Source organism: Streptomyces sp. CBMA156 (assembly GCF_014596515.1).
Lineage (GTDB): Bacteria > Actinomycetota > Actinomycetes > Streptomycetales > Streptomycetaceae > Kitasatospora.
This window is the reverse complement of record NZ_MSJQ01000136.1, coordinates 1-40,727: the sequence shown is the minus strand read 5'-3', so window position 1 is coordinate 40,727 and position 40,727 is coordinate 1. Positions and strand designations below refer to the sequence as shown.

Annotated in this window: 37 protein-coding genes, 1 tRNA gene and 1 pseudogene; 14 read left to right on the top strand and 25 right to left on the bottom strand. The window is 71.9% G+C overall.

Annotated elements, in window-relative coordinates; genetic code table 11:
* From BU198_RS11555 to BU198_RS11545, 3 genes and pseudogenes are all read right to left on the bottom strand, one after another.
* A pseudogene (locus BU198_RS11555) lies at window positions 1-456 on the bottom strand (hypothetical protein); the annotation flags it as partial.
* Window positions 443-2,095: an extracellular solute-binding protein gene (locus tag BU198_RS11550; protein WP_317620069.1), complete on the bottom strand. Its 1,653-nt coding sequence runs from the start codon at window positions 2,093-2,095 to the stop codon at window positions 443-445. The gene BU198_RS11550 and the pseudogene BU198_RS11555, both read right to left, overlap by 14 nt.
* A 1-nt stretch (window position 2,096) precedes the next feature.
* Window positions 2,097-3,176 (bottom strand): substrate-binding domain-containing protein, encoded by a 1,080-nt coding sequence (locus tag BU198_RS11545; protein WP_188296754.1) that lies wholly within the window; start codon window positions 3,174-3,176, stop codon window positions 2,097-2,099.
* A 324-nt stretch (window positions 3,177-3,500) separates the two neighbouring features.
* On the opposite strand from BU198_RS11545, the gene pyk reads away from it, so the two are divergent.
* Window positions 3,501-4,931 (top strand): pyruvate kinase, encoded by a 1,431-nt coding sequence (gene pyk / locus BU198_RS11540; RefSeq protein ID WP_188296753.1) that lies wholly within the window; start codon window positions 3,501-3,503, stop codon window positions 4,929-4,931.
* Window positions 4,932-4,973: 42 nt separating this feature from the next.
* Here pyk and BU198_RS11535 read toward each other — a convergent pair whose 3' ends face one another.
* Both BU198_RS11535 and BU198_RS11530 read right to left on the bottom strand, forming a co-directional pair.
* A complete protein-coding gene (locus tag BU198_RS11535) occupies window positions 4,974-5,762 on the bottom strand; it encodes a helix-turn-helix domain-containing protein (protein WP_188296752.1) in 789 nt (262 codons plus the stop codon).
* Window positions 5,763-5,881: 119 nt separating this feature from the next.
* A tRNA-Leu gene (locus tag BU198_RS11530) sits at window positions 5,882-5,955 on the bottom strand.
* 70 nt (window positions 5,956-6,025) lie between these two features.
* Between BU198_RS11530 and BU198_RS11525 the strand changes: the two genes are divergently transcribed.
* A complete protein-coding gene (locus BU198_RS11525) occupies window positions 6,026-6,712 on the top strand; it encodes an ANTAR domain-containing response regulator (protein WP_401079154.1) in 687 nt (228 codons plus the stop codon).
* 73 nt (window positions 6,713-6,785) lie between these two features.
* Here BU198_RS11525 and BU198_RS11520 read toward each other — a convergent pair whose 3' ends face one another.
* The 6 genes from BU198_RS11520 to BU198_RS11495 all read right to left on the bottom strand — a co-directional run bounded on the left by BU198_RS11520 (window position 6,786) and on the right by BU198_RS11495 (window position 13,658).
* Complete coding sequence (locus BU198_RS11520) at window positions 6,786-7,502, bottom strand: ABC transporter ATP-binding protein (protein WP_188296750.1); 717 nt, start codon at window positions 7,500-7,502, stop codon at window positions 6,786-6,788.
* Window positions 7,499-8,308: an ABC transporter ATP-binding protein gene (locus tag BU198_RS11515; RefSeq protein ID WP_188296760.1), complete on the bottom strand. Its 810-nt coding sequence runs from the start codon at window positions 8,306-8,308 to the stop codon at window positions 7,499-7,501. Before BU198_RS11515 ends, BU198_RS11520 begins: the two co-directional genes overlap by 4 nt.
* Before the next feature lie 8 nt (window positions 8,309-8,316).
* Window positions 8,317-10,248 carry a branched-chain amino acid ABC transporter permease gene (locus BU198_RS11510; protein ID WP_223244254.1) on the bottom strand — a complete coding sequence of 644 codons (1,932 nt, stop codon included), beginning with the start codon at window positions 10,246-10,248 and terminating at the stop codon, window positions 8,317-8,319.
* Between the two features lie 5 nt (window positions 10,249-10,253).
* On the bottom strand, window positions 10,254-11,183 hold the full coding sequence (locus tag BU198_RS11505) for a branched-chain amino acid ABC transporter permease (protein ID WP_188296749.1): 930 nt from the start codon (window positions 11,181-11,183) through the stop codon (window positions 10,254-10,256).
* 130 nt (window positions 11,184-11,313) lie between these two features.
* Window positions 11,314-12,555: a branched-chain amino acid ABC transporter substrate-binding protein gene (locus BU198_RS11500; protein WP_188296748.1), complete on the bottom strand. Its 1,242-nt coding sequence runs from the start codon at window positions 12,553-12,555 to the stop codon at window positions 11,314-11,316.
* Between the two features lie 671 nt (window positions 12,556-13,226).
* Window positions 13,227-13,658, bottom strand: a complete 432-nt coding sequence (locus tag BU198_RS11495) for a PaaI family thioesterase (protein WP_188296758.1) — start codon at window positions 13,656-13,658, stop codon at window positions 13,227-13,229.
* Window positions 13,659-14,023: 365 nt separating this feature from the next.
* On the opposite strand from BU198_RS11495, the gene polA reads away from it, so the two are divergent.
* The 4 genes from polA (at window position 14,024) to BU198_RS11475 (ending at window position 19,177) form a co-directional block, all read left to right on the top strand.
* The gene (gene polA / locus BU198_RS11490; RefSeq protein WP_188296757.1) at window positions 14,024-16,708 is read left to right on the top strand and encodes a DNA polymerase I; all 2,685 of its coding nucleotides are present in this window, start codon (window positions 14,024-14,026) and stop codon (window positions 16,706-16,708) included.
* A 130-nt stretch (window positions 16,709-16,838) separates the two neighbouring features.
* Window positions 16,839-17,618, top strand: coding sequence for a GNAT family N-acetyltransferase (locus BU198_RS11485; protein WP_188296747.1), 780 nt, complete (start codon window positions 16,839-16,841; stop codon window positions 17,616-17,618).
* 235 nt (window positions 17,619-17,853) lie between these two features.
* Window positions 17,854-18,255: an NUDIX hydrolase gene (locus BU198_RS11480; RefSeq protein ID WP_188296746.1), complete on the top strand. Its 402-nt coding sequence runs from the start codon at window positions 17,854-17,856 to the stop codon at window positions 18,253-18,255.
* 256 nt (window positions 18,256-18,511) lie between these two features.
* A complete protein-coding gene (locus BU198_RS11475) occupies window positions 18,512-19,177 on the top strand; it encodes a PASTA domain-containing protein (protein ID WP_188296745.1) in 666 nt (221 codons plus the stop codon).
* Window positions 19,178-19,359: 182 nt separating this feature from the next.
* Here the strand turns inward: BU198_RS11475 and BU198_RS11470 are convergent, their stop codons facing one another.
* From BU198_RS11470 to BU198_RS11420, 11 genes are all read right to left on the bottom strand, one after another.
* The gene (locus tag BU198_RS11470; RefSeq protein WP_188296744.1) at window positions 19,360-20,091 is read right to left on the bottom strand and encodes a hypothetical protein; all 732 of its coding nucleotides are present in this window, start codon (window positions 20,089-20,091) and stop codon (window positions 19,360-19,362) included.
* A gap of 24 nt (window positions 20,092-20,115) precedes the next feature.
* On the bottom strand, window positions 20,116-20,802 hold the full coding sequence (locus BU198_RS11465) for a pentapeptide repeat-containing protein (RefSeq protein WP_188296743.1): 687 nt from the start codon (window positions 20,800-20,802) through the stop codon (window positions 20,116-20,118).
* A 92-nt stretch (window positions 20,803-20,894) separates the two neighbouring features.
* Window positions 20,895-21,125 (bottom strand): multiple cyclophane-containing RiPP AmcA, encoded by a 231-nt coding sequence (gene amcA, locus BU198_RS11460; RefSeq protein ID WP_188296742.1) that lies wholly within the window; start codon window positions 21,123-21,125, stop codon window positions 20,895-20,897.
* On the bottom strand, window positions 21,122-22,294 hold the full coding sequence (amcB, locus tag BU198_RS11455) for a cyclophane-forming radical SAM peptide maturase AmcB (RefSeq protein ID WP_188296741.1): 1,173 nt from the start codon (window positions 22,292-22,294) through the stop codon (window positions 21,122-21,124). Before amcB ends, amcA begins: the two co-directional genes overlap by 4 nt.
* A 22-nt stretch (window positions 22,295-22,316) precedes the next feature.
* On the bottom strand, window positions 22,317-22,922 hold the full coding sequence (locus BU198_RS11450; RefSeq protein WP_188296740.1) for a hypothetical protein: 606 nt from the start codon (window positions 22,920-22,922) through the stop codon (window positions 22,317-22,319).
* A 9-nt stretch (window positions 22,923-22,931) separates the two neighbouring features.
* A complete protein-coding gene (locus BU198_RS11445) occupies window positions 22,932-23,351 on the bottom strand; it encodes an ATP-binding protein (RefSeq protein WP_188296739.1) in 420 nt (139 codons plus the stop codon).
* A 67-nt stretch (window positions 23,352-23,418) separates the two neighbouring features.
* A complete protein-coding gene (locus BU198_RS11440; protein ID WP_188296738.1) occupies window positions 23,419-23,913 on the bottom strand; it encodes a hypothetical protein in 495 nt (164 codons plus the stop codon).
* Window positions 23,914-24,016: 103 nt separating this feature from the next.
* Window positions 24,017-25,216 (bottom strand): helix-turn-helix domain-containing protein, encoded by a 1,200-nt coding sequence (locus BU198_RS11435; RefSeq protein ID WP_188296737.1) that lies wholly within the window; start codon window positions 25,214-25,216, stop codon window positions 24,017-24,019.
* Between the two features lie 98 nt (window positions 25,217-25,314).
* Window positions 25,315-25,983: an HAD family hydrolase gene (locus BU198_RS11430; RefSeq protein WP_188296736.1), complete on the bottom strand. Its 669-nt coding sequence runs from the start codon at window positions 25,981-25,983 to the stop codon at window positions 25,315-25,317.
* 21 nt (window positions 25,984-26,004) lie between these two features.
* Window positions 26,005-28,512: an ATP-dependent helicase HrpB gene (hrpB, locus tag BU198_RS11425; protein WP_188296735.1), complete on the bottom strand. Its 2,508-nt coding sequence runs from the start codon at window positions 28,510-28,512 to the stop codon at window positions 26,005-26,007.
* Window positions 28,513-28,520: 8 nt separating this feature from the next.
* Window positions 28,521-29,420 (bottom strand): class I SAM-dependent methyltransferase, encoded by a 900-nt coding sequence (locus BU198_RS11420; RefSeq protein WP_188296734.1) that lies wholly within the window; start codon window positions 29,418-29,420, stop codon window positions 28,521-28,523.
* 417 nt (window positions 29,421-29,837) lie between these two features.
* Between BU198_RS11420 and rpsA the strand changes: the two genes are divergently transcribed.
* On the top strand, window positions 29,838-31,328 hold the full coding sequence (rpsA, locus tag BU198_RS11415; protein WP_188296733.1) for a 30S ribosomal protein S1: 1,491 nt from the start codon (window positions 29,838-29,840) through the stop codon (window positions 31,326-31,328).
* Window positions 31,329-31,561: 233 nt separating this feature from the next.
* A complete protein-coding gene (locus BU198_RS11410; RefSeq protein ID WP_188296732.1) occupies window positions 31,562-33,814 on the top strand; it encodes an MMPL family transporter in 2,253 nt (750 codons plus the stop codon).
* Here BU198_RS11410 and BU198_RS11405 read toward each other — a convergent pair.
* On the bottom strand, window positions 33,794-34,225 hold the full coding sequence (locus BU198_RS11405) for a MarR family winged helix-turn-helix transcriptional regulator (RefSeq protein ID WP_188296731.1): 432 nt from the start codon (window positions 34,223-34,225) through the stop codon (window positions 33,794-33,796). The genes BU198_RS11410 and BU198_RS11405 overlap by 21 nt on opposite strands.
* Before the next feature lie 61 nt (window positions 34,226-34,286).
* Here BU198_RS11405 and BU198_RS11400 point away from each other — a divergent pair, with 61 nt between their 5' ends.
* From BU198_RS11400 to BU198_RS11390, 3 genes are all read left to right on the top strand, one after another.
* Window positions 34,287-34,937 carry an MBL fold metallo-hydrolase gene (locus tag BU198_RS11400; protein WP_188296730.1) on the top strand — a complete coding sequence of 217 codons (651 nt, stop codon included), beginning with the start codon at window positions 34,287-34,289 and terminating at the stop codon, window positions 34,935-34,937.
* A gap of 80 nt (window positions 34,938-35,017) precedes the next feature.
* A complete protein-coding gene (coaE, locus tag BU198_RS11395) occupies window positions 35,018-35,617 on the top strand; it encodes a dephospho-CoA kinase (protein WP_188296729.1) in 600 nt (199 codons plus the stop codon).
* A gap of 155 nt (window positions 35,618-35,772) precedes the next feature.
* Window positions 35,773-36,327, top strand: a complete 555-nt coding sequence (locus BU198_RS11390) for a GNAT family N-acetyltransferase (RefSeq protein ID WP_188296728.1) — start codon at window positions 35,773-35,775, stop codon at window positions 36,325-36,327.
* Window positions 36,328-36,334: 7 nt separating this feature from the next.
* Here BU198_RS11390 and BU198_RS11385 read toward each other — a convergent pair whose 3' ends face one another.
* Window positions 36,335-37,129, bottom strand: a complete 795-nt coding sequence (locus tag BU198_RS11385; protein ID WP_188296727.1) for a glutamine amidotransferase-related protein — start codon at window positions 37,127-37,129, stop codon at window positions 36,335-36,337.
* Between the two features lie 70 nt (window positions 37,130-37,199).
* On the opposite strand from BU198_RS11385, the gene BU198_RS11380 reads away from it, so the two are divergent.
* The 3 genes from BU198_RS11380 to BU198_RS11370 all read left to right on the top strand — a co-directional run bounded on the left by BU198_RS11380 (window position 37,200) and on the right by BU198_RS11370 (window position 39,453).
* On the top strand, window positions 37,200-38,111 hold the full coding sequence (locus BU198_RS11380) for a LysR family transcriptional regulator (protein ID WP_223244251.1): 912 nt from the start codon (window positions 37,200-37,202) through the stop codon (window positions 38,109-38,111).
* Between the two features lie 65 nt (window positions 38,112-38,176).
* A complete protein-coding gene (locus tag BU198_RS11375; protein ID WP_188296726.1) occupies window positions 38,177-38,737 on the top strand; it encodes a GNAT family N-acetyltransferase in 561 nt (186 codons plus the stop codon).
* Window positions 38,738-38,907: 170 nt separating this feature from the next.
* Complete coding sequence (locus tag BU198_RS11370; protein ID WP_223244250.1) at window positions 38,908-39,453, top strand: hypothetical protein; 546 nt, start codon at window positions 38,908-38,910, stop codon at window positions 39,451-39,453.
* A gap of 84 nt (window positions 39,454-39,537) precedes the next feature.
* Here BU198_RS11370 and BU198_RS11365 read toward each other — a convergent pair whose 3' ends face one another.
* On the bottom strand, window positions 39,538-40,308 hold the full coding sequence (locus BU198_RS11365) for a hypothetical protein (protein WP_188296725.1): 771 nt from the start codon (window positions 40,306-40,308) through the stop codon (window positions 39,538-39,540).
* Between the last annotated feature and the right edge of the window lie 419 nt (window positions 40,309-40,727).

The window sequence follows — 40,727 nt, the reverse complement described above, 5'->3', positions numbered from 1 at the left end:
CCGCAGGTAGCCGGCCACCGCGACCGGCAGCCGGTGCCGGACGATCCGTTCTGCCACCGGCCCGGGGCCGGCCGCGCGCAGCGCCGCCACCAGAGCGTCCACCCTGGCGGAGGGCGGCAGCGGCACGGTCTCCAGGTAGGCGGCCAGCGCCTCCAGCTCCGGGTCGGGCACGGGAACGGGCGCAGGAGGCGGGGGCCCGACGGGCTCCCGTACGGGCGGTACGGGGACCCCGGGCGGATCGGGCCGCCCGGCCGGGAGCGGCCGCGGGGGCGTCGGGCCTGGCGTCAGCAGCGCGCCCGCCCCGTACAGCGCGGCCACCACCCCCGGCCACCAGGCCCCGCCCAGGCCGGCGAAGTGCAGCCCCAGCCCGACCGCGCCACCCGCGCAGCCGACCAGGTTCTTGGGCGACTCCAGGTAGCGCAGCAGCCGGGAGCCGAACCCGTCACTGGTAGCCACGGATCTCCTCGAACACCCCGTCCAGCGAGCCCGTCCCGTCGAACAGCTTGCCGCCGCTCAGGTCCGCGATCCCCTGGAGCTGGCCCACCGCCGCCTCCCCGAACTTGATCGGGAACACCGGGATGCGCTTCTCCGCGGCCGGCAGCGCGTCGTGGAAGCGCTTGAAGTCGCCGTCCGAGGCACCGGCGTTGCTCTCCCCGTCGGTCATCAGCACGATCGAGGTGAACCGGTCGTCACCGGCTGCCGCCTGCTGGCGCTCGATCACCCGGTACGCCTCCTCCAGCGAGGAGTACACCGCCGTCCCGCCCGAGGCGGCCAGCGACTGCACGTCCGCGTCGATGGACGCCAGCTCCGCCTCCGGGCCCGGCCGGCTGCCCGAGGGCGGCACCACGTGGGTCTTGGTCCACTTCACCGCGGAGGCGAAGGAGAGCAGCGTGATCTCCTCGCGGTCCCGGAAGCGGCGCACCCCGCGGGTGTCGTCGGCCCCGGTCAGCCGGCCCAGGGCCGACTTCAGGGCGGCGATCCGCGAGCCCTCCATCGAGCCCGAGGTGTCCAGCACGTACACCGTCCTGGACGGGCGGCGCAGCTCGTTCTGGTACGCGGCCAGCAGCCCGTCCGCGACCTGCCTGGTGCCGGGGAACGGCAGTTCCCTGCGGCGGTCCGAGGGCAGCCCGGCGGCGGGGGCGACGCCCGCCGTCGCGGGGCGGCGCAGCGTGGTCTCGGAGATGCGTTTCTGCACGTCCTCCTTGAGCAGGTACGAGGTCAGCCGCTGGAACGCGTCGCGCTGGTCCGCCGACGCGGCGGACATCAGCGAGAGCGGGTAGTCCGCGGACACCACGCCGTCCAGCGGCCGCACCACCGTCAGCTGCTGCTGCGGCGGCAGCGTCCTGTTCAGCGACAGCAGCACCGACTCGTAGTTCACCAGCGCGCCCACCACGCCCGACTCGGCCCGGGTGTACGCCTGCGCCAGCCAGCCGGAGGAGCCCGAGGTCAGCTTCTGGCCCTTGAAGAACTCCTTCAGCTGCGGCGTGGCCTTCTGCACGTCCGCGTCGGTCAGCGCCGCGCCCGCGCCGGAGAAGGCCGAGGCCACCGCGACCAGGGTGGAGAAGCCCGAGTTGGAACGCGACGGGTCGGCCATCCCGTACGGCAGCTTGCCGGCCGCGGCCGCCTCGCCGACCTGCGCCCAGGTGACCTTGGAGCCGTCGCCCCAGCCGAGTTCGCCGAGCACCGAGGAGCGCACCCCGATCGCCACCGGCGAGACCATCACCGGGGTCTCGGAGACCACCTTGGACCGGCCGGCCGGATCGAGCCGCAGGTACTGGTTGGACGGGAACCACACGGCGTCGTACTTGCCGTCGGCCCGGCCCGAGGAGACGGTGTCGGCGCCGTCGACGGAGCCCGTCCAGGAGAACTGCACCGTCACCCCGGTGGCCTTCCTGGCGTCCTCCAGGACCGGTGCCAGGTCCTGGAGTTCACTGCCGGCCAGGACCCGCAGCACCCCGGCGCGGGCCGTCGGGGCCGGCGGGTCGCTGGGGCCGGGGCGGGGGCCGTCGCCGCCGGAGGTGCAGGCGGTCACGGCGGCGAGCGCGGTGGCCAGGGTGGCGAGGAGCCGGCTGTGGCGCTTGGTGCGGAGGGTCACTTCACACTCCCGTCTTCGCCGCGGTGGTCAGCTTCTTCATGTACTCGAGCGAGGGCACCGGGGCCAGGGCCAGCCCCGCGGACCGGACGTCCTGGACGAACTTCGGCTGCTTGCCCCGCACCTCGTTCCAGAACAGGTCGGGCTCGGCGTCCGGGTGCAGGCCGAACCTGGCCTCCAGCTTGCGCAGCTCGGGGCTGTTCACCAGCGCGTCGGCCAGTTTCTGGCCGTCGGGCGTCCTGGCCACCAGGGTGTGGTCCGTCTTGATGGTGGTGGTCGGGTACATCACCACCATGTCCCCGATCTGCTTGCCCTGGATCGGCAGGGCGGCCGCCTGCGACTCGTACGCGAAGACCATCGTGTTGACCCCCGCGCCGAACTCCCGGAACGGCCCGTCACTGCTGACCTTCTGCAACCCCTGGAACCGGTTCGCGTCGTACACGACGCCCTTGACGGCGTTCAGGCCCGCGTCGTCGGACACCACCTTCTTGCCGTTCGCGAGGTAGGACAGGATCGCCAGGTACAGGGCGCCCGAGGAGGAGCTCTCCGGATCCGTGGTCGACACGTACATCGTGCCGGCCAGCTCCGGGTGTTTGGCCGCGTCCGTCAGCGTCTCCCACTGCCGGCCGCCCTGCTTCAGGGCCTCCACGTACTTGTCCATGTTGAACGTCCAGACGCCCGAATCGTTCACGGCGGCGAGGTCGTTGGCCTTCAGCACGTCCGCCACCGGCTGGTGCGTGACGATCACCAGCGGGGAGTAGAACTGCACCCGCGGCGAGTCCTTCTGCTGCCAGTCCCGCTGGATGGCCAGCGCCGGCGCGCTGCTCGCCGGGAAGGCGAAGTCCAGGTTCGGGGTGTTCCTCGCCTGCTCGTCCATCGTCCAGGAGCCGGTCGGCACCGCCTTGACCACCAGGCCCTGCCTCTTCAACTCGGCCTTGACGTCGGGGTTGTCGAAGAAGTCACGCTTCTCCGAGCCGATCAGGCCGGTGACGGTGGTGGTCCTGGTGTCCGGGTCGGGGATCAGCGCGTAGGCCACCCCGCCCAGCAGGGCCAGGGCCGCCACCACGCTCAGTGCGCGTTTCATGCCGAACGCTTCCCCCTCGTCCGCTACTTCGTCCGGGTGGTCGCCCGGCGAGCCCGGGCAGTCACCCGTGGGTGACGAGCGTCTCGCCGGGCGGGGAGCGGCGACGGAAGCACCGGTGAACCGGGGGTGAACACCCCTTCACGGAATCGCATCGACCGCGGCTCCGGGAGCGGCGCGGGAGTGGTGCGGCGGGGGCGTGGAACGGGGCGCTCGCACAGCGGTCCGAGGATGTGTCAGATTGTTCAACTCGCCTTACGGCAACGGTCATCCCGCAGTCCGGACCCGCGTCGTGGTTACGCGCCGGTAATGCCTAGTCTCAGCACTATGCGCCGAGCAAAAATCGTCTGTACCCTCGGGCCCGCCACCGACTCGTACGACCAGATCAAGTCCCTGGTCGACGCCGGGATGGACATCGCCCGACTGAACCTCAGCCACGGCTCGCACGCCGAGCACGAGGAACGCTACCGCCGCGTCCGCAAGGCCGCCGACGAGACCGGCCGCAGCGTCGGCGTCCTCGCCGACCTTCAAGGCCCGAAGATCCGGCTCGACACCTTCGCCCACGGGCCGGTACTTCTCGAACGCGGCGACGAGTTCACCATCTCCACCGACAAGGGCGTCGTGGGGGACAAGGACGGCTGCGGAACCACCTACGCCGGACTCGCCGGGGACGTCAGCCGCGGCGAGCGCATCCTGGTCGACGACGGCCGGGTCACCCTGGAGGTCGTCGCCGTCGACGGGCCGCGGGTGCGCTGCCTGGTCATCGAGGGCGGCCTGGTCTCCGACCACAAGGGCCTCAACCTCCCCGGCGTCGCCGTCTCCGTCCCCGCACTCAGCGACAAGGACGTCGCCGACCTGCGGTGGGCGCTGCGGACCGGGGCCGACCTGATCGCGCTCTCCTTCGTCCGCAGCGGGCGGGACATCGAGGACGTCCACCGGATCATGGCGGAGGAGGGGCGTCACGTCCCGGTCATCGCCAAGATCGAGAAGCCGCAGGCGGTGGACGACCTGGAGTCCGTCGTCGACGCCTTCGACGGGATCATGGTGGCCCGCGGCGACCTGGGCGTGGAGATGCCCCTCGAACAGGTCCCGCTGGTCCAGAAGCGCGCCATCAAGCTCGCCCGCCGCAACGCCAAGCCGGTCATCGTGGCGACCCAGATGCTCGACTCGATGATCAACACCTCCCGGCCGACCCGCGCCGAGGCCTCGGACGTCGCCAACGCCGTGCTGGACGGGACGGACGCGGTGATGCTCTCCGGGGAGACCTCGGTGGGCAAGTACCCGGTCGAGACGGTCAAGACCATGGCCCGGATCGTCGAGGCCGCCGAGAACGACATCCTGGCCGCGGGCCTCCCGCCGCTCACCACCGGCAGCAAGCCGCGGACCCAGGGCGGCGCCGTCGCCCGCGCGGCCGCCGAGATCGGCGACTTCCTGCACGCCAAGTACCTGATCGCGTTCACCCAGTCCGGCGACACCGCGCGCCGGCTGACCCGCTACCGCTCGCCGATCCCGGTGCTCGCCTTCACCTACGAGCCGGCCGTACGCAGCCAACTCGCCCTCACCTGGGGCGTGGAGACCTTCCTCGGCCCGTTCGCCCCGACCACGGACCAGATGGTCGAGCAGGTCGACGCGGCCCTGCTGTCGCTCGGCCGCTGCCAGAAGGGCGACATCGTCGTCATCACGGCCGGCTCCCCGCCCGGCCTGGCCGGCTCCACCAACCTCGTCCGCGTCCACCACGTGGGGACGCTGGACGTCTGACCGCCCTTCGGTGGCGCGGCCCTCCCGGGGGCCGCGCCACCGTCAGTACTTGGGGCCGATGTGGGCGTCCATCAGGGCGACGGAGTCCTTGCGGGCGACGGAGATGTTGACCCGGCCGGTCGGGCGGGGTGCCGCGGCCTTCCACTGGACGCCGACGGCGTCGAGGGTGGCGGTGAAGAGGCCGATGATGTCGGTCGAGGTGTTGGTGAAGAAGTAGCGCGGGTACTCGTAGCGCCTCTTGGTGCCGCCGACGTCCCGGGTCGTCCAGTTGGTGATGCGGCAGCCGTCGGAGTGGATCAGTCCGCGCAGGAACTCCCAGGGGTGGGCGTCGACGATCTCCTGCTGCCAACGGGCCAGGGCTATGGTGCGCTCGTGCTTCTTGCCGGGGCCGTGCTGGGGGAAGAGACAGGTCAGATGATTCGAGTAGACCTTCACGTCGCGACAGCCGGTTCGGCGGACTCGGCAGGGCGTGTTGTGGGGGAGGACCTGGCGCATGGCCTGTTCGGCGGAGTCGATGATGCCGGGCCACTTCTCGTCGCAGGTGATTTGGAGACTCTGGGTCCTGCGGTATTCGTTGGGCAACAGGATATGGCCGTCACCGAGATAGAGGCCGAGAAGATAGGCGTACATCGGGCGGTTCAGCTGGTCGCCGTAGCAGTGCGGGCAGGTGGAGCGTCTGCGTCCGGGAAGTTCGCCTCGCTTTGCGCGGTCCTTGTGCTTCCACGCACTGACCGTGCCCTGAGGTACTCCGAGCCGGCGGGCCACGTCGGCATTGCGAACGCCTCGGCGCAGCAGGTGAACGGCCTCGTCACGGGTGGATCGGGCTGCCATGTGGGCGATCTTGAGCGCCCTGCGCCGAACGCGCAGGCGAATGGGATGGTTACCGCCCGAACGGATGAAGATCGCCAACCATCAGGTTGCCCTAAGTGGCTTGTAAATCGAAGGAAAGGTACCCCGGGTGGGATTCGAACCCACGCTGTCGGCGGTTTGAGCGCCGTGCCTCTCACCACTGGGCTACCGGGGCATCCACAGTTTCGAAGGTTGCCCCCCGACCCTGCTGGGTTCAAACATACCGTGTCTAGGTACCCTCGTGCATGCAGTACCCCGCCGGAACTAGGAGCCCCGTGAGCACCGCCGACGAGCAGGCGCAGCCGCTTGAGACCGAAACGCCCCAGATCACGCGGATTGTGATCGCCGAGGACGAGGCGCTGATCCGTCTCGACCTCAAGGAGATGCTCGAGGAGGAGGGGTACACCGTCGTCGGTGAGGCCGGAGACGGGCAGACGGCGGTGCGGTTGGTGGAGGAGCTGAAGCCGGACCTGGCGATCTTCGACGTGAAGATGCCGGTGCTGGACGGGCTGTCCGCGGCCGAGCAGATCCACGACAAGCACCTGGCGCCGGTGCTGATGCTGACGGCGTTCTCGCAGCGGGAGCTGGTGGACCGGGCGCGGGACGCGGGGGCGATGGCGTACATCGTCAAGCCGTTCTCGAAGTCGGACCTGGTGCCGGCGATCGAGATGGCGGTCTCGCGGTACGCGGAGATGCGGGCGCTGGAGAAGGAGATCGGGGACCTCAGCCAGCGGTTGGAGACCCGGAAGCTGGTGGACCGGGCGAAGGGCGTGCTCCAGACCAAGTTCGGGCTGAACGAGCCGGCCGCCTTCCGGTGGATCCAGAAGACCTCGATGGACCGTCGGATGACGATGGCGGCGGTGGCCGAGGCGGTCATCGAGGAGGGCGAGGCCCAGGACCGCAAGAAGGCGGACGAGGGCACGTCCGAATAGGACCCGTCCGGACAGAGCATGCGCGAAGGGCCCGGCAGAACGTTTCCGCCGGGCCCTTTCGCGTGCGGAGGGCTCAGTCCTCGCCGAGGTAGGCCTTGCGGACGGACTCGTCGTGCAGGAGGTCCGCTCCCGTCCCCGAGAGGACGACGCGGCCGGTCTCCATGACGTAGCCGCGGTCGGAGAGCGAGAGCGCCGCCTGGGCGTTCTGCTCGACCAGCAGGATGGTCGTGCCGGAGGACTTCAGTTCCACGATGGTGGCCATGATCTTCTGCATCATCAGCGGCGAGAGCCCCATCGAGGGCTCGTCCAGCATCAGCAGCTTCGGCCGGGACATCAGCGCCCGTCCCATGGCGAGCATCTGCTGTTCGCCGCCGGACAGCGTGCCGGCCGCCTGCCGCCGGCGTTCGCCGAGGATCGGGAACAGTTCGTAGGCCCGTTCGACGTCCGCGGTGATGCCGGCGGCGTCGGTGCGCAGGAAGGCGCCGAGGAGGAGGTTCTCCTCGATGGTCATCCGCGGGAAGATGTGCCGGCCCTCGGGGGAGTGGGCGAGGCCGAGTGCGACGATCTTGTGGGCGGGGACGGTGGAGAGGTCCCGGCCGTCGAAGGCGATCCGTCCGGCGGTGGGCTTGAGCAGGCCGGACAGGGTGCGCAGGGTGGTGGTCTTGCCGGCGCCGTTGGTGCCGATCAGGGTGGTGACCTCGCCCTGTTCGACGGTGAAGCTGATGCCCTTGACGGCCTCGATCTTGCCGTAGGCGACGCGGAGGTCCTGGACTTCGAGAAGTGCGGTCACTGGTCGGACTCCGTAACGGCCGGGGTGGTGCCTTCGAGCGGGGCGCCCAGGTAGGCGGTGATGACGCGTTCGTCGTTCTGGACGGTCTCGCGGTCGCCCTCGACGATCTTCTGGCCCTGGACGAGCACCGCGGTGCGGTCGCAGAGGTTGAAGATGAAGCGCATGTCGTGCTCGATGACGAGGACGGAGACGCCCCTGTCGCGGATCGCGAAGACGAGTTCCTCGGCGGCGCGGGTCTCCTGGGGGTTCATGCCGGCGGTGGGCTCGTCGAGCAGCAGCAGGCCGGGTTCGGAGGCGAGGGCGCGGGCGATCTCCAGCTTGCGCTGCTCGCCGTACGGGAGGTTGCGGGCGAGGTGGTCGGCCTTCTCGGCGAGGCCGGTGAACTCCAGGAGTTCCATGGCCTTCTCGCGGCTCTCGGCCTCGGCGCGGTGGTAGCGGGGGCCGCGCAGGACGGCGGAGAAGATGCCCTCCTTGGTGCGGGTGTGCCGGCCGACCAGGACGTTCTCCAGGACGGTCATGTTGGCGAACAGCCGGATGTTCTGGAAGGTGCGGGCGATGCCGGCCTGGGTGACCAGGTGGGGCTTGGGCGGCAGCAGGGTGCCGCGGAAGCGGACGGCGCCCTCGGTGGGGACGTACAGGCCGGTGAGGCAGTTGAAGAAGGTGGTCTTGCCGGCGCCGTTGGGGCCGATCAGACCGATGATCTCGCCTTCGCCGACGGTCAGCGAGACGTCGTTGACCGCGGTGAGGCCGCCGAAGCGCATGGTGACGCCGGTGACTTCGAGCAGGGGTGCGGCGGTGGTGGTCATCGGGTCGGTCACGCCCCTGCCTTGGTGAGTGCGGTCGGCTCGCCGGCGGGCTGGGCCGGGATGTCGGCCTCGTGGAACTCCAGCTGCCGGCGGCGGTTGGGGATGAGTCCTTCGGGGCGCACCCGCATCAGGAGGATGAGGGCTGCGCCGAAGGCGAGGAGCTGGTAGTCGGCGAGGAATTCGAGCTTCTTCGGGATGAGGAAGAGCAGGGTGGCGCCGGCCAGCGGACCGCTGATGGTGCCCATGCCGCCGAGGATGACCGCGGCGAGCAGGAAGGCGGAGTTCGGCGGGAGGGCCTCGGCGAAGGTGTACTGGTCGGGGGTGACGGTGTAGCTGACGTGGGCCTGGACGGTGCCGGCCAGGCCGGCCAGCAGGGCGCCGAGGGCGAAGGCGAGCAGCTTCAGCCGGAAGCCGTTGATGCCCATGGCCTCGGCGGCGGTCTCGTCCTCGCGGATGGCGACCCAGGCGCGGCCGATGCGGGAGTTGCCGACGCGGGCGAAGACCAGCACGACCAGCGCGGTGACCAGCAGCATCAGCAGGTAGTAGTTGGAGAACCGGCCGAGTTCGACGCCGAACACGGTGTGCGGGTTGCCGAGGTCGAAGCCGAGGATCTCCAGGTCGGGGATGCGCGGGATGCCGTTGGAACCGTTGGTGACCTTGGGGCCGGTGGTGCCGTTGAGGTTGAGCATGGTGATGCGGAAGATCTCGCCGAACCCGAGGGTGACGATGGCGAGGTAGTCGCCGCGCAGCCGCAGGGTGGGGGCGCCGATCAGCACGCCGAAGATCATCGAGACCACGGCGCCGGTGAGCATCGCGGCCCAGAACGGGAACTGGACGTGGATGGGCGAGGCGGGGGAGCCGGAGACCAGGGCGGCGGCGTAGGCGCCGACGCCGAGGAAGGCGACGTACCCGAGGTCGAGCAGGCCGGCCAGGCCGACGACGATGTTGAGGCCGAGGGCGACGGTGGCGAAGATCAGGATGTTGGTGGCGACCGAGGTGTACTGGTCGCTGGTCTGGGTGAACGGGAAGCTGGCGGCGGCGGCGAAGGCGGCGCCGGTGGTGACCGGGCGGTGCTTGACGGTCAGCGCGCGCAGCCGGGCGATCAGGCCGGCCCTGGTCAGGGCGGGGACGGCGAGGGCGACGAACAGCAGGTAGCCGGTGAAGAGTTGGCCGTACTCGGTGTCGATGCCGAAGGTGATCGCGAACAGTCCGAGCCCGAAGACGAGGACGATCACCAGCACCTCGGCCCAGGAGGGCAGGGCGCGCGGCGCGGGCAGCGGGCGGTCGATCCGGCCCAGCCGCAGTCCGCTGTTGGCGAGGTGGCCGAGCTGGAGCAGCAGGACCGCGCCGGCGGCGATGACGATCCCGCCGGCCAGGGCGGTCATGACCGGGGCCACCGGCTTGTCCTCGGGGATGGCGTGGGCGCCGAACCAGGCGAGGGGGGCGGCGGGGACGAGCAGGAAGAGGCGCTTGTCGAGGATCCGCAGCGGGACGGCGGTGCGGCGGTCGAGCGGCAGGCCGAGGGCGCCGAGGACGGCGAGCAGGCCGCCGGCGAGGAGTGCCCAGCCGCCGGGTTCGAGGTTGGCGAGGCCGCCTAGGTCGGCGGAGATGGCGGCGACCGAGTAGACGGCGAGGGTGAGGGCGCCGGTGGCGGCGTACAGCACGGCGTTGTGGCTGCGGGCGGGGGCGGCCCAGCGCAGGCCGGGGACGCCCTGGCCGGCGAGCAGCAGGACCAGGGTGAGCAGGCCGGAGGCGAGGGCGAGCCACTGGAGGCCGGCCGGCGAACCGTAGTAGGTGAGGTCGCCGGGGAAGTCGGCGGTCCAGGTCCAGGCCATGGCGGCGGAGGCGGCGGTGACGAGGGCGCCGAGGCCGGTGACGGCCGCGGCGGCGCGGGCCGGCAGCGGGACGACCGGGGTCGTCTCGGTGTGGGTGGTGGTCATGGTGGTCACGCCCTGTCCGCGACGCGCTCGCCGAGCAGGCCCTGGGGCCGGATCAGGAGTACGAGGATGAGGAGTACGAAGGCCCAGACGTCCTTCCAGGCACCGCCTCCGAAGAGGTGCATGCCGGGCAGGTGCTGGATGTAGCCGGTGGCGAGGGCTTCGGCGAGGCCGAGGGCGAGGCCGCCGAGCATGGCTCCGTAGATGTTGCCGATGCCGCCGAGGACGGCGGCGGTGAAGGCCTTGAGGCCGAGGATGAAGCCCATCCGGAAGTCGACCTGGCCGCTGCGCAGCCCGTAGGCGACGGCGGCGACGGCGGCGAACGCGGCGCCGATGGCGAAGGCCATGACGATGATGCGGTCGGTGTCGATGCCCATCAGCTTGGCGGTGTCCGGGTCCTGGCTGGTGGCCTGCATGGCGCGTCCGGAGCGGGTGCGGGTGACGAACCAGCCGAGGGCGAGCATGCACAGGGGGGCGGCGATGATCAGGAACAGGTCGCTGCGCTGGATGGTGACGGAGCCGAGGCTGAACGGGTCGCCGGGGAGCTTGGGGAAGACCCGGGCCTTCTTGGCGTCCGGGTAGAAGGAGAAGACGATCTGCTGGAGCAGGATGGACAGCCCGATCGCGGTGATCAGCGGGGCCAGCCGGGGGGCGTTGCGCAGGGGGCGGTAGGCGAAGCGCTCGGCGGCGACGGCGGTGAGGGTGGAGACCAGGATGCCGGCGATCAGCATGAGCGGCAGGGCCAGCCAGAGGGTGGTGCCGCCGGGGAGGGCGAGGTAGGCGGTCAGGGCGCCGAAGCCGCCGACCATGACGATCTCGCCGTGGGCGAAGTTGATGAGCTGGACGATGCCGTAGACCATCGTGTAGCCGATCGCGACGAGCCCGTAGAGGGCGCCGAGGATCAGGCCGTTGGCCAGCTGCTGCGGTAGGTCGTGCACCGCTGGGCCTCCGTAGTGCGTTCGGGGGTGTCCGCGTGGGTGGTGGATGTGGGCGCGCGCGGGGGCACTCGTGGCGCCCCCGCGCGCGGTGTGGAGAAGTGGAGCCGGTGGAACGGATGGTGACGGAGAGTCAGCCCTTGAAGGTGCCGGACTTCTCCACGGCCCACTTGCCGTCCTTGACGGTGTAGACGGTGAGCTGCTTGTTGGTGGTGTCGCCGAACTCGTCGAAGGAGACCTTGCCGGTGACGCCGTCGAAGGTGACCTTCTGGACGGCGTCGCGGACGGCCTTGCGGCCGGCCGGGCCGGAGGGGACCTTGCCGCTGTTGTCCTTCACGGCGTTCTTGACGCCCTCGATGATGGCCCAGGCGCTGTCGTAGGAGTAGCCGCCGTAGGTCTCGTAGGCGTCCTTGTAGCCGGCCGTCTTGTAGTCGGCGATGTACTTCTTGGCGGTGTCGAGGGTCTCGACCGGCAGGCCGACGGCGGTGGCGTAGTCGCCCTGGCTCTTGGGGTTGAGCTTGATGAAGTCGCCGCTCTGGATGCCGTCGCCGCCCATCAGCGGGATGTTGACGCCGGCCTCCTTGAGCTGGAGGGAGAGCGGGCCGGCCGCGGGGTACTCGCCGCCGTAGTAGACGGCCTCGGCGCCGGAGCTCCTGACCTTGGTGACGATGGCGGAGAAGTCGCGGTCGTCAGGGTTGACGTGCTCCTCGCCGGCCAGGGTGCCGCCGAGCTTGGTGAACTCGCCCTTGAAGGTGCCTGCCAGGCCAGCGCCGTAGGTCTTCTGATCGTCGATCAGGAAGACCTTGGTCTTCTTGGCGTCGGTGTAGAGGAACTGGGCGGCGAACGGGCCCTGGACGGCGTCGGTGGTGGCGGTGCGGAAGTAGGACGTGAAGGGCCGCTTCTTCTCGCCGCTGGCCCACTTCTCGCCCTGGCTGAGGGCGACGCCGGTGTTGGCGGGGGAGACCTGGACCAGGCTCGCGTCGTCGAAGATCTGCTGCATCGACTGCGCCACACTGGAGTTGAGCGGTCCGACGACGCCGAGGACCTTGGGGTCGCCGACCAGCTGGGTGGCGTTCTGCTGGCCGGGGGCGGGCTTGCCGGTGTCGTCGAGGGCCTTGATCTCGAACTTGACGCCGGGGACCTCGTTGGTCTCGTTGGCCTTCTTGACGGCGAGGTCGACGGAGTTGCGGATGCCGAGGCCGAGGGCGGAGAGGTCGCCGGTGAGCGGGGCGTCGACGCCGATGACGACGGTGGTGGAGCCGGAGTTGGAGCCGCCGCCGTCGGCGTTCTTCTTCTCTCCGCGGGAGCCGCAGGCGCTGAGGCTGAGGGCGCCGATCACGGCAATGCTCACGACAACTGCTGAACGGTGACGCACGAGGGTCCCCTTCGGTTCAGGAGGCGCCCGCGCCTTAATGGCGGGAGCCGGAGTGCGCGGAGGGCCTGGCCCAATCGAATGGCGCGGTGACTGGCCGTGACTCTAGATGTCGTTGGGCGGCTCGGGCAGTGCTGCGAGCAGGCTGTGATTCTCTTGTTATGAGCACACAGAGCAATTGTCTCATCATGTGGTCGTTCTGGCTCGATCGATCCCGCGATGCCGGGCGTTTACTTCCTGGTAGGCCGATGTAAGGGCCAGAAATGGGGGTTGCAGCTGGCATCACCGACTATCGGACACAAATGTCCGATGACCTGCCTCCGGCCTTGAGCGTCCGTATATCGGACACTGAGGGCGCGGCGAAGCGGTCCCGGGGCGTTTTGGGGCCTCGGAACCGGCAATTGATCGGATTTCCTACTTGTTACGCAGCGTTACAAGCGCAGGTTGTGCGCCGACTGCGCCCGGGCATGTGAACGCCCCCTTGTCCAGACCAACGCCTGCCCAGGGTGGCGGAAGGTCAAACAAGGGGGCGGAAAAGGGACTTGATCTCGTCCCGGGTGAACTCTCCTGTGTGGCACGGACGTTGTCGGCGCCGATGCCGGGGGTGGGTGCCGGGGGTCGGGGCCCCGAGGTTGTGGGTTGCGGGCCGGGGGGTGGCGGCCGGAGGCCGGGGCTCAGAGGTCGCGCAGCATGCAGGTCAGCCGGCAGCTGGTGATCCGCCGGCCGGTGTCGTCGGTGATCGCGATCTCGTAGGTGGCGGCGGTGCGGCCCTTGAACACGGCCGTCGCCACCCCCGTCACCAGTCCGGAGGTGGCCGAGCGGTGGTGGGTGGCGTTGAGGTCCACGCCGACCGCGTACCGGCCGGGCCCGGCGTGCAGCATCGCCCCGATCGAGCCCAGCGTCTCGGCCAGCGCCGCCGAGGCGCCGCCGTGCAGCAGCCCGTACGGCTGCTGGTTGCCCTCCACCGGCATGGTGCCGACCACGCGGTCGCCGGAGGCCTCGACGATCCGGATGCCGAGCTTCTCGCCGAGGTGGCCGCCGGAGAAGGTCTCCGGGTTCACGCCGAGCTTGGCGAAGTGGTCCAGCACGTCCTGCGGGACGTTCAGGACGGGGGCGGTGTCGGGGGCCGCGTCGGGCGCCGCGTCGGGGACGGCCGCGGAGACGGTCTCGGGGGCGGTGTCGGGGGCCGCGTCGGGGACGGCCGCGGAGACGGTCTCGGGGGCGGTGTCGGGGGCCGCGTCGGTCATCGGGGAGCTCCTGCCGCTCGGGTATGTGCCGACTGTGATCGTACGACCGTCCTACTCGTAGGTAACAGCTGTGGCAGAACCGGCGCGGCGTCCTTTTTGTCGGTGCCGGGCCATAGGATCGGTGGCCGGTAGTGGAATCGGCAGGAACGGACGTTGACGTGGCTACGCAGAGTACGGACAAGGGCGCGACGGGTGGCGGCGGGGCCGGCCCGCGGCCCCGGCTGATGCTGCTCGACGGGCACTCGATGGCCTACCGGGCCTTCTATGCCCTGCCCGTGGAGAACTTCAACACCTCCACCGGCCAGCCCACCAACGCGGTCTACGGCTTCGCCTCGATGCTCGCCAACACCGTCCGGGACGAGCGGCCCACCCACCTCGCGGTCGCCTTCGACCTCTCCCGGCAGACCTTCCGCTCCGTCGAGTTCCCCGACTACAAGGCCAACCGCGCCAAGACGCCGGACGAGTTCCGCAGCCAGGTCGGCCTGATCGGCGAACTGCTCGACGCCATGAACGTCCCCCGGCTGACGGCCGAGGGCTTCGAGGCCGACGACATCATCGCCACCCTGGCCACCGCCGCCGAGGCGGCCGGCTACGACGTCGACATCGTCACCGGCGACCGCGACTCGCTCCAGCTGGTCACCGACCACGTCACCGTGCTCTACCCCACCAAGGGCGTCTCCGAGCTGACCCGCTTCACCCCGGAGAAGGTCGCCGAGAAGTACGGCGTCACCCCGCGCCAGTACCCGGACCTCGCCGCGCTGCGCGGCGACCCGTCCGACAACCTGCCCGGCATCCCCGGCGTCGGCGAGAAGACCGCCGCCAAGTGGGTCAACCAGTTCGGCTCCTTCGAGGAACTCGTCGCCCGCGCCGACGAGGTGAAGGGCAAGATCGGCGAGAAGCTGCGCGACAACCTCGACTCGGTCAAGCGCAACCGGGTGCTCACCGAGCTGGTCCGCGACGTCGAACTCCCGCTCGGTGTCACCGACCTGGACCGCAAGCCGTTCGACAAGTCCGCCGTCGGCACCCTGATGGAGTCGCTGGAGTTCCGCAACGCCAACTTCCGCGACCGCGTCTTCGGCATCGACCCCTCCACCGGCGAGGAGGAGGCTGCCGAACTCGCCCCCGGCGTCGAGGTGGACGGCGAACTCCTCACCGACCCGGGCACCCTGGCCGCCTGGCTGGCCGAGCACGCCTCCGACGGCAAGACCGCCGTCGCGCTGGCCGCCGTCTACCAGTGGGCGCTCGGCACCGGTGAGGTCACCGAAGTCGCCCTCGCCGCAGGGGAGTCCGCCGCCTGGTTCGACCCGGCACTGCTCGCCGAGGAGGACGAGCGGGCCCTCGCCGGCTGGCTCGCCGACCCGGCCGCCCCCAAGGCCCTGCACATCGCCAAGCACGTCATGCGCGCCTTCGCCGAGCGCGGCTGGGCCATCGAGGGCGTCGTCGCCGACACCGCGCTCGCCGCCTACCTGGAGAAGCCCGGCCGCCGCACCTTCACCCTGGAGGTGCTCGCCGAGGAGTACCTGGCCCGCTCGCTCACCCCCGCCCCCGCCACCGAGAGCGGCCAACTCGCCTTCGACGCACCGGAGGAGGACGAGACGGCCGCAGCCCAGGCGCTGATGCTCCAGGCCCGCGCCGTGCTCGACCTCGCCGCGCTCTTCGACACCCGCCTCGCCGAGGTCGGCGCCGCCGGGCTGATGCACGACATGGAACTGCCCATCGCCGCCCTGCTGGCCAGGATGGAGCGCTACGGCATCGCCGCCGACCGCGACTGGCTCACCACGCTGGAGGCGCAGTTCGCCGCCGAGATCCAGCGCGTGGTGGAGGAGGCGCACGCCGCCGCGGGGCACGAGTTCAACCTCGGCTCGCCCAAGCAGCTCCAGGAGATCCTCTTCGGCGAGCTCGCGCTCCCCAAGACCAAGAAGATCAAGACCGGCTACACCACCGACGCCGACGCGCTCACCTGGCTGGCCACCCAGACCGACAACGAGCTGCCGGTCATCCTGCTGCGCCACCGCGACCAGGCCAAGCTGCGCACCACCGTCGAGGGCCTGCTCAAGACCGTCTCGCCCAAGGGCCGCATCCACACCACCTTCAACCAGATGGTCGCCGCCACCGGCCGGCTCTCCTCCCAGGACCCGAACCTCCAGAACATCCCGGTCCGCACCGAGGAGGGCCGCGCCATCCGCCGCGCCTTCATCGTCGGCGAGGGCTACGAGTCCCTGCTCACCGCCGACTACTCGCAGATCGAACTGCGGATCATGGCGCACCTGTCCGAGGACGAGGCACTGCTCGAAGCCTTCGCCTCCGGCGAGGACCTGCACACCACCGTCGCCTCCCAGGTCTTCGAGGTCCCCGGCGCCGCGGTGGACGCCGAGATGCGCCGCAAGATCAAGGCGATGTCCTACGGCCTGGCGTACGGGCTGTCCGCGTACGGGCTCTCGCAGCAGCTCGGCATCAAGCCCGGCGAGGCGCAGGGCCTGATGGACACCTACTTCGAGCGCTTCGGCGGCGTGCGCGACTACCTGCACCGGGTCGTCGAGGAAGCGCGCGCGACGGGCTACACCGAGACCCTGCTCGGCCGCCGCCGCTACCTGCCGGACCTCAACAGCGACAACCGCCAGCGCCGGGAGATGGCCGAGCGGATGGCGCTCAACGCCCCGATCCAGGGCTCGGCCGCCGACATCGTCAAGATCGCCATGCTCCGGGTGGACGAGGCGCTGCGCACGGCCGGGCTCGCCTCCCGGATGCTGCTCCAGGTGCACGACGAAATCGTGCTGGAGCTGGCCCCGGGCGAGCGCGAGCCGGTCGAGGCCCTGGTCCGCGAGCAGATGGCGGGCGCCTACCCGCTGCGCGCCCCGCTGGACGTCTCCGTCGGCGTCGGCCCCGACTGGGAGGCCGCCGCGCACTGAGGCACCCGTACGGAACGGGCCCGGGCGCGCGAGTGCCCGGGCCCGTCGCGGTCCCGAGCCGGAGGCGGCCCGGGGAGTTCGCAGGTAGCCGGCCCGTGCGGTGGGTCAATTCCGTACTACCGTAGGCGCGATGACAACAGGATCCACTGCGACCGACCAGCCCGTGTCCCTGGCCGGGGCGCCGAAGAGCCAGGCCCGCAACTCCGCCGCCTTCTGGACCGCGACCGGCCGGAGCCGGGGGCACGAGGTGATCCGGCGCCGCGGATTCGTCGCGGTCGACGGCGACGAGCGAGCGGGCCTGCGGATCCTGATCCAGGAGCCCGCCCTCGACCCGGACGAACTGGCCGGGGTGACCGAGATGGTCCGCCGGGCAGCGGGGGCGGTGAACGTCGAGGACCCGTTCGGCTCGACCGACCTGAGCCACCTGGGCATGCGCAGTTGGCAGATGCCGATCATGCTGCGCCAACCGGGGCCCGTCGGAGAACCGGCGCTCGACGTGATCCGGGTGCGGCGGCCCGAGGACCTCCGGACGGCCGAGCGGGTCGTGATCGAAGGATTCGAGCTGGACGGATTCGAGCCCCACCGCCCCGGCGAACTCTTCCCGACGGCGCTGATCGAACAGCCGGGCGTGGACGTCTTCATCGCGTCCATCGACGGCGTGGCCGCGGGTGCCTGCGTCGGTGTGGTGGCCGACGGTGTCGGCAGCCACTACTGGGTCAGTACCTCGTCGGCGTTCCGGTCGCGCGGCGTGGGCCGGGCCGTCATGCTCGGCGCTCTCGCCCACCTGGCCGACCGGCCGGCCACACTCACCGCTTCGAAGCTGGGCAGGCCGCTGTACGAGTCGCTGGGGTACACGGTCGCGACGCCCTCGACCTGGTGGGCCTCTCCCCGTCCGACCGCGTCGCGGTGAAGCCCGCCGGTCCGCACCGTCGTGATGCGCAGGCCGCTTCCCACGCCCGCCCGGCCACACCCACTGACGCGGGCGCGGCAGGGGAGCCGACGGGCACGACGGCCTGCGCGATCGGGGCGTCCCGCCCAGGTGGTGCGGGTGCCCCCGCGTGGCATGCGGGGCCGCCCGCCGGAAGTCCGTCAGGTTGTTCCCGGGATTGAGTTCGGCCGGACCGGTCGAGGAGAGAGGAAGAGACATGGCAGCCGTCATCGACAAGGTGGCCTGGATCCACACGGAGGGCGGGAAGGTGCTGAGCACGCGTTCCCGCGGCAAGGACGCCTACTACCTGCCGGGCGGCAAACGGGAGCCCGGGGAGAGCGACCTCGACACCCTGGTGCGGGAGATCGCGGAGGAACTCACCGTTGCGATCGCGCCCGAGTCCGCGGCACTGCTGGGCGTGTTCGAGGCCCAGGCCCACGGGCATCCGGACGGCATCGTCGTCCGGATGACCTGCTACACCGCGGCGTACGAGGGGCGCCTGGAGGCGAGCAACGAGATCGAGGAGGTGGTCTGGCTCGCGTACGGCGACAGGCACCGTACGTCGCCCGTCGACCGCCTCATCTTCGACCACCTGCGTGCGGCAGGCCTGCTGAGCTGAGGCCGGGGCGGCCGGGGCGGGTGTCGGCAGCCGGCCGTCGGCCCGGATCGCGGTCGCGGATGCCACCGCGCGTTCGACTGGGGTACGTTCAGGCGTTCTCCGCGTTCGGAACCCGGCGCGATGCGCCGCCACTGACTCGAAAGTGTGTCTTCCTGCCGTGATACAGCCGCCGATATTCCAGCCGCACCGAGTCCGTCCCGCGAGCCCTTCCCGCCGGGCGCGGGCGATCGTCCTCGGTGCGGGTGCGATCGCCGCCGTGCTCGTGATGGCCGGCTGCAAGGCCGAGACTGACGGGACGTCAGTTGCGGGCGCCACCGGGACGAACGGCACGCCGGCTGCGGGCGCCACCGGGACGAACGGCACGCCGGTTCCGAGCGTCGTCGGCATGCACGGGGACAAGGCCAAGGACGCCTTGCAGCAGCGGGACGCCCGCGTCGCCAAGAACGTGGACTTCAAGGACGTCCACCCGGGCGAGTCCCACACCCGCTCGGTACTCATGCCGAGTCACTGGAAGGTCTGCTCCCAGCAGCCGGTCGCCGGGGAACCCTCGGTGAAGGACATGACGGTGACGCTGTCGGTGGTGAAGAACGAGGAGGACTGCCCGGGGGCTGCCCCGGCCTCCCCGTCGCTCGCCGCATCGCCGCCCCCGGCCGCGGGCGCGACCGAGGCGGCGAGTGGGGCGCCGACCTCGGCGCCCGCCCCTGCCGCTCCGGTCACCCACGAACCGGCTCCGGCCTACACACCGCCGGCGCCACAGCCCACGCCCACGCAGCACCAGGCGGCCGGGTGCACCACTGATTCCAAGGGCGGCTGCATCGTCCGGGGTAGGTTCTGCCCCAACAGCGCTCATGGTGACACCGGCACCGATGCCGCAGGGCGCGCGCTCACCTGCGAGGACAAGAACGGCTGGCGCTGGGAGTGATCGACGGGCGGCGCCCCGGGCCCGGACTCTCCGAGAGGACGAGGCCGGGCCGCGCGGGACGTCGGCGGGGTCGACTTCCCGTGCACGACAGTGCCTCGCGATGCGGAAGGTTTCCAGATGTTGCCACGCGGGCGCGAGGTGGTCGTTCTTCCGGACCGCACACGGCCACCGCGTCCTGTCGGTCAGATCAGGGAGGGGAACACCCCGATCGGCCAGTGGTCGAGCCAGAACGCGGCAGTGGAAGGTTCGGGGAGGTCGCTCGTGGATCCGTCATGGGGCAGCAGTTCGGTGGGGGCGATGTATCCCTCGCCTGGGTCGAGCCGCAGTCGTAGGCAGCGCAAGGGATGCCCGGCGCGCACGTAGGCCCGGATGTCGTCGGTGTGTGGGTGGTGCGCCGGGTCATCCCTGCCGAGGCGCCGGCAGATGGTCGGCGCGTCGGTGTCGCCGATGAGGAGGTAACGGGAGCCGGGGCCCGTGTTGAAGCACAGCCTGCGGCGGGACAGGCGTCGATGGGCGTACGGGAGCCGGTCCCAGTTGTCGAGGTGAATGCCGAGCCGTTTTCCGTTCGCGGGGTTCACCGTGGTGGTGGGGTCGCCCGCAGGGCTGGTGGCGTGGTTGGCGTACCGGGCACCCGGTGAAGGGGTGAACGGCGGGTGGACGGTCCACCAGGGGCCACCCGTGGTCTCCGGAGTGCACGGGGCGGGGAAGGAGATGAGTTCGACGGCCTCGGCCGGCGGTGCGTGGTGCGGTGCGCGCAGGAGGTCGGCCTCGGTGGGGCTGACGGGTGTCCATCGACTGACCGGGACCACGGCCCCGTCCTCGTGAGCCGGATGGCCGTGGGCGACGGCCGTGGTACTGATCTGGCAGCGGTCGCGGAGCTTGGCGTAGTCGGTGAAGACGATGAGCGGCTGCACGCGGGCTCTTCCTCCGGGTGTCGGTCAGTGGCGCTGCGGCAGGTCCTCGCTGTAGGTGACGTTCAGTTCGGCGAGGAGAGCGTCGGTGAGCTGGTGCTGTTGGGTGCGGCTGATGACGGCTTCCCGCAGGTGGGCGATGCCACGGACGGTGGACAGGTCGTTGTCGCTCAGGTCGAGGTCCTTGTACGTGCCGGCCCCGAGTACGGTGGCCTGCAGCACGCAGTCGCGCATCACCGCGCCGGTGAGGTCGCAGCCGGTGAAGGTGGCCTCGGTGAGCACGCACCGGTCGAAGACGAGCGGTCCGCTCGCGCGGACCTGGTCGAAGATGGCATAGTCGAGGCGGCAGTTCTCGAACAGGACGTTGTCCAGCACGGCGCCGGTGATGGCTGCGCCCATGAGCCGGCAGTCGCGGAAGAGGGTTCGGGATGCCTTGCTGCCGCTCAGCCGGAGCGAGCCGAGGTCGCTGACGGTGATCCGGACGGAGCTGAACCGGACGTTCTCGATAGTGGTGCGCTGGGCTGTGACGTTGTGCACGATGCCGTTGCGCAGATCGGCCTCGGTGAGATCCAGGGCCCGGATGTCCTGGTCCGTGTAGCGGAACTCGGTCACGGTGCTGCCGGGCCTGGGCGGGGAGGTGATGACGCCCAGGTACGGGTCGTCGTCCAGGTCGGGGAGGGTGACGGTGGCACGGCCGTAGCGGCGAGTGGACATGGGGGTCTCCGGTCGGTGGTCGGGTGCCGCCCGCTGCCTCCCGGAGGCAGCGGGCGGCCTTGGTGAGGGACAACAGTGTGCTGCCCGTGGTGTCAGCGGTTGGACCAGTCGGACCAGGAGGGCCCGTTGTTCCAGTTGTCCCAGGGGGCGCTCTGCCAGTTGTCCCAGGACGGGGCGTTGCCCCAGGGGCCTCCGCCGCTGTTGTCCCAGGTCGGCTGGTTGCCCCACTCGACCGTGGGCGTCCCGTCCGACGGTGTGACGGCGGCGATCAGGCCCGCGACGGCGGGAGAGCCGGAGGCAGAAAGCTGTTCCAGAACGGTCACGTGGCTTGTTCCTTGCGTACGGTGTCGGCCAGTGCCAGGACCGGCGCCTGCTCGGTGACGCGGCAGTAGTCGGTCTCAGCGATGGCGAAGGTCCGGTGCTCGAAGTAGCGGTTCCCGGCCTGTGAGCCCCGGCAGTAGTCGAAGAACTCGCAGGTGGACTCGCACTCCTCCAAGCCGGTCAGGAACTCGCCCACGTAGTCCAGCCGGTGCGCCTGGCTCAGGATGGCGCCGATCGACTGTTCGAGCACGTTCCCGGCCCGGAAGTCGTTGTAGGCAGGCGCGGTGATACCCGCCAGTTCGGGTGACAGCAGGAACACGTCGCCGTTCTTGGCGATGGTCGGCAACGGGTCCGTGCGGCTCAGGTATGCGCGGTCGGCGCGCTGGGTGCGGCTCATCCGCAGGTACCGGCCGAGGCGTTCCAGTTCCCGTACCGGGGCAGTGCCGCCGGGTTGACGGCGAGACCAGGCAAGAACCTCGCGCCAGAACCCGACGGCCTGTTCGCGGGTGGGCGGGGTCCGCTCGGTGTTGACGCCCTCCAACTCCTCGATGTTGAGGCCGATGCTGACCGGCCGGAGTGCGGCAAGGAAGTCGAGGAGCCGGTCGGGGTGGGCGATGCTCTCCCGGCCGACGACGGCGATCAACGAGAACGGGACGTTGTGATGGTGCAGCCGCCCGATTCCCTTCATGATCCGGTCGAACGCCGGGCGGCCCTTGCGGTCGGTGCGCCGGGCGGTCAGGTCTGCGGGGCCGTCGATGCTCACGCCCACCCGGAAGCCGTACTCGGTCAGGAGGTCGCACCACTCGTCGTCGATCAGGGTGGCGTTCGTCTGGACGGCGTGCTCCAACAGGCCCTTGCGGCGCAGTTCCTCGAAGGGTTGGAGCAGCTCCGTGAAGCGCCGACGTCCGAGTGCCAGCGGCTCTCCGGCGTGCCAGATCAGCCCGAGGGGTTTGCGATGGCGGCCCACCAGTTCGCTTGCCGATCGTGCGACGGCCTCGGCGACCGCTGCCGGCATGGGGGACTTGTTGTCGCGGTCGGGCAGATAGCAGTACGTGCAGTCCAGATTGCAGAAGCCGGTTGGCTGGACCACCAGGTTCCGGGGAACGCCGAGGATCCGGTGCTGATAGCGGCGCAGCAGGGCCGCATCCTGTCGGGTCGGTGCGGTGCTCACGGTCGGTCCTCTCCATTCGGCGTCAGCGTCCGCTCGGCGCGCGGGAGGTAAGTGGGGCCGACTTCTGGTGCTTGGCGGATTGGGCTTGGGTTTGGGTGCGGCAGTGGGTGAGGGCGTACTTGATGCGCGCGTCGGGGTTGGGGGTGGTGGTGAGGAGTTCGCCGGCGGTGGTGAGGGTGGTCCAGTAGGTGGTGGGGTTGCCGGTGCGGGGGAGGGGGTGGGTGGTGGTGAGGGAGAGGTAGGCGGTGGTGAGGTTGCCGGTGGTGATCCAGCGCTGGAGGCCGTGGTGGTGGCCGGGGCGGAGGCTGCCGTGGGCGTCGATGGCGGTCAGGAGGTGTTCGACGATGGTGAGTTCGGTGTCGGTGAGGGATTTGGGGATGTCGAAGATGCCGAGGGCTTCGAGGACTTCGCCGGTGTCGGTTTCGGAGTTCGGGCGGGGGTCGGCGAGGAGGGCGTCGTGGCAGTCGTTGAGGCGTCGGGTGGTCTCGGCGATGGGGATGGTGAGGGCGAGGCAGACGGCGCGCGCGGAGGGCAGGGGCTTGCCGGAGCGCTTGGCGAGGAGGGCATAGGTGGCGGCGGGGGTGTGGCCGCGCGAGAGGGCGTGGCGGGCGACGGTGGTGAGGTTCATCGGGGGCTTTCAGGTGGTGGCGGGGGCGATGATGGCCCAGACGAACTTGCCGATGCCGCCCGGGCGGGGGGAGTAGCCCCAGCGTTCGGCGAGCTCGTTGACGAGGTGGAGCCCTCGTCCGTATTCGTTGAAGGGCGTTGGGGTGTGGAGGGTGGGGGTGTTGGCGCCGGCGTCGTGGACTTCGAGGCGCAGCAGGTCATCCGGGGTGAGGGCGAAGTGGATCTCGATGTGGCAGTCGTCGGGGGCGTCGGAGTGCTGGACGGCGTTGGCGAACAGTTCGCCGAGGAGGAGTTCGGCGGTGTCGGTGTAGCGGTCGCCGGTGGGGAGTCCGGCCAGGTAGGCCCGCAGCAAGTAGCGGGCCAGGGGCGTGGATTCGATCCGGGAGTCGAGGCGCGCGACGAACATGCGGGGGCGACGAACAGTGAGCATGGGGGAGTACCTCAGAGGGAGGATGAGGCGGCCGGTGGGGAGTGGCCCCGGCCGACTACGGGTGATGTCAGACGGCGCGGGGGTCTACGCCGAACGAGGACCGACAGATGGCGAACCCAGCAGCGGCGTCCGCGAGGGCCCGGCGGCTCGCGAGATCACCCGAGGTGCGACGCGGCGGGTGTCCGTCAGCGTGGTCCGAGGTGGCGGTGTGGGCGGCGGCGAGGAAGCCGCCCCGGTCGCCGAGCGGCGAATTCCAGGGGTCGTCGGCCTCGGTGCACCGGGTGGCCTGGCCACCGGTCACCATGTCGTGGGCCCAGGTGACCACGCCGTAGATGGTGCGGGCGTTCAGGGCGTTGGTGATGACTTGCCAGCCGGGCCGCTGATCGAGCGGGAGTGAGGGGTCGTCGTCCACCATGGCGAGGGTGACCGTCCAGTCGCGGGCCTCGGCGAAGGCGCGGGCGTGGCTGGTGAGGATGCGGGCGTCGGCGTCGCCGCTGGTCGCGATGTACAAGGCGACGGGAACGCGGTGGCAGGGCGGCCGCTCAGCCTGAGTTGGCGTCATGATGCCAAGACTGTCGGTGAGTTGGTTCATCGTGAACGTACGGCCAGTGCCAGTTTCGGAAGTCGTACCGGCCCCGTGTGATACGCCTTGTATCGGTTCGATCTCAGTGGGTGAACAGACTGATACCGAGGATGCCGCCGAGCTTGCGCACGCGGGTGGTGCCGGCGTGGCCGGCGCGTTGCATGATCGCCCCCGGAAGGGCCTGGTGGCGGGCCCAGTCGGGTTGTGCGCTGCATACCTGGAGGAGGGTGTCCAGGGCGGCGTCGTACTGGCGGGTATCGGCCTGCGCGAGGGCGATGTCCAGGGCGAGCCGATTGCGGGCGGCCTGCGGGAGTGGGGACAGGTCGCCGAGGTTGCGGGCGAGGGCCAGGGCTTTACCGGGATCGCCCATGACGGTGTGGATGCCGATGGCCTGCGCGGTGACGGTGGTCGGCCCGTAGCTGGTGCCGTTGATCATCACATCGCGGCCCATTCTCGCTGCAACCGCGTGTCCCTGGGAGAGCAGGTCGCGGGCCCGGTCGGCGTCACCGCGGCGCGAGGCGACTACGGCGGCGAAGGTGACGTGCCAGCCGTAGGTGGCCAGCGTCTCCGGGTCCCGTTCCGCGTAGCGGGGTTCGATCGACGCGAACGCGGTCTCGGCGGTGGTGGTGGCCTGGTCGAGGCGGGCGTCGCGCATGTAGATCCAGGACCGGCCACAGTCCACCATCGCGGCCCGAAGAGGGTCTGCGGCCATGTGGACGTGGTGGCGGGCGTGGCCGATCGCCGAGTACGCGAGGTCTCGGGCGCCGTGGAACTGGGCGGTGTAGGAGGCGAGTCGGTAGGCGTCGGCGAGGATGCCATGAGCCGCGCACCGCTCGCCCTCTGAGGCGGAGCGCAGGAGGGCAGCGGCCTCGGTGATGGCAGGGGAGGCGAGGCTGCCGGCGCGGGTGTAGTCCCCGGCCCGGTAGTCCGCCCATGCCCGAGCCAGATCAGCCCGCAGTACTGCGGCGTCCGGTGGTTCGACATCGGTTCCGACCCCTGCGGCCGTGTCGTGCACGGTGCGGGACAGCCCTCGCAACATGGCTCTGTCGCCGATCAGAGATGCCCTTCGGGGTGCCTGTTGTCCAAGGATCACCGACACGTCCGCGTGCAGTGCGGCGGACAGTTTGAGCAGCGAGGGGAGGCCGATACTGCCGCCCTCCTTCTCGGCCTTGCGAACGGTCGGCACGGACACCCCGGCGGCCTCGGCGAGTTCTTCCTGTGTCATGCCGGCCCGCAACATCTTGATGCGCTGGCCGGTGGAGTAATCGGACCACTGCGTCATGGGAGCCTCCGAAGGTGAGCGGCCTCAAGGCGGACCGTACCCCGTCGCTCCACTCCCGGTGCAGGAACGGCCTGACTGTCAGCCGTCTTGGCGGCAGCTCAGGGCGTGGCAGGCACTCCGAGCAGGGCCGCGATGCGGGGGGCGGCGCCGGGGGTGCCGTCGGCGAGGACGGTGGTGATGCCGAGGGCTTCGGCCGGGGGCAGGTTCCTCGGGTGGTCGTCCACGAAGACGCAGGCCTCGCCGGGCAGTCCGAGCCGGTCCAAGGTGAGCTGGTAGATCGCCGGATCGGGTTTGGCCACACCCTCCAGCTCGGAGATCACCGTCACATCGAACAACTCCCATACACCCAGGGCCTCGTACGGGTCGTACGGGTCGAGGCCGAAGGAGTTGGACAGCAGCGCGACCGTCAGGCCGGCCTGACGCGCCGAGCGGGCGAGCGCGACCATGTCGTCGGCCGGCTGGACGCCTGCCCACGCCCGGCCCATCAGGTTCTCGTGCTCCGGCACGCCGAGGATGGGAGCCACGCGCCGGTTCCACTCCGCCTGGCTCAACCGGCCGGCTTCGAGTTCGGTGTACAGGCGGCCGGCTTCCGGCTCGTGGCCGAGTGTGTGCCGCCATGCCTCGGCGTCGAGGCCCTGGGTGAGGCACCATTCGCGGTGCGCCGGTCCGGCATTGGCGGTCAGTACGCCGACGAAGTCCAGGATCAGAGCTGCGAAGGGGAGTTCGGCTTCGCGGGGACGGGTGACGGTCGGGGCGGTCAGTGCCATGGCGAATGTCGTCCTCTCCTGTCACTTCCGGGTGTTGGTGCGGCGGGTGGGTTCGGCCGTCGTCGGGTCCTCCGGCCAGGGGTGGCGGGGGTAGCGGCCCCTCAGGTCTGCTCGGACGGCGCGGTAGCCGTTGTGCCAGAAGCCCTCCAGGTCGCTGGTGACGGCGGCGGGGCGGCCGGCGGGGGAGAGTAGGTGGATGGTCAGCGGGACGCGGCCTCCGGCCAGGGCGGGGGCGGCTTTCCAGCCGAAGAGTTCCTGCAACTTGACGGCCAGGACCGGGCGTTCGGTGGTGTAGTCGACTCGTATCTTCGACCCGCTGGGTACGGCGATGCGTTCGGGGGCGAGTTCGTCGAGGCGTCCTGCCTCGCCGGTGGCCCAGGGGAGGAGCCTCTGGAGGGCGGACGTCGTATCGATCCTGGCGAGGTCGGAGCGGCGGCGGGCGCGCGAGAACTCCGGCTCCAGCCACTCCTCCGCGCGCTCCAGCAGCGCCGCGTCGGAGACGTCGGGCCAGGGATCGCCGATGGCGGCGTGCAGGAAGGCGAGACGCTCGCGGAGGCTGGACGGGAACGTGAGCAGCGTGCCGACGCCCTCACGGGTGAGGCCTTCGAGGAGGGCGCTCCGGACGAGGGCCCGGTCGGGGCGGTTGAGCGGCTTCTCGGCCAGCTCGATGGCGCCCAGCGACTCGACCCGGCGGGAGACGACCTCGCCGCGCCGGGTGTCCCAGTGGACTTCGTCGCGCGCGGCGACCAGCGCCGCCCCGGCGACCAGCGCGGTGGCCTCGTCCAGGGCCGCGGCGTGCAGGATGCGGGCGGAGTGCGACCCCGCCGGGCGGTCGGCGACCGCGACGGCGAGCCAGGGCAGGGCGCCGAGCGCCGTGCCCGGGGCGAGTTCGGCGGCCGTCCCGCCGGCCATCAGGTACGGGCTGCGCTCGCCGGGGGCGGGCCGCTCCACCCGGGCGCGGGCGATCCGCTCCGGGAAGGCGAGGGCGACGACCAGCCCGGCGGCGGTGGCATCCGGCAGACCGGTGGCGGGTTCGTCGGAGGTGGCGCGCAGCAGGCGGCGGACTTCGTCGCGCCAGCGCCCCGCGTAGGGGTCACGGGAGGAGCGGACAGTCCGCCAGACCGCGCCGAGGTCGTCGCCGAGGGCCCGGGGCGGCTCCTCGGAGAGCAGCGCGACGAGTTCGGCCGCCCGGCGGGCGCCGACGGCGGGAGCCCCGTCGACCAGGGCGCGGCCGAGCCGGGGGTGCAGCCCCGTGCGGGCGAGGCGGATGCCGCGCTTGGTGGCCCGCCCGTCCGGGGAGACGGCGCCGAGGGCCTGGAGGGTCTGCCGGGCGGCGGCCATCGCCCCGGCGGGCGGGGCGTCGGGCAGGGCGAGGCCGGTGGCGTCCGGGTCGCCCCAGCAGGCCGCCTGGAGGGCGAACGACGTGAGGTCGGCGAGCGCGATCTCCGCTGTGGGGAAGCGGGCGGCGAGCGCGTCCTCGGCCTCGTTCCAGCAGCGGTAGACGGCGCCGGGGGCCTCGCGTCCGGCCCGGCCGGCGCGCTGGCGGGCGGCGGCGAGCGAGGCCCGGACGGTGACCAGCCCGGCCAGTCCGCGGGCGTGGTCGGTGCGCGGCTCGCGGGCCAGCCCGGCGTCGACCACGACCCGGACGCCGGGCACGGTGAGCGAGGACTCGGCGACGGCGGTGGCCAGCACCACCCGCCGGGCGGAGGACGGGGTGAGGGCGGCGTCCTGGACGGCCTGCGGGGCGCGGCCGTGCAGTTGCAGCACCTCGGCCGCCACCCCGCCAAGCTGTCCGGCGACCCTGGCGATCTCGCCGACGCCGGGCAGGAAGCAGAGCACGTCGCCCTCGCGCTCGCTCAGAGCCCGCCGGACGGTCGAGGCGACGTGGTCGAGCAGCGCCGGGTCCACCCGGGTGCCGTGGGCGGGCCGGACGGCGCGCGGCGGCGGTGTCCAGACCGCCTCGACCGGGTGGGAGGTCCCGTGCGCCTCCACCACCGGGGCGCCGCCGAGGAGTTCGGCCCAGGCCGCGGTGTCGGAGGTGGCGGAGGCACAGACCAGCCGCAGCTCGGGTCGCAGCGCGGCCCGGACGTCCAGCAGGAAGGCGAGCGCGGTGTCGGCGTCCAGGTGCCGCTCGTGGCACTCGTCCAGCACCACCACGTCCACGCCGGGAAGTTCCTGGTCGCGCTGGAGCCGTTGCAGCATCACGCCGGTGGTGACCACCTCGACGACGGTCCCGGGGCCGACGCGACGCTCGCCGCGCACGGTGAAGCCGACCCGGCCGCCGACCGTCTCGCCGAGCAGCCAGGCCATCCGCCGGGCCGCCGCCCGTACGGCGAGCCGCCGGGGCTCGGCGACCAGCACCCGCCGTACGGGCCCGGCGTCCGGCAGCCCGGCCAGGGCGAGCGGCACCAGTGTCGTCTTGCCGGTGCCCGGCGGTGCGGCGAGGACGGCGGTGCCGTGTTCCTCCAGCGCGAGGTGCAGGGCGGGCAGGGCGGTGCGGACGGGCAGTTCGCGCCAGGCCGGGTTCATGAGGCGGCTCAGCCCCGCTCGGTGACGAAGATCGCCGTGCCGGGGATCAGCCGCCCGCGCAGCGGGGACCAGCCGCCCCACTCCTGCTCCAGGCCGGCCGGCCACTCGGGCTCGACGAGGTCCACCAGCCGGAAGCCGGCGGCGACGAGTTCGCGGACCCGGTCGCCGAGGGTGCGGTGGTGCTCGACGTAGCTGGCGTGGCCCTGCTCGTCCTGCTCGACGTACGGGGTGCGGTCGAAGTAGGAGGACGCCACGGTGAGGCCCTCGATGCCGGGCTCGTCCGGGAAGGCCCAGCGGATCGGGTGGGTCACCGAGAACACCCAGCGTCCGCCGGGTCGCAGCACCCGGTGCACCTCGCGCATCAGGGCGACGGTGTCGGCGCTGAACGGGACGGCGCCGTAGGCGGAGCAGGCGAGGTCGAAGGAGGCGTCGGCGAACGGCAGCACGGCGGCGTCGGCCTGGACGACGGGGACGGGCGCGGTGCCGCGGCCGAGGTCGATCCGGCGGGAGTGCTGGAGCTGGCGGTGGGAGATGTCCAGGGCGACCGGCCTGGCGCCCCGGGCGGCGAGCCAGCGGGAGCACTGGGCGGCGCCGGCGCCGATCTCCAGCACGTCCCGGCCGGCCACCTCGCCGAGCAGCCGGGCGTCGGCCTCGTCCAGGCCCTCGGGGCACCAGGTGAAGCGGTCGTCGCCGAGGAACTCGCCGTGCTCGTCCTGGTACTCGTCGGCGTTGCGGTCCCACCAGTGCCGGCTGGCCCGGCTGCTCTCTCCGGTGCCGGCCTCGCGGCGCACCGCGTCGTCGCCGTCCTCGGCCTCGGCCTCGTCGGTGTCCGTGAAGGGTCCGGCCACGGAGGTGTCAAGATCGTGGAAGTCGGACTGGGGGGTGGTGGCCACGGTGACAATGCCCATCGCGTAGGGTATGGAATGCGGAAGCGCCGCTGCCGCGAACCGGCCCGTGAGGGCTCGGATCCTGGCGGTGGCATCCGGGGACAGAAGGCCCCTTCGGGCGCCGCCGCGAGGCGCGCATCCGGAGGATATGGCCTGATCCGTACCGGGCTCCACCGTCTTGCCGTCCTTCGGCATTGACCGTGCCTGGCCGTCCCCGTATGCTACAAGTTGCGCTGCGGGCCTGCGCGCCTCGGACGGAGCAGGTCGCGCTCGCATCTGTCGAAGACCCCACGGTCGCAAGACGGACACCGGTTCTCGTTGTTCACGGGAATCCCGGTGCGCCGTGTTCTTGGCTGTCCGGCTTTCGGTGGGAGCGATACGGGCCCTCCGCGTGGCATTACCTACGACTTTCATGTCCGTACCGGAGCCCTTTTCCTAATGACGAGCCCCACCGACTCCTCCCTCAGCACCACCCCGCAGGTCGCGGTCAACGACATCGGCGACGCCGAGGCGTTCCTCGCCGCCATCGACGAGACCATCAAGTACTTCAACGATGGCGACATCGTCGAGGGCGTCATCGTGAAGGTCGACCGTGACGAGGTCCTCCTCGACATCGGTTACAAGACCGAGGGCGTCATCCCGTCCCGCGAGCTCTCGATCAAGCACGACGTTGACCCGCACGAGGTCGTCGCCGTCGGTGACAACATCGAGGCCCTGGTTCTCCAGAAGGAGGACAAGGAGGGTCGTCTCATCCTGTCCAAGAAGCGCGCTCAGTACGAGCGTGCCTGGGGCACGATCGAGAAGATCAAGGAAGAGGACGGGATCGTCACCGGTACCGTCATCGAGGTCGTCAAGGGTGGTCTCATCCTCGACATCGGCCTCCGTGGCTTCCTTCCGGCCTCGCTCGTCGAGATGCGCCGCGTCCGCGACCTCCAGCCCTACGTGGGCAAGGAGCTCGAGGCCAAGATCATCGAGCTGGACAAGAACCGCAACAACGTGGTCCTGTCCCGCCGTGCCTGGCTGGAGCAGACCCAGAGCGAGGTCCGCCAGACCTTCCTCACCACCCTCCAGAAGGGTCAGGTGCGCTCCGGCGTCGTCTCCTCGATCGTCAACTTCGGTGCCTTCGTGGACCTGGGTGGCGTCGACGGCCTGGTGCACGTCTCCGAGCTGTCCTGGAAGCACATCGACCACCCGTCCGAGGTTGTCGAGGTCGGCCAGGAGGTCACCGTCGAGGTTCTCGACGTCGACATGGACCGCGAGCGTGTCTCCCTGTCGCTGAAGGCGACCCAGGAGGACCCGTGGCAGCAGTTCGCCCGTACCCACCAGATCGGCCAGGTCGTTCCGGGTAAGGTCACCAAGCTGGTTCCGTTCGGTGCGTTCGTCCGCGTGGACGAGGGCATCGAGGGTCTGGTCCACATCTCCGAGCTGGCCGAGCGCCACGTGGAGATCCCGGAGCAGGTCGTCCAGGTCGGCGACGAGATCTTCGTCAAGGTCATCGACATCGACCTCGAGCGTCGTCGCATCAGCCTGTCGCTCAAGCAGGCCAACGAGGCCCTGGGTGCCAACCCGGCCGAGGTCGAGTTCGACCCGACCCTGTACGGCATGGCCGCCTCGTACGACGACCAGGGCAACTACATCTACCCGGAGGGCTTCGACCCCGAGGCGAACGACTGGCTGTCCGGCTTCGAGAAGCAGCGCGAGGAGTGGGAGCGCCAGTACGCCGAGGCGCAGAGCCGCTTCGAGCAGCACCAGGCGCAGGTCATCAAGAGCCGCGAGGCCGATGCCCAGGCCGCCGAGGAGGGTGGCGACGCCGTCGCCGCTGCCGCCGGTGGTTCCTACTCGTCCAGCAGCGACGAGGGCTCGGGCGCCCTGGCCTCCGACGAGGCCCTCGCCGCCCTGCGCGAGAAGCTGGCCGGCGGCCAGAGCTGAGGCTCTCGCTTCCCGCTAGCCGATAGCTAGACGGTGGGCCCCACCCGGACTTTCCGGGTGGGGCCCATTTCGTTGTCCGCGGTGGCCTCTTCCCGCGGTCCGGGCCCGGCTTATACCGCCTTCACTTATGTGATGTTCATGTGAAGGAAAGTGTGAGATGGGGCTCATTGCCCATCTATAGGCCGGAGTTCGGGTTGCACCTAGATTGAGGGGAGCTGCCCGAAAGGCTCCTCATGCGCAACCCCTCCTCCGCCGCCCCCACCGCCGTGGTCGGCGGCCGGCTCGCGGCCGTCGGCCGGTTCTGCTTCCGCCACCGTCGCTGGGTGCTCGGCTTCTGGGCCGTCGTCCTGGCGGTCGGCGTGCTGATCGGGGGCCGGGTCTTCGAGAGTTCGGTGGCCGGAGCCTCCTCCGCCAGCGCCGAGGCCGACCGGGGCAGCGCGGTGGTCACCGCGGCCGACCCGGCCAAGGGCACCGTCACCGCCGTGGTGGACGGCCGGCCGGTGGACGATCCGGCGGTGAGGACCGCCGTCGAACGGGCCACCGCCGAGATCGCCGGTCTGCCCGGGGTCTCCTCCGCGCTCGACGCGTACGGTCCCGGCCCGGCGCCGGCCGCGCTGCGCTCCGCCGACGGGGCGGCGAGCCTGGTCACCGTACGGATGGCCGACAGCGCGAGCACCGCCCAGACCGACGCCGTCACCCAGCGGCTCGCGGCGCTGGACGGGACGGGCGGCGCCCACGTCACGGTCGGCGGGGACCTGGTGCTCCAGCAGGAGGTCAAGAAGCAGACCGAGCGGGACACCCGGTTCGGCGAGCTGGTGACGCTGCCGCTCACGCTGATCGTCATGGTGCTGGTCTTCGGCGGTCTGGCGGCGGCCTCGCTGCCGGTGATCGGGGCGGTCGCCTCGGTGGGCGGCGCGCTGCTGGCCATGTTCGGTTTCAGCCGGATCATGGACATCGACACCAGCGTGCTGCCGATCGCCACGGTGCTGGGGCTCGGCCTCTCGATCGACTACGCGCTGCTCATGGTGAATCGTTTCCGCGAGGAGCGCGGCCACGGCGCGGACATCGCCGCCGCCGTGGAACGCACCGCGGCGACCGCCGGGCGCACCGTCGCCTTCTCCGGACTGACCGTGGCCGTCGCGCTGTCGGGCCTGTTCGTCTTCACCAGCCCGGTGCTCGGCGCGGTCGCGGCGGCCGGGGTGAGCGTGGTGGTGATCGCCGTCGCCGCCGCGCTGACGCTGATCCCCGCGCTGCTCGGCTTCGCCGGGGCGCGGATCAAGGCGCCCACCGCGCCCGTCGCGGACGAGGGGTTCTTCAGCCGGACCGTGCGCCGGGTGCGCAAGCGGGCGGTCGCGGTCACGCTCGCCTCGGTGGCGCTGCTGATGGCGGCCGGGGCGCCGTTCCTCCACGCCGACATGCGCAGCTCCGGCGCCGCGGTGCTGCCCGCCTCCTCGGCGGGGCGGCAGGTCGCCGAGACGATCGACCAGCGCTTCCCGCAGGCCTCGGAGGCGCCGGTCACGGTGGTGGTCGAGGGCGGCGCGAAGGTGGCGCAGGCGTACGCGGACGACGTGGTCGCCGAGCTGCCGGGGGTGAGCGGGGTGCGGGCCGTCTCGCCGGTGAGCGACGCGGTCTCCACGATCGACGTGCTGGTGCACGGGGACCCGCAGGGCGGGCAGGCCAAGCAGGTGGTGCAGGAGCTGCGGGCCGACCGGGGCGGGCTCACCACGTACGTCACCGGCGGCGCGGCCTCGGTGGTGGACTTCCAGGACGAGCTGCTCTCGCGCGGACCGTGGGCGCTGGGCCTGGTCGCGGTCGGGACGCTGGTGCTGCTGTTCCTGATGACCGGCTCGGTGGTGATGCCGGTCAAGGCGCTGCTGATGAACCTGCTCTCGCTGGGGGCCTCGCTCGGCGCGCTCACCCTGGTGTTCCAGGACGGCTGGTTCAGCGGGCTGCTCGGGTTCAGTCCGACGGGCGGGCTGGAGACCTTCATCCCGGTGCTGGTCTTCGCGTTCGCCTTCGGGCTGTCGATGGACTACGAGGTGTTCCTGCTCTCCCGGATCAGGGAGCTGACCCTGCGCGGGCACGACTGCGTCCGGGCGGTGGAGCTGGGCGTGCAGCGCAGCGGTCGGATCATCACCTCGGCGGCACTGCTGATGGTGATCGTCTTCGCCGGGTTCGCGCTCGGGGACATGCTGATGGTCAAGCAGATGGGCATCGCGCTGGCCGTCGCCGTCGCGGTGGACGCGACGCTGGTGCGGTGCCTGCTGGTGCCCGCCGCGATGAGCCTGTTCGGCGAGTTCAACTGGTGGGCGCCCGCACCGCTGCGGCGGCTGCACCGGCGGTTCGGGCTGAGCGAGCACGTCGACCTGCCGGAGGTCGGGACGGCGGCGGTCCCGGCGCCGCGGTCGGTGGAGGAGCCGGTGGAGCAGTCGGCGGGGCAGCCGGTGGCCAAGGGCCTGGTCGGCTCAGGACAGCCGGTCCAGTAGGGCGACCGCCGCGCGGAGCCGGTCCTGCTCGGCGGGGCTGAGGCGGGACTCGATGGCGGTGGCGATCCGGTGTTCGCGGCGGGCCCGCTGGTCGAGCAGGGCGGTGCGGCCGGCCTCGGTGGCGGTGACGAGCAGCTTGCGGCCGTCGGTGGGATGGGGCTGCTGGGTGACCAGTCCGGCCTCGGTCATCAGGGTGACGGTGCGGGCCATCGACTGGTGGCGGACCCGCTGGAGCGCGGCGAGTTCGGCGACCGTGCAGGAACGCTCGTCGCGGACCAGCCGGCCGAGGACGGCGGCCTGGTTCTGCGGCAGCTCGTCGCCGTCGCGCAGGGAGCGGACCAGGCGGCCGAGCGCGGCGCGCAGGTCGGCGGCGAGTTCCAGGGTGTCCGGGCGGGGGGTGTCGCTGGTCATGGGGGGAGTCTATCCGGAATGTATCCAGCCTTGCTGTACAGTCTTGCTGTAGGGTTTCGGCATGCGAATCACCAAGTTCGGACACGCCTGCGTACGCGTCGAGCACGGCGGCAGCACCGTCGTCGTCGACCCGGGAGCGTTCACCGACCCCGCCGCACTGGCCGGGGCGGACGCCGTCCTGATCACCCACGAGCACATGGACCACTTCGAGGAGTCCCGGCTGCGCGCCGCACTGGAGGCCGACCCGGCGCTGCGGGTGTGGACCAACCGGGCCGTCGCCGACCGGCTGGACGGCGTGGCGCAGCGGGTCGGCGTGGTCGGCGAGGGTGACGTCTTCGAGATCGGCGGGCCCGGCGGGCTGAGCGTCTCGGTGCACGGGGAGTGGCACGCGGAGATCCACCGGGACATCCCGCGGGTGCCGAACGTCGGCTTCCTCTTCGACGGCCGGCTGTTCCACCCCGGCGACGCGTTCACCGTGCCGCCGCACGCCGTGGAGACCCTGCTGCTGCCGCTCGCGGCGCCCTGGAGCAAGGCCTCCGAGGTGATCGACTACGTCCGGGAGGCCGGGCCGCGCCGGGCGGTGCCGGTGCACGAGGCGGTGCTCAGCCCGATCGGGCTCGCCGTGCAGACCCGGCTGGTCGGGCCCGAGGGGCCGGGGACGGGGGCGGAACTGGCGGTGCTGGCCGAGGGCGAGAGCCTGGAGCTGGGCTGACCGGGGCGCCGGTGGTGCGGGATCACGGCGTCGCCGCCCCGTGCTGACGCTCCCGGTGCCGCGCCGGTAGCCTGACGGACATGCTGAAGATCGGACTGACGGGCGGCATCGGTGCGGGCAAGAGCGAGGTGTCCCGGCTCTTCGCCGCGCGCGGCGCGGTGATCGTGGACTCCGACGTGATCGCCCGCGAGGTGGTCGCCCCCGGGACGGACGGTCTGGCGGCGGTGGTCGCCGAGTTCGGCCCGCAGGTGCTGCGGGAGGACGGCACGCTGGACCGTCCGGCGCTCGGAGCGGTCGTGTTCGCCGACCCGGAGCGGCTGAAGGCACTGAACGCGATCGTCCACCCGCTGGTGCGGGCCCGCTCCGCCGAGCTGGAGGCGGCGGCCGCGCCGGACGCGGTCGTGGTGCACGACGTGCCGCTGCTGGCCGAGAACGGGCTGGCGCCGCTGTTCGACCTGGTCGTGGTGGTGGACGCGGCCGACGAGGTGCGGCTGGACCGGCTCGTCCGGCTGCGCGGGACGACCGAGGAGGAGTCCCGGGCCCGGATGGCCGCGCAGGCCTCCCGGGAGGACCGGCTGGCGATCGCGGACCTGGTGATCGACAACAGCGCCGGCCTGGCGGAGCTGGACGCGCGGGTGGCGGAGGTCTGGGCGGAGCTGGCGCGGCGCGCGGCGGCCTGACGCCGGCTCGGCGGTTCGGCGGCTCGGTCGGGCCTCCGTGGTGACGGGCCGCCGCGGCGACCGGCCCGGCAGCGGTGCGGCGCCGGGATGATCATCGGATCGAGTGGCCGGGAAGGGACTGGTTATCGGCCCTGGTGGGAGGGGAGCATGGCGGAATGAATGATCGTTTCTCTCCCGAGCAGCACCTCACCGGGGCCCCGGTGGTCGAACGGCTCACCCGGTACGGCCGCGCCGAGCAGGAGGAGATCCTCGGCCCGGTGGACGACCCGTACGGCGTCGCGTACACCGGGCTGGCCTTCCTGCCCAAGGAGATCCACTTCGGCGTCCGGGCCGACGACGGCCGGCTCGTCGCCCACGCCGGGCTGCGGCCGCTGCCGCTCACCGTGGGCGGCACCGACCTGGTGGCGATGGGCGTCGGCGGGGTCTGCGTCGCGCCCGACCGGCGCCACGGCGGCCTCGCGCAGGCCGTGGTCGGGGCCGCCCTCGACCACGCGGGCACGCTCGGCCACCGGTACGCGCTGCTGTTCTGCCATCCGCCGCTGGCCGCGTTCTACCGGGGGCTCGGATTCCGGAAGGTGGCGGAGGCGGTGACGGTGGAACAGCCGGAGGGGCGGCTGGCGCAGATGCCGCTGCGGACCATGTGGGCGCCGCTGGTGGCGGGGACCGGCTGGCCGGAGGGGCCGGTGCGGCTGCGTTCGCTGCCGCTGTGAGGTGCGCTCAGGCCGTGGCGGGCGGAGCGGTCATGACGGTCGGGGTGGCCGTGGCGGACGGCGTGGTCGGAGCGGCCGGGGCGGTCGGGGCGGTCGCGTCCGCGTGCGCCACGGCGGCGCCGGCCAGGGCCCGGATCATCGGATGCGCCCGGGTGCCGTCGCCGGACAGCTCGGGCTGGAAGAGCGAGGCCAGGAAGAACGGGTGGCCTGGCAGCTCCAGGACGCGCACCTCGCCCGACCCGTCCACGCCGCTGAACCTGAGGCCGTGCGCGGACAGCCGGTCCAGGTAGGCGCCGTCGAGGCCGTACGCGCAGTGGTAGCGCTCCAGGGTGCGGGTGGCGCCGAGGACCCGTTCGGCGAGGCTCCCGGGGGTGATCGTGACGGCCCCCTCGTGGCCGACCAGCGAGCAGGCCAGCGGGGCGATCACCTGCTGCTCCCCGTCCGGGCGCTCCTCGCCGTGGACGGCCCCGGTCAGGCCGCAGACGTTCCGGGCGAACTCCAGCACCGCGTGCTGGAACCCGGCGCAGGTGCCGAGGAAGGGGATGCCGCGCTCGCGGGCCGTCCGGACGGCGGCCAGCGCGCCCGCCTCGCTGCGGTACGGGCTCCCGGGCAGCAGCCAGAGCGCGTCGAAGCCGTCCAGGGCGCCGGGCTCGGCGGCGTCCCCGGTCGGGATCCAGTAGGCGTCCAGCACGAGGCGGTCGTGTTCGGCGAGGGCGTCCAGCAGACCGGGGACACGGGCGTGCGAGCGGACGGCGGGGGAGCGGTCGCCGACCAGGGCGACCCGCGGGGTCAGGTAGGTCATGCGGCTATCCTGACCCCGCACCCAGGATCAGTGCCAACGATGATTCCTTAAGTTCCGATCAGATCGGTTGATGACCGCCGTGGACCCGCAGCAGCTGCGCACCTTCGTCGCCGTCGTCCGGCTCGCCTCCTTCTCGGACGCCGCGCGGGAACTCGGCTACACCCAGTCCGCGGTCTCCCAGCAGATCGCCGCGCTGGAGGCGGACCTCGGGACCGCCGTGCTGGTCCGCCGCCCGGTCGGCCCGACCGGGGCCGGGCGGCGGCTGCTGGAGCACGCCACGCCGCTGCTGGTCCGGCTGGAGGCGGCGCGTGCCGACGTCGCGCGCTTGGCCGGGGCTCCGAGCGCCCGGCTGGTGCTCGGGGTCACCCCGCTGGCGGTCGGGGCGACGCTGGGGCGCGCGCTCGGCGAGGTGCGCCGGGAGTATCCGGGTATGGAGCCGGTGGTCCGGGTGCTCGCCCAGGACGCCCTGCCCGCCCGGGTCGCCACCGGTGAGGTCGACCTCGCCCTGATCGACGGGCTGGCCGCGCCCAGCGACCCGCTGCCGCTGCCCGACGTCGGCCCGCTGCGCACCGTCGCGGTGGCCGAGCAGCCGGTCGCCGTCGCCCTGCCCGTCGGTCACCCGCTGGCCGGCCGCGGCGGCCTCGCCCTCGCCGACCTCTCCGCCGCCCGCTGGCTGGACGCCCCCGACCTCACCCCCACCGCGGCCCGGCTGCGCGCGGCCACCGGCGTGGACGGGTTCCGGCCCGCCACCCGCTACCAGGGCACCGACCTGCACGGGCTGCTCGCGCTGGTGGCGGCCGGGCACGGGCTCACCCTGCTGCCCGAGCCGGTGCTCGCGGGGGCGCTCGGAGCGGCGCTCGGAGTCGGGTACGCGCCGATCGCCGTGCCCAGGCTGGTGCACCGCACCGAACTCGTCCACGGCAGCCTGCCGGAGGGGCCGGCGGCGCTGCTGGCGCTGCTGCTGGAGCGGTCCAGGGCCTGAGGGCCGGCCGGCGGCGCCGAAAACCGGGTTGCGTGGGCCGCCGGTGCCGGTGACATGATCACGCGATGAGCACCGGAATCATCATCAGACGGGTACGGATCGAGGACTGGCCGCAGGCCAGGGACCTCCGCCTGGAAGCGCTGCTGGACCCGGTCGCGTCCGTGGCCTTCCTGGAGAGGCACGAGCAGGCCGCGGCCAGACCGGACGAGTTCTGGCAGGAGCGCACCACCCGGGCCGCGACGGACCCGCACGTGGCGCAGTTCATCGCGCAGGCCGAGGACGGGAGCTGGCTCGGCTCGATGACCGGGGTGGTCGAACGGGCCGGCGGGAACGGGGCCCTGGAGGGCGATGTCGTCGAGGTCGACCAGGTGCACGTGGTCGGGGTCTACGTCCGGCCGCGGGCGCGGGGCACCGGGCTGGCGGGCGAGCTGATCAGGACCGTCCAGGAGTGGGCGTGGTCGCTCACCGAGCCCCGGATCGAGCGGGTGCGGCTGTTCGTCCACGAGGACAACGCCAGGGCCGAGGCGATGTACCTGAAGGCCGGCTTCGAGCGCACCGGCGTGGCACTGCCGGTGCCCGGCGACCGGACCCGCCGGGAGACCGAACTGGCGGTCCCGCGGGGCTGACCGGCCGACGGGGGGTGGGCTCGGGGCCCGGCGCGCGGGCCCCGCGACGGTTGTGGAGGCGCGGGCACCAGGCGTTCACGCCCCCGGGTCTGACGGTGGCCGGCCGGACGGTGCTGTCATGAACGCAGTCGCCCGGCGAGGGGCCGGGCCGGCCGAGGAGTGCTTCCCCCATGATGCTCCGTCACCGTCTCACCGTCATCGCCTCGGCGGCCGCCCTCGCGGCCGCCGGGCTCGCCACCGGCACCGCGCGGGCCGCCGGACCCGTCGCCGGGCAGGCCCCGCTCACGACGGGTTGTTCGCAGGCGTACCTGCCGCTGCCCGACCCGAACTGCACCCCGGGTGCGTACAACCCGGACGTCACCCAGGCGACCATCGGGCAGACCATCTGCGTCTCCGGCTGGACCGCCACCGTCCGCCCGCCGACCAGCTACACCAACGCGCTGAAGGTGCAGCAGATCGCGGCCTACGGCTACGCGGACACCAGCACGGCGGACTACGAGGAGGACCACTTCGTCCCGCTGGAACTCGGCGGTGCCCCGCGCGACCCGGCCAACCTGTGGCCCGAGCCGCGTTACGGCAGCCAGCCGGCGCAGAGCAAGGACTCCGTCGAGACCAAGCTCAAGAACGCGGTGTGCGGCGGCCGGGTCGGTCTCGACGCGGCCCGCGGCGCGATCGCGAACGACTGGACCACCGCGCTCGGCGTCCTGGGGCTGTGAGGCCGGCTCCCCGGGAGCCGGCCTGAAGGAACCGCCAGGAGCCCGGCCGTGCGGGCGGGCGCCCGCCCGCACGGCCGCCGGGTGTCAGTGCCCGTCGCAGCCCGGCAGGGCCTCGCACATCGGCGCCGTCATGCCGGTGCCGACGTACTTGTCCTCGGGGGCCTTCCAGGGGTCCTTGGGCTGGGCGCCGGCCTTGGCGGTGGCCCAGACGGCCAGCTCGCTGACCACCCCGCCGTCGCTGACCACGTACTCGTGCAGGGTGACGGTGCCGCCGTCGGCCTGCGGGACGGTCAGGACGGCGGCGAAGTAGGGCGCGTCCTGGGCACTGTCGACCTTCACGGTGGCGCCGGGCGCGGTCTTGGCGCAGGACTTGAGCGCCTCCGTCAGGCGGCCCTCGGCCAGCTTGGTGGACTGCTTGACGGCGCTGCTGCGGGTCGGGTCGCCGTGGAACAGCAGGGTCTGCTGGGCGGTCCAGCGGTCCCCGCCGAAGCCGACCGAGGCCTTCGCGGTGGCGGTGCCGGTGAACAGCGGCTCGTCGTCCTTGGCGAGCGCCTCGCGGCACAGCTCCATGCCCTTGAACTGGACCGGGCCGGAGAGCTGCTTGGCGTTGGCCGCCAGCGGCGTGTAGTGGTAGCTCTCGTCCATCGGGATGCTCTTGGTGTCCATCCAGGCCTTGTCCGGTATGCCCTTCTCGGACCCGGTCGGCTTGGTGGGGTTGGTGGTGGGCGTGCCGCCGGCCGCCGGGGCGGCGGTCTTTCCGGCGTCCTCGCCGGAGTCCTCCGGGCCGCAGGCGCTCAGGGCACCCAGGCAGACGAGGACTGCGGCGGTGGCGGTGACGAGTCTGACGGTGCGCAACTGACGGTTCCTCGGGTGTCCGGTGGCGTGGATCGGGGTCGGTCGCGGGCCGGCCGCGGGCCGCCGGTGGGCGGTGCGGTCCGTCGGTCCTCGCCACCCGGTCGACCGGTGGTCGCGGGCCTGCGGCATGGCGGCTCCTCCCCCGTGCGTACGGCCGCCGGGCTCCTCGCGCCCTCGTCCGCCCGGGGACTGAGGGGCGGTCAGCAGCGGTGGCGCGTCGACGGCGTCGAAAACCTATGCCACCGGACCGCCGGGAGCAAAGCCGGGTTCCGGCCGGAGGGACGGATTCCCGATCGGCGCCGACGAGGCCGGTGGGCCGGCCGTGAGCGGGCGCGGGGTACCGCCGGGTGGGGTGCGGGGTGCGCCAGGGGCGTGCGATCGCATCCTGGCGCGGGGCCGGGCGGCGCATCCGTGCTGGT

What these genes read in the sequence shown, in the direction of transcription:
- BU198_RS11370 (WP_223244250.1), top strand. Translation starts at nt 38,908, where the DNA reads ATGATGCTCCGTCACCGTCTCACCGTCATCGCCTCGGCGGCCGCCCTC.
- BU198_RS11435 (WP_188296737.1), bottom strand. Translation starts at nt 25,216, where the DNA reads ATGACGCAGTGGTCCGATTACTCCACCGGCCAGCGCATCAAGATGTTG.
- BU198_RS11440 (WP_188296738.1), bottom strand. Translation starts at nt 23,913, where the DNA reads ATGACGCCAACTCAGGCTGAGCGGCCGCCCTGCCACCGCGTTCCCGTC.
- BU198_RS11545 (WP_188296754.1), bottom strand. Translation starts at nt 3,176, where the DNA reads ATGAAACGCGCACTGAGCGTGGTGGCGGCCCTGGCCCTGCTGGGCGGG.
- BU198_RS11480 (WP_188296746.1), top strand. Translation starts at nt 17,854, where the DNA reads ATGGCAGCCGTCATCGACAAGGTGGCCTGGATCCACACGGAGGGCGGG.
- BU198_RS11380 (WP_223244251.1), top strand. Translation starts at nt 37,200, where the DNA reads ATGACCGCCGTGGACCCGCAGCAGCTGCGCACCTTCGTCGCCGTCGTC.
- BU198_RS11430 (WP_188296736.1), bottom strand. Translation starts at nt 25,983, where the DNA reads ATGGCACTGACCGCCCCGACCGTCACCCGTCCCCGCGAAGCCGAACTC.
- rpsA (WP_188296733.1), top strand. Translation starts at nt 29,838, where the DNA reads ATGACGAGCCCCACCGACTCCTCCCTCAGCACCACCCCGCAGGTCGCG.
- BU198_RS11465 (WP_188296743.1), bottom strand. Translation starts at nt 20,802, where the DNA reads ATGTCCACTCGCCGCTACGGCCGTGCCACCGTCACCCTCCCCGACCTG.
- BU198_RS11400 (WP_188296730.1), top strand. Translation starts at nt 34,287, where the DNA reads ATGCGAATCACCAAGTTCGGACACGCCTGCGTACGCGTCGAGCACGGC.
- BU198_RS11385 (WP_188296727.1), bottom strand. Translation starts at nt 37,129, where the DNA reads ATGACCTACCTGACCCCGCGGGTCGCCCTGGTCGGCGACCGCTCCCCC.
- BU198_RS11405 (WP_188296731.1), bottom strand. Translation starts at nt 34,225, where the DNA reads ATGACCAGCGACACCCCCCGCCCGGACACCCTGGAACTCGCCGCCGAC.
- BU198_RS11375 (WP_188296726.1), top strand. Translation starts at nt 38,177, where the DNA reads ATGAGCACCGGAATCATCATCAGACGGGTACGGATCGAGGACTGGCCG.
- BU198_RS11390 (WP_188296728.1), top strand. Translation starts at nt 35,773, where the DNA reads ATGAATGATCGTTTCTCTCCCGAGCAGCACCTCACCGGGGCCCCGGTG.
- BU198_RS11525 (WP_401079154.1), top strand. Translation starts at nt 6,026, where the DNA reads ATGCAGTACCCCGCCGGAACTAGGAGCCCCGTGAGCACCGCCGACGAG.
- coaE (WP_188296729.1), top strand. Translation starts at nt 35,018, where the DNA reads ATGCTGAAGATCGGACTGACGGGCGGCATCGGTGCGGGCAAGAGCGAG.
- BU198_RS11515 (WP_188296760.1), bottom strand. Translation starts at nt 8,308, where the DNA reads ATGACCACCACCGCCGCACCCCTGCTCGAAGTCACCGGCGTCACCATG.
- BU198_RS11420 (WP_188296734.1), bottom strand. Translation starts at nt 29,420, where the DNA reads ATGGGCATTGTCACCGTGGCCACCACCCCCCAGTCCGACTTCCACGAT.
- BU198_RS11510 (WP_223244254.1), bottom strand. Translation starts at nt 10,248, where the DNA reads ATGACCACCACCCACACCGAGACGACCCCGGTCGTCCCGCTGCCGGCC.
- BU198_RS11485 (WP_188296747.1), top strand. Translation starts at nt 16,839, where the DNA reads ATGACAACAGGATCCACTGCGACCGACCAGCCCGTGTCCCTGGCCGGG.
- polA (WP_188296757.1), top strand. Translation starts at nt 14,024, where the DNA reads ATGCTGCTCGACGGGCACTCGATGGCCTACCGGGCCTTCTATGCCCTG.
- BU198_RS11410 (WP_188296732.1), top strand. Translation starts at nt 31,562, where the DNA reads ATGCGCAACCCCTCCTCCGCCGCCCCCACCGCCGTGGTCGGCGGCCGG.
- BU198_RS11445 (WP_188296739.1), bottom strand. Translation starts at nt 23,351, where the DNA reads ATGCTCACTGTTCGTCGCCCCCGCATGTTCGTCGCGCGCCTCGACTCC.
- hrpB (WP_188296735.1), bottom strand. Translation starts at nt 28,512, where the DNA reads ATGAACCCGGCCTGGCGCGAACTGCCCGTCCGCACCGCCCTGCCCGCC.
- BU198_RS11450 (WP_188296740.1), bottom strand. Translation starts at nt 22,922, where the DNA reads ATGAACCTCACCACCGTCGCCCGCCACGCCCTCTCGCGCGGCCACACC.
- pyk (WP_188296753.1), top strand. Translation starts at nt 3,501, where the DNA reads ATGCGCCGAGCAAAAATCGTCTGTACCCTCGGGCCCGCCACCGACTCG.
- BU198_RS11535 (WP_188296752.1), bottom strand. Translation starts at nt 5,762, where the DNA reads ATGGCAGCCCGATCCACCCGTGACGAGGCCGTTCACCTGCTGCGCCGA.